General features: G+C 74.5%; 47 protein-coding genes and 2 pseudogenes (1 of these 49 running past the window's edge). 12 read left to right on the top strand and 37 right to left on the bottom strand.

What is annotated here, in order from left to right:
- The 6 genes from B124_RS23785 to B124_RS23760 all read right to left on the bottom strand — a co-directional run.
- A protein-coding gene (locus B124_RS23785) for an SRPBCC family protein (protein ID WP_496504969.1) crosses the window boundary here: on the bottom strand, positions 1-579 show its 5' portion. It extends 210 nt beyond the left edge of the window; the window shows 579 of its 789 coding nt (coding positions 1-579); it begins with the start codon at positions 577-579; its stop codon lies off the left edge, out of view.
- 28 nt (positions 580-607) lie between these two features.
- Complete coding sequence (locus B124_RS23780; protein ID WP_496504968.1) at positions 608-1,846, bottom strand: vWA domain-containing protein; 1,239 nt, start codon at positions 1,844-1,846, stop codon at positions 608-610.
- Positions 1,847-1,929: 83 nt separating this feature from the next.
- Positions 1,930-2,892, bottom strand: a complete 963-nt coding sequence (locus B124_RS23775) for an AAA family ATPase (RefSeq protein ID WP_496504967.1) — start codon at positions 2,890-2,892, stop codon at positions 1,930-1,932.
- A gap of 59 nt (positions 2,893-2,951) precedes the next feature.
- Positions 2,952-3,818 carry an FAD binding domain-containing protein gene (locus B124_RS23770; protein ID WP_496504966.1) on the bottom strand — a complete coding sequence of 289 codons (867 nt, stop codon included), beginning with the start codon at positions 3,816-3,818 and terminating at the stop codon, positions 2,952-2,954.
- Complete coding sequence (locus B124_RS23765) at positions 3,815-6,262, bottom strand: xanthine dehydrogenase family protein molybdopterin-binding subunit (protein ID WP_496504965.1); 2,448 nt, start codon at positions 6,260-6,262, stop codon at positions 3,815-3,817. The genes B124_RS23770 and B124_RS23765 overlap by 4 nt, the downstream gene beginning before the upstream one ends.
- Positions 6,259-6,777, bottom strand: coding sequence for a (2Fe-2S)-binding protein (locus B124_RS23760; protein ID WP_496504964.1), 519 nt, complete (start codon positions 6,775-6,777; stop codon positions 6,259-6,261). Before B124_RS23760 ends, B124_RS23765 begins: the two co-directional genes overlap by 4 nt.
- Before the next feature lie 278 nt (positions 6,778-7,055).
- On the opposite strand from B124_RS23760, the gene B124_RS23755 reads away from it, so the two are divergent.
- A complete protein-coding gene (locus B124_RS23755; protein WP_496504963.1) occupies positions 7,056-7,424 on the top strand; it encodes a hypothetical protein in 369 nt (122 codons plus the stop codon).
- An 87-nt stretch (positions 7,425-7,511) separates the two neighbouring features.
- Here B124_RS23755 and B124_RS23750 read toward each other — a convergent pair whose 3' ends face one another.
- Positions 7,512-8,792 (bottom strand): sulfite oxidase, encoded by a 1,281-nt coding sequence (locus tag B124_RS23750; protein ID WP_496504962.1) that lies wholly within the window; start codon positions 8,790-8,792, stop codon positions 7,512-7,514.
- A 213-nt stretch (positions 8,793-9,005) separates the two neighbouring features.
- On the opposite strand from B124_RS23750, the gene B124_RS23745 reads away from it, so the two are divergent.
- Positions 9,006-9,713, top strand: coding sequence for a hypothetical protein (locus B124_RS23745; RefSeq protein WP_496504961.1), 708 nt, complete (start codon positions 9,006-9,008; stop codon positions 9,711-9,713).
- Positions 9,714-9,745: 32 nt separating this feature from the next.
- A complete protein-coding gene (locus tag B124_RS23740; RefSeq protein ID WP_496504960.1) occupies positions 9,746-10,510 on the top strand; it encodes a bestrophin-like domain in 765 nt (254 codons plus the stop codon).
- Between the two features lie 19 nt (positions 10,511-10,529).
- Here B124_RS23740 and B124_RS23735 read toward each other — a convergent pair whose 3' ends face one another.
- The 7 genes and pseudogenes from B124_RS23735 to B124_RS23705 all read right to left on the bottom strand — a co-directional run bounded on the left by B124_RS23735 (position 10,530) and on the right by B124_RS23705 (position 15,761).
- Positions 10,530-11,480 (bottom strand): beta-ketoacyl-ACP synthase III, encoded by a 951-nt coding sequence (locus B124_RS23735; RefSeq protein ID WP_496504959.1) that lies wholly within the window; start codon positions 11,478-11,480, stop codon positions 10,530-10,532.
- Between the two features lie 155 nt (positions 11,481-11,635).
- Positions 11,636-12,487 (bottom strand): glycerophosphodiester phosphodiesterase, encoded by an 852-nt coding sequence (locus B124_RS23730; protein WP_496504958.1) that lies wholly within the window; start codon positions 12,485-12,487, stop codon positions 11,636-11,638.
- A gap of 72 nt (positions 12,488-12,559) precedes the next feature.
- Positions 12,560-12,847, bottom strand: coding sequence for a DUF6351 family protein (locus tag B124_RS23725; protein WP_496504991.1), 288 nt, complete (start codon positions 12,845-12,847; stop codon positions 12,560-12,562).
- Positions 12,752-13,077, bottom strand: a pseudogene (locus B124_RS23720) (DUF6351 family protein); the annotation flags it as partial. The pseudogene B124_RS23720 and the gene B124_RS23725, both read right to left, overlap by 96 nt.
- Positions 13,078-13,114: 37 nt before the next feature.
- Positions 13,115-13,366, bottom strand: a pseudogene (locus tag B124_RS23715) (DUF6351 family protein); the annotation flags it as partial.
- A 215-nt stretch (positions 13,367-13,581) separates the two neighbouring features.
- A complete protein-coding gene (locus B124_RS23710; protein WP_496504957.1) occupies positions 13,582-14,481 on the bottom strand; it encodes a hypothetical protein in 900 nt (299 codons plus the stop codon).
- A 95-nt stretch (positions 14,482-14,576) separates the two neighbouring features.
- Positions 14,577-15,761: an ROK family transcriptional regulator gene (locus tag B124_RS23705; RefSeq protein ID WP_496504956.1), complete on the bottom strand. Its 1,185-nt coding sequence runs from the start codon at positions 15,759-15,761 to the stop codon at positions 14,577-14,579.
- 196 nt (positions 15,762-15,957) lie between these two features.
- Here B124_RS23705 and B124_RS23700 point away from each other — a divergent pair, with 196 nt between their 5' ends.
- Positions 15,958-16,284: a hypothetical protein gene (locus tag B124_RS23700; RefSeq protein WP_496504955.1), complete on the top strand. Its 327-nt coding sequence runs from the start codon at positions 15,958-15,960 to the stop codon at positions 16,282-16,284.
- An 84-nt stretch (positions 16,285-16,368) separates the two neighbouring features.
- Positions 16,369-17,538: an endonuclease/exonuclease/phosphatase family protein gene (locus B124_RS23695; RefSeq protein ID WP_496504954.1), complete on the top strand. Its 1,170-nt coding sequence runs from the start codon at positions 16,369-16,371 to the stop codon at positions 17,536-17,538.
- Positions 17,539-17,633: 95 nt separating this feature from the next.
- Here B124_RS23695 and B124_RS23690 read toward each other — a convergent pair whose 3' ends face one another.
- From B124_RS23690 to B124_RS23630, 13 genes are all read right to left on the bottom strand, one after another.
- Positions 17,634-18,881, bottom strand: a complete 1,248-nt coding sequence (locus tag B124_RS23690; RefSeq protein ID WP_496504953.1) for an NAD(P)/FAD-dependent oxidoreductase — start codon at positions 18,879-18,881, stop codon at positions 17,634-17,636.
- 64 nt (positions 18,882-18,945) lie between these two features.
- Entirely contained in the window at positions 18,946-20,373 is a 1,428-nt protein-coding gene (locus tag B124_RS23685) for an NAD(P)/FAD-dependent oxidoreductase (RefSeq protein ID WP_496504952.1), read from the bottom strand.
- Entirely contained in the window at positions 20,327-21,859 is a 1,533-nt protein-coding gene (locus B124_RS23680; protein ID WP_496504951.1) for an FGGY family carbohydrate kinase, read from the bottom strand. Before B124_RS23680 ends, B124_RS23685 begins: the two co-directional genes overlap by 47 nt.
- 15 nt (positions 21,860-21,874) lie before the next feature.
- Complete coding sequence (locus B124_RS23675) at positions 21,875-22,483, bottom strand: GTP-binding protein (protein ID WP_496504950.1); 609 nt, start codon at positions 22,481-22,483, stop codon at positions 21,875-21,877.
- Positions 22,470-22,826 (bottom strand): DUF742 domain-containing protein, encoded by a 357-nt coding sequence (locus B124_RS23670; protein WP_496504949.1) that lies wholly within the window; start codon positions 22,824-22,826, stop codon positions 22,470-22,472. Before B124_RS23670 ends, B124_RS23675 begins: the two co-directional genes overlap by 14 nt.
- Positions 22,826-23,266, bottom strand: coding sequence for a roadblock/LC7 domain-containing protein (locus B124_RS23665; RefSeq protein ID WP_496504948.1), 441 nt, complete (start codon positions 23,264-23,266; stop codon positions 22,826-22,828). Before B124_RS23665 ends, B124_RS23670 begins: the two co-directional genes overlap by 1 nt.
- Entirely contained in the window at positions 23,263-25,920 is a 2,658-nt protein-coding gene (locus tag B124_RS23660) for a sensor histidine kinase (protein ID WP_496504947.1), read from the bottom strand. The genes B124_RS23665 and B124_RS23660 overlap by 4 nt, the downstream gene beginning before the upstream one ends.
- An 89-nt stretch (positions 25,921-26,009) precedes the next feature.
- Complete coding sequence (locus B124_RS23655) at positions 26,010-27,533, bottom strand: amino acid permease (protein ID WP_496504946.1); 1,524 nt, start codon at positions 27,531-27,533, stop codon at positions 26,010-26,012.
- 76 nt (positions 27,534-27,609) lie between these two features.
- The gene (locus B124_RS23650) at positions 27,610-28,611 is read right to left on the bottom strand and encodes a hypothetical protein (RefSeq protein ID WP_496504945.1); all 1,002 of its coding nucleotides are present in this window, start codon (positions 28,609-28,611) and stop codon (positions 27,610-27,612) included.
- A 320-nt stretch (positions 28,612-28,931) separates the two neighbouring features.
- Positions 28,932-29,435, bottom strand: a complete 504-nt coding sequence (locus tag B124_RS23645) for a GNAT family N-acetyltransferase (protein ID WP_496504944.1) — start codon at positions 29,433-29,435, stop codon at positions 28,932-28,934.
- A gap of 53 nt (positions 29,436-29,488) precedes the next feature.
- Positions 29,489-30,298 carry an SAM-dependent methyltransferase gene (locus B124_RS23640; protein WP_496504943.1) on the bottom strand — a complete coding sequence of 270 codons (810 nt, stop codon included), beginning with the start codon at positions 30,296-30,298 and terminating at the stop codon, positions 29,489-29,491.
- A 194-nt stretch (positions 30,299-30,492) separates the two neighbouring features.
- Positions 30,493-30,741: a DUF397 domain-containing protein gene (locus B124_RS23635; RefSeq protein ID WP_496504942.1), complete on the bottom strand. Its 249-nt coding sequence runs from the start codon at positions 30,739-30,741 to the stop codon at positions 30,493-30,495.
- A 2-nt stretch (positions 30,742-30,743) separates the two neighbouring features.
- On the bottom strand, positions 30,744-31,574 hold the full coding sequence (locus B124_RS23630; protein ID WP_496504990.1) for a Sco1979 family transcriptional regulator: 831 nt from the start codon (positions 31,572-31,574) through the stop codon (positions 30,744-30,746).
- A 317-nt stretch (positions 31,575-31,891) separates the two neighbouring features.
- Between B124_RS23630 and B124_RS23625 the strand changes: the two genes are divergently transcribed.
- Positions 31,892-32,152, top strand: a complete 261-nt coding sequence (locus B124_RS23625; RefSeq protein ID WP_496504941.1) for a hypothetical protein — start codon at positions 31,892-31,894, stop codon at positions 32,150-32,152.
- Between the two features lie 43 nt (positions 32,153-32,195).
- On the opposite strand, the gene B124_RS23620 is transcribed toward B124_RS23625, so the two are convergent.
- From B124_RS23620 to B124_RS23610, 3 genes are all read right to left on the bottom strand, one after another.
- Positions 32,196-32,507 (bottom strand): L-rhamnose mutarotase, encoded by a 312-nt coding sequence (locus tag B124_RS23620; RefSeq protein WP_496504940.1) that lies wholly within the window; start codon positions 32,505-32,507, stop codon positions 32,196-32,198.
- Entirely contained in the window at positions 32,504-33,265 is a 762-nt protein-coding gene (locus B124_RS23615) for an SDR family NAD(P)-dependent oxidoreductase (RefSeq protein ID WP_496504939.1), read from the bottom strand. Before B124_RS23615 ends, B124_RS23620 begins: the two co-directional genes overlap by 4 nt.
- A gap of 238 nt (positions 33,266-33,503) precedes the next feature.
- Positions 33,504-36,932, bottom strand: coding sequence for a S8 family peptidase (locus tag B124_RS23610; RefSeq protein ID WP_496504938.1), 3,429 nt, complete (start codon positions 36,930-36,932; stop codon positions 33,504-33,506).
- Between the two features lie 129 nt (positions 36,933-37,061).
- On the opposite strand from B124_RS23610, the gene B124_RS23605 reads away from it, so the two are divergent.
- Positions 37,062-38,072, top strand: a complete 1,011-nt coding sequence (locus B124_RS23605) for a LuxR C-terminal-related transcriptional regulator (protein ID WP_496504937.1) — start codon at positions 37,062-37,064, stop codon at positions 38,070-38,072.
- A 212-nt stretch (positions 38,073-38,284) separates the two neighbouring features.
- Here B124_RS23605 and B124_RS23600 read toward each other — a convergent pair whose 3' ends face one another.
- Entirely contained in the window at positions 38,285-42,103 is a 3,819-nt protein-coding gene (locus B124_RS23600; RefSeq protein ID WP_496504936.1) for a S8 family serine peptidase, read from the bottom strand.
- 142 nt (positions 42,104-42,245) lie between these two features.
- On the bottom strand, positions 42,246-43,157 hold the full coding sequence (locus B124_RS23595; protein WP_496504935.1) for a LysR family transcriptional regulator: 912 nt from the start codon (positions 43,155-43,157) through the stop codon (positions 42,246-42,248).
- Positions 43,158-43,214: 57 nt separating this feature from the next.
- Here B124_RS23595 and B124_RS23590 point away from each other — a divergent pair, with 57 nt between their 5' ends.
- From B124_RS23590 to B124_RS23575, 4 genes are all read left to right on the top strand, one after another.
- Positions 43,215-44,144, top strand: a complete 930-nt coding sequence (locus B124_RS23590; protein WP_496504934.1) for an EamA family transporter — start codon at positions 43,215-43,217, stop codon at positions 44,142-44,144.
- Between the two features lie 118 nt (positions 44,145-44,262).
- A complete protein-coding gene (locus B124_RS23585; RefSeq protein WP_496504933.1) occupies positions 44,263-46,134 on the top strand; it encodes a WD40 repeat domain-containing serine/threonine protein kinase in 1,872 nt (623 codons plus the stop codon).
- Positions 46,135-46,166: 32 nt separating this feature from the next.
- A complete protein-coding gene (locus B124_RS23580; RefSeq protein WP_496504932.1) occupies positions 46,167-47,270 on the top strand; it encodes an isoaspartyl peptidase/L-asparaginase family protein in 1,104 nt (367 codons plus the stop codon).
- Between the two features lie 127 nt (positions 47,271-47,397).
- Complete coding sequence (locus tag B124_RS23575; RefSeq protein ID WP_496504931.1) at positions 47,398-48,909, top strand: arylsulfotransferase family protein; 1,512 nt, start codon at positions 47,398-47,400, stop codon at positions 48,907-48,909.
- A 134-nt stretch (positions 48,910-49,043) separates the two neighbouring features.
- Here B124_RS23575 and B124_RS23570 read toward each other — a convergent pair whose 3' ends face one another.
- The 3 genes from B124_RS23570 to B124_RS23560 all read right to left on the bottom strand — a co-directional run bounded on the left by B124_RS23570 (position 49,044) and on the right by B124_RS23560 (position 52,773).
- Positions 49,044-49,826 carry an FHA domain-containing protein gene (locus tag B124_RS23570; RefSeq protein ID WP_496504930.1) on the bottom strand — a complete coding sequence of 261 codons (783 nt, stop codon included), beginning with the start codon at positions 49,824-49,826 and terminating at the stop codon, positions 49,044-49,046.
- A gap of 156 nt (positions 49,827-49,982) precedes the next feature.
- Positions 49,983-51,890, bottom strand: a complete 1,908-nt coding sequence (locus B124_RS23565) for a serine/threonine-protein kinase (protein ID WP_496504929.1) — start codon at positions 51,888-51,890, stop codon at positions 49,983-49,985.
- 112 nt (positions 51,891-52,002) lie between these two features.
- The gene (locus B124_RS23560; RefSeq protein ID WP_496504928.1) at positions 52,003-52,773 is read right to left on the bottom strand and encodes an FHA domain-containing protein; all 771 of its coding nucleotides are present in this window, start codon (positions 52,771-52,773) and stop codon (positions 52,003-52,005) included.
- 216 nt (positions 52,774-52,989) lie between these two features.
- Between B124_RS23560 and B124_RS23555 the strand changes: the two genes are divergently transcribed.
- A complete protein-coding gene (locus tag B124_RS23555) occupies positions 52,990-54,366 on the top strand; it encodes an MGH1-like glycoside hydrolase domain-containing protein (protein ID WP_496504927.1) in 1,377 nt (458 codons plus the stop codon).
- A 519-nt stretch (positions 54,367-54,885) separates the two neighbouring features.
- Here B124_RS23555 and nhaA read toward each other — a convergent pair.
- Both nhaA and B124_RS23545 read right to left on the bottom strand, forming a co-directional pair.
- Positions 54,886-56,811, bottom strand: coding sequence for a Na+/H+ antiporter NhaA (nhaA, locus tag B124_RS23550; protein ID WP_496504926.1), 1,926 nt, complete (start codon positions 56,809-56,811; stop codon positions 54,886-54,888).
- Positions 56,812-56,933: 122 nt separating this feature from the next.
- Positions 56,934-57,671: FGGY family carbohydrate kinase (locus tag B124_RS23545; RefSeq protein WP_496504925.1), on the bottom strand; the 738-nt coding region annotated here is incomplete at its 5' end.

Below are 57,671 nucleotides of genomic sequence, written 5' to 3'. Positions count from 1 at the left end.
GGATTCGGTCGCGTCGGTCGGGGTTTCGGTTCCTGCTGCGGCCGGGACCGCAGTTCCGGTTTCGGCGGCGGCTGCCGCGTCCTCCCCGTCCGGCTCCGGGGCAGCGCCCGTGCGCGTAGCCGCCGCCTGTGTCCCGCCGCCCGCGAGCTTCCCGGCCAGGCACTCGGCGAACTGCCCCACCAGCCGGTCACCCACCTCCGCCAGCACCCCCCGCCCGAACTGCGCGGGCCGGCCCGTGACCGCCAGGTCCGTCACCACCGACACCCGCGTGCCGCCGGCGGTCTCGGTCAGCTCCCCGGTGACGGTGGCCCGCGCGGTCCCCGCGCCGCGCGCCTCCTTGCCGTTCGCGGAGAGCACCATGCGCCTGCCCGCCTCGTCCCTCTCCTGGAAGGACGCCGTGCCCCGGTAGGTGAGCGTGATCGGTCCTGCCTTCACCTTCACCGTGCCGCGCACCGTCTCGCCGTCGAAGCTCTCGACCGCCGCCCCGGGCAGGCAGGGCGCGACGCGCTCGATGTCGAGCAGCGCCCGCCACGCCTCGCCGACCGGTACGGGAACGGTGAACTCGTGCCGCAGCTCCATGGCGGTCCCTTCGTCGCGGGGTTCGTCGTCAGGTGCCGGCCGCGCCCCGCACCACCGCCGCCAGCCGTTCGAGAGCGGCCAGGCTGTGCCCGGCCACGAAGGCGTCCACGTGCGGCAGCGCGGCGGCCATGCCGCCGGCGAGCGGCGCGTAACCGGGCCGCGCCTTGCGCGGGTTGGCCCACACCACGCGGTGGGCCAGCCGGTGCAGCCGGCGGGCCTGGGCGCCGAGCAGGGTGGGGTCGCCGCACTCCCAGCCGTCGGAGAGTACGACGACGACCGCTCCGCGGGCCAGGCCGCGCTGTCCCCACCGGTCGAGGAACGCCCGCAGGGTCTCGCCGAGCCGGGTGCCGCCGCTCCAGTCCGGCACGGCGGTGCCGACGGCGGCCAGGGCCGTGCCGGGGTCGCGGTGGGACAGGTGCCGGGTGACGCGGGTCAGCCGGGTGCCGAGGGTGAAGACCTCGGTGGCGGGGGTGCCGGCGCTGCCGTGGCGGGCGGCGTGCGCGAAGCGCAGCAGGGCGTCGGCGTACGGGGACATGGAGCCGCTGACGTCGAGCAGCAGGACGACGCGGCGCGGCTTGTACGCGGGGGCGCGGCGGCGCAGGGCGGCCGGGTCGCCGTCGCCGCGCAGCAGCTCCCGTACGGTACGCCGCGGGTCGACGGCGCCGCGGCGGGCCGGGCGCCGGCGGGCGGTGCGGCGGCGCTCGCCGGTGAGCGCGAACGCCGTGCGCAGCCGGTGCAGTTCGGCGCGCTCGGCGGCGGTGAGCCCGGCGATGTCCCGGTGCCGCAGCACCTCCGCGGCGCCGGCGCGGGCGGCGGCCGGGGCCGCGGGGCCGGCGGGTCCGGTGGGGCAGCCGTCGTCGCCGGACTCCTGGCTGGCGACGGGGCCGGCGGCGGGAGCGGGGAGGCTGACGGTGACGCGGGGCGGGGGCGCGGGGCGGTGCGGGGGCGGGGTCGCCGCGCGGTCGCCGAAGCAGGCGGCGAACGCGCGGTCGTAGAGCGCCAGGTCCTCCGCGCAGCCGCAGAGCGTGAGCCGGCCGGCCCAGTACACCTCGCGCCGCCCGGTGCCGAGGGTGTCCACGGCGCCGAGGAACGCCTGCACCCGCTCGCCGTCGGCCGGCACCCCCGCCTCCCGCAGCGCCCGCGCGAACCCGACGAGCACGGCGACGCCGTCGCCCCACGCCCCGGCGCCGGTGGCCGGGGGTGCGACCGGGCCGGGGGTCCGGCCGCCCGGGTCCGCCTCCGTGCGGCCTCGGGCGGTACCGGGCACGCGCGCCTGCGGTCCGCCCCGGCCCGTATCCCGGCCCGAGTCCCGGCCGGGTGCGTCCCGTCCCCGCTCCCCCGCCACCGCGCTCAGCTCCCCCGCGCCGCGGCGAGCAGCCCCCGCAGGTCCAGTCCGGCCCGCTCGGTGTCCTCGCGGTACTTCAGCACCGAGCCCAGTGTCGCCACCGCCAGGTCCGCGTCCAGCTCCGTCGCGCCGAGCGCCGCCAGCGCCTCCGCCCAGTCGATCGTCTCGGCCACCCCCGGCGGCTTGACCAGGTCCATGCCGCGCAACTCCTGCACCGCCGCGGTCACCTGCGCCGCGAGCCGCCGCGCCACCCGCGGGCGGCGGCTGCGGACGATCGCCAGTTCGCGGGCGTAGCCGGGGTGGGCGAACCAGTGGTAGAGGCAGCGCCGTTTGAGCGCGTCGTGGACCTCGCGGGTGCGGTTGGAGGTGAGCACGACCGCGGGCGGGGTCCCGGCCCGCAGCGTGCCCAGCTCGGGGATCGTCACCGCGTACTCCGACAGCAGCTCCAGCAGGAACGCCTCGAACTCGTCGTCCGCGCGGTCGATCTCGTCGATCAGCAGCACGCACGGGCTCGTCCGCAGGGCGCGCAGCAGCGGGCGGGCGACGAGGAACCGCTCGCCGTACAGCTCGTCCTCCAGCTTGCCCGCGTCCGTCACGCCCGCCGCCTGCGCCGCCCGCAGGTGCAGCAACTGGCGCGGGAAGTCCCAGTCGTAGAGCGCCTGGGAGGCGTCGATGCCCTCGTAGCACTGGAGCCGGATCAGCGGCGCGCCGAGGACGTCGGCCAGCGCGGCGGCGAGCGCGGTCTTGCCCGCGCCCGCCTCGCCCTCGCAGAACAGCGGGCGGTGCAGGGTCAGGGCGAGGTGGCAGGCGATGGCGAGGCCGTCGTCGGCGAGGTAGCCGGTCGCCTCCAGCCGCACCCGCAGGTCCTCTGCGGACGCGGGCCGCACGCTCTGCGGCGCCCGCGCGCCGCGGGCGCCGCCGTGCGGCCCGCGCCCCTCCGGCTCCCCCGCCGGCTCCGTATCCGCCACCGCGCTCGCCTCCCTTGGCCCCGGCCGCCCGGCCCCGGCCGCACCGCTTCTGCGGCCCGTCACGCCGGCCCGGCCGCCGCCAGCACCGCCCTGCGGGTGAGCACCCGGGCGAGGTGTGCGCGGTACGCGGCAGAACCCGACAGATCCGCCGCCGGACGGGTGCCCTCCGCCGCGGCGGACGCCGCCCGCGCGACCGACTCCGGTGTGACCTCAGCCCCGGCGAGCGCCGTCTCGACGGCCGCCGCCCGCACCGGTGTCGGGCCCATGCTGGTCAGCCCGATCCGCGCCTCGGCCACCCGGCCGTCGGCGCGCCGCACCGCGGCGGCCACGCCGACGACGGCCCACGCCTGCGCCGCCCGGCTGAACTTCTCGTAGTGAAAGCCCCAGCCGTCGTACTTCGGCACCCGGATCTCCGTCAGCAGCTCGCCCGGCCCGAGCGCCGAGGTCAGGTAGTCGGTGAAGAACTCCCGCGCCGGGACGGTCCGCCGGCCCGCAGGACCGGCCGCGGTCAGCTCCGCGTCCAGCGCGAGCGCCACCGCCGGCAGATCGGCGGCGGGGTCGGCGTGGGCCAGGGAGCCGCCGAGGGTGCCGCGGTGCCGGACGGCCGGGTCGGCGACGGTGGCGGTGGCCGCGACGAGCAGCGGGGCGTGGCGGCATACCAGCGGGTCGGCCAGCACGTCGTGGTGCGTGGTCAGCGCGCCGATGACGAGCGCGTCGCCGTCGTCCCGCACGCCGCTCAGCCCGGGGATCCGGCCGGCGTCCACGACGAGGTCGGGGAAGGCGAGCCGCATCCGCAGCAGCGGCAGCAGGCTCTGGCCGCCGGCGAGGACCTTGGCCTCGCGCCCGGCGTCCTCGGCACCGGCCAGCGCGCCGACCGCCTCGTCGACCGACTCGGGGCGTACGTAGTCGAACGCCGCGGGGATCACGCGTCGGCTCCCTTCTCCTGCTGCTGCTCCGGCTGCTGACCCGCCTGCTGACCCGCCTGTGCGTCCTGGATCGCCTGCCACACGCGCGCCGGCGTGCAGGGCATCCGCACGTCGGTGACGCCCAGCGGGCGCAGCGCGTCCACGACCGCGCCCACGACCGCAGGCGTCGAGGCGATCGTGCCGGCCTCGCCGACGCCTTTGACGCCCAGCGGGTTGGACGTGGCGGGGGTCTCGGTGCGGTCGGTGACGAAGTCGGGCAGGTCGGGGGCGGCCGGCACGTGGTAGTCGGCGAGGGTGCCGGAGACGAGGTTGCCGTCGTCGTCGTAGACGGCCTCCTCGTACAGCGCCTGGGCGATGCCCTGCGCCAGCCCGCCGTGCACCTGGCCCTCCACGATCAGCGGGTTGATGACCTTGCCGACGTCGTCCACGGCGACGTACGAGCGGATGCGGACCGCGCCCGTCTCGATGTCCACCTCGGCCGCGCACAGGTGAGTGCCGTGCGGATAGGAGAAGTTGTCCGGCTCCACGACGTGCCCCGCGTTGATCGTCGGCTCCATGCCGTCGGGCAGGTCGTGGCCGGTGAAGGTCGCGAAGGCGACCTCCTGGATCGTCTTGGTCGCCTCCGGCGAGCCGCGCACGGCGAACGTGCCCGCCGTGAACTCCAGGTCCTCCTCGCTCGCCTCCATCAGGTGGGCCGCGACCCGGCGCGCCTTGCCGACCACCTTCACCGCCGCCTCGTGCACGGCGACGCCGCCGACGACGAGCGAGCGCGAGCCGTAGGTGTCCATGCCCTGCGGCGCGACGCGGGTGTCGCCGTGGAGCACGTCCACGTCCTCGACGGGCACACCGAGCACGTCGGCGGCGATCTGGCTCCAGGTGGTGGCGTGCCCCTGGCCGTGGGGGCTGGTGCCGGTGATCACCTCGACCTTGCCGGTGGGCAGCATGCGGATGCTCGCCGCCTCCCAGCCGCCGGCCGAGTACCGCAGGTCGCGCAGCACCCGGCTGGGTGCCAGGCCGCACACCTCGGTGTACGTGGAGACGCCGATCCCGAGCCGCACGGTGTCGCCGCGCGCGTGGCGCTCGCGCTGCTCGGCGCGGAGCGCGTCGTAGCCGAAGTGGGCGAGAGCCTTGTCCGTGGCGGCCTCGTAGTCGCCGCTGTCGTAGATGAGGCCCGCGACCGAGGTGTACGGGAACTCGGTGTACCCGATCCAGTTGCGCCGGCGCAGCTCGACGGGGTCGAGGCCGAGTTCCGCGGCGAGTTCGTCCATGACGCGTTCGACGGCGTACGTGGCCTCGGGGCGGCCGGCGCCGCGGTAGGCGTCGGTGGGGGTCTTGGTGGTGAAGACGCCGGTGCAGTGGAAGGCGTAGGCGTCCATCTTGTAGATCCCCGGGTACATGAAGGCGCCGAGGATGGGGATGCCGGGGGTGACGAGCATGAGGTATGCGCCCATGTCCGCCAGCAGGTCGACCTTCATGCCCAGCAGCCGGCCCTCGCGGGTCGCGGCGACCTCGACGTCCTGGATCTGGTCGCGGCCGTGGTGGGTGGCGAGATAGCCCTCGGAGCGGGACTCGGTCCACTTCACCGGCCGGCCGAGCCGCTTGGCGACGACGAGGGCCAGGGCCTCCTCGGCGTACACCTGGAGCTTGGAGCCGAAGCCGCCGCCGACATCGGGGGCGACGACGCGGATCTTCTGCTCGGGGATGCCGGTGACGACGGCGAGCATCACGCGCAGGATGTGCGGGATCTGGGTGGCGGAGTACAGGGTGTACTCGTCGGCTCCGGTGGCCGCGGGGGCGGCGACGACCGCGCGGGGCTCCATGGCGTTGGGGATGAGGCGCTGCTGGACGTAGCGGCGGGTGACGACGACGTCGGCGCGGGCTCTGGCCGCGGCGTAGTCGCCGCTCGCCAGGGGCCAGTCGAAGCAGCGGTTGGTGCCCTTCCCGGCGTGGACGAGCGGGGCGCCGTCGGCGAGCGCGGCCTGCATGTCGAGGACGGGCGGCAGCGGGGTGTAGTCGACCTCGACGGCCTCCAGCGCGTCGGCCGCGGCGTAGCGGTCGCGGGCGACGACGACGGCGACGGGGTCGCCGGCGTGGCGTACCTCGTCGGCGGCCAGCGGCGGGTGGTCGGGGTGGACGATGTCCTCGGTGACCGGCCAGGCGCAGGGCAGGGAGCCCAGCTCGCCGTCGAGGTCGGCGGCGCCGAACGCGGCGACGACGCCGGGGCGTGCGCGTACGGCCGCGAGGTCGAGGCGGTCGATGCGGGCGTGCGCCATCGGGCTGCGCAGCACCGCCATGTGGAGCATGCCGGGCAGGGTGATGTTGTCGGTCCAGCTCGTCCGCCCGGTGACCAGGCGGGCGTCCTCCTTGCGCGGGTGGGAGCGGCCGACGGCGGGCTCAGCAGGCTCAGTGAGTTCAGCGGGCTCAGCGGGCTCAGTGGTGGTCATATCGCCGCCTCCCCGCCGGCGTCGGCGCCCCCGCTGGCGCCGGAACCGGCCTCCGCACCGGCCTCGGCCGCGGCGAGGACGGCGCGCACGATGTTCTGGTAGCCGGTGCAGCGGCAGAGGTTGCCCTCCAGGCCGTGCCTGACCTCCTCCGCCGTCGGATGCGGGTTGGCGCGCAGCAGGTCGCGGGCGGCGAGGATCATGCCGGGGGTGCAGTAGCCGCACTGCAGCCCGTGCTCCTCGTGGAAGGCCCGCTGCAGCGGATGCCACCGGCCGTCGGCGGCCAGCCCCTGGATGGTCGTCACCTCCGCCCCGTCCGCCTGAACGGCCAGCATGGAGCAGGATTTGACGCTCGCGCCGGCCACGTCGACCGTGCAGGCACCGCAGTTGCCGGTGTCACAGCCGACGGGTGTGCCGGTCAGGCCCAGGCGGTCGCGCAGATAGTGCACGAGGAGCAGGCGCGGCTCCACGTCGTCCTCGTAGGTCGTGCCGTCGACTGTGACCGAGATGCGCATCATGTGCCCTCCCCGGAACGGACGGGTCCGTGGCGCTGTGGTGTGCGTCACTGTAGGACCGCATCCGGGGCGTGGGAACCACACCGTCGTACACGGGAGTTGCCGGGGTTCCCCGGGCGGAACGTACTGCAGTTCGTCCGATGGTGCTCGTTTCGGCCGATCGGGTGGCAGTCGGGTGGCGCGCGGGGGGCGGTAGACGCGGCGAACCGATTCGCCTCCGGCGGCCCTTCTATGGTCGGGCCCGCACCAACCACCCTCGATCGTTTCCTGAAAGGCCCCTCATGAAGCTGCGCACCGCCTTCGGCGCCTGTCTCGCCGCCCTCGCCCTCGTGCTGCCGATGGCCGGACCCGCCCAGGCGGCCCAGGGCGACTTCCACTACGCGTACGTGGACGGCTTCGGCCAGGAGCGCCAGGTCGACCTGCACGACCCGGTCAGCGGCAAGTGCATCAACCTCTACGGCGTCGGCGACGACGAGGTGCCGCCCGGCTACCGCCCGCACAACGAGACCGACACCGCCGCGACCGTCTACGTCGGTGCGAACTGCACCGGCGCCGAGTGGCGGCTGCGCCCGCACGGCAGGCCGGCCAGGGACGACCTGGAGCTTCGCTCGGTGCGTTTCGACGCCCCGGAGGCCGCCGGCGTGCTCTGAGCCCCGGCGGATCCCACCGGGTGGCACCGGCACCCGGCGGGGGCCCGCGGGCCCGGTCGGATGCGTGCGGCCGGGCCCGCGGGCTTTTCAGGCGACCGTGACCGGGTGGCGGACGACCGCGTCGAAGAGGTAGCCCTGGTCGTTGTGGACGGTCGTCGGCGGCTGGGTCCTGCCGCGTACGTCGGTGGCGCGGGCGCGTACGTCGGCGGGGCCCGGCCGCTCCGGCCGCCAGGTGACCGACCAGCGCACCCAGCCGTCGGCGCGCGGGCCGTCGGAGAGTTCGGCGCGGCGCCAGGTGGCGCCGCCGTCGGTGCTGACCTCCACGGCGCGCACGCCGCCCGCGCCGGACCAGGAGCGGCCGGTCAGCCGGTGCGTCCGGCCGGCGGCAAGGACGGCGTTCCAGGGCAGTTCGAAGGCGCTCTTGAGGGTCTGCCGGCTGAGCGGTTCGCTCCCCTCGGGCGGGTAGGCGGGGCCGAAGAGGCGGTAGAAGTCGGTGTTCCACGGGGAGTACAGCGGCTCGGCGGAGACCTGCACGTCCCCGACCCACTTGATCGAGGCGATGCCGACCCACGACGGCGCGAGCACGCGCACCGGGTGCCCGTGGTCGGCGGGCAGCGGCTCGCCGTTCATCTCGTACGCGAGGATCACGTCGTCCAGCGCCTTGGCGATGGGCAGCGGGCGGCGCACGTGGCCGAGGTCCACCCCGTCGGCCACGTACGTCCCGTCCAGCCCGCTCGGCATCACGTCGACCGCGCGCCGGGTCAGGCCGGCCCGCCGCAGCACGTCGCCCAGGCGGACGCCGCGCCAGCGCGCGACGCCGATGGCGCCGAGGGTCCACGGGGTGCCGGAGACGGTCCCGCCCTGCTGGCTGGCGAAGAAGCTGCGGCCGTTGCCCGCGCACTCCACGAACGCGGACCGGGTCACGGCGGGCAGGGACTTCAGGTCGTCCAGCCCGAAGTCCGCCCCGCCGCGCAGTCCGTCGCCCCACACGCGCAGGCTCCAGTCGGCCGCGTCGAGTACGGGGGTGGCGGTGTGGTTGCGGACGAAGAAGCGGTCGGCGGGCGTGTGGTAGCCGGTGCCCCGCAGGGCGGGCCAGTTGGTCTCGGCGTTGGTGCCGCGGACCGTGAACAGCTCGGGCGGCAGCGGCTTGACGATGCCGGCGGCCCGGGGAGCGGCCGGCGCCGCCCCGGCGGGCGCCGCGCCGAGCGCGCCCAGGGCGCCGGCCCCGCCGGCGGCGGCGAAGAGCCGCAGCATGTCGCGCCGGGCGATACCCGGGGTGCGGGCGTCGCCGTCGAGCCACTGGCGCAGGCGGCGGCGGTCGTACGAGGTCTCGTCGGACGGCGGCGATGTCGGCATGACGCCGATCATCCGGCTGTCTGACCGCAGAACTCCATAGCCGGTTGATGAAAAATCCGTGAAACCACCCGGAGGGTGTGCGGGCGGCGGGGCGGCCCGCCCAGTGGCGAAACCGGGCGCGACAGACGAGCGTTCGTGCGAGGGGCGTGCGCGGCGGGCCGCTCCTGCGGGTGGATTGCGGGCGCGGCGGGCGTATCCGGCGCGGCGCTGAGCAGCTTCCCCGCCGTGACCCGGGAGAACACACCGCGCGCCGCGCGGCACGCCGTACGCGCCGCCGCGGTGCTGGCGGCGCTCGCCGCCGTCAGCCCGGCCGCCGGCGTCGGCATGTCGCCGGCCGCCGCCGAGGCACCGCGTTCCGCCGCCGCAGGGGGGTGGGTCCTGCCCGGCGACGGGTGCGTGCGCGTCGGCGTGGACCTGCCGCTGGAGGAGCTGGGGCGGATCGCACGGGAACGGGGCGTCGGGGAGGCGGTGTGGAAGGCGTGCCACCACCGGAAGCCGCCCACGCCGCCGCCCCCGACCCCGCCGACGCCCCCGACCCCGCCTACACCGCCCACGCCGCCCACGCCGCCCACGCCGTCGACCCCGCCGGCCCCGCCGGCCCCGCCGACGCCGGCTCCCCCGCCGCGGCCGACCCCCACGCCCGCGCCGCCCCCGCCGTCCCGTACGCCTGCACCGCCCGCACCGGCGCCCGCCCCGCCGGAGCCGGCCGCGCCCGTGCCGCCGACGCCCACCCCCTCGCCCGGCCGCACGCCGAGCCCCTCCCCCACCCCGACCCCGTCGCCCTCGCTGCGGCCCGTCTTCCACGAGCCGCCGCCCCGGGAAGTCGACGAGCGCACCTCACCCGTCACCAGAACGCTGCTGTTCGTCGCCCCCGCGATCCTCGCCGCCGCCGCGCTCGGTGGCTCCGGTTCCGCGGCCCGTAACCGCTCCTGACCGCCCCGCAGCCCGCCCGCCGGAGGCCGCCCGTGTCCGAATGGCTCATGCTCACCCTCGCGATGGCCACCGCCGTCGCGGTCGTCGTGCTCGTCACCCTCCTCCGGCACCGCCGCCCCGACGAGGAGTTCGACCCCGACGAGACCCCCGACGTCATCGAGTACATGACGATGATGATCGGGGTGGTCTACGCCATCGTGCTGGGCCTGGCGATCGCCGGCGTCTGGGAGGCCAAGGGCAGCGCGGAGGACGCGGTGCAGCGGGAGGCGTTCGCGCTGCACGAGGCCAGCGAGCGGCTCGCCGAGTACCCGGCCCCGGTGCGCGAGGAGATCCGCGCGGACATCGCGGCCTACGTCGGCTACGCGGCGCACGAGGAGTGGGAGGCGATGCAGGACGGCAAGGAGCTGAGCGAGCGCGGCGACGAGCTGCTGGACGACGTGCGCCGCGGGCTCTTCGCGTACGCGCCGGAGACCGACGCCGAGAACCGGGCGGCCTACGCGCTGGGCGACCAGATCGCGGAGGCCGAACAGGCGCGTAACGAGCGGGCGCTGAACTCGGGGCCCACGATGCCCTCGCTGGTGTGGTTCGGGCTGATCGCCGGCGGTGTGGTGGCCATCGGGATGGTCTTCGCGCTGCAGATCCAGCGCTCGGCCCGCGAGTTGATCCTCGCGGGGCTGCACAGCGGGCTGCTGGCGTTCCTGCTCTTCCTGGTCTGGGAGTTCGACCAGCCCTACGTCCGCGACTCGGCGGGCATGCTGGAGCCGTTCACCACGCTCTTCCCGAAGGCCGCCGGCTGACCGGCCCGCGGGTGACGGGCTACGGGCAGCGCACGATCTGGCCCGCGTACGACAGGTTGCCGCCGAAGCCGAAGAGCAGCACCGGCGCACCGGAGGGGACGTCGCCGCGCGCCACCAGCTTGGAGAACGCCAGCGGCACGCTCGCCGCCGAGGTGTTGCCCGACTCCGTGACGTCGGTGGCGACGATGGCCTGGGGCGCGCCGAGGCTGCGGGCGAGCGGCTCGATGATCCGCAGGTTCGCCTGGTGCAGCACGATCGCCGCGAGGTCGCCGGGGTCCACACCGCCGCGCTCGCAGACGCTGCGGGCGATCGGCGGGAGCTCCTTGATGGCCCAGCGGTAGACGGCCTGGCCCTCCTGCGCGAAGACCGCGGGCGAGCCCTCGATACGGACCGCGGGCCCCATCTCGGGCGCCGAACCCCACACGACGGGGCCGATGGCGCCCGCCTCGCCGGGGCCGGCCGCGGGGGCGACCACGGCGGCGCCGGCGCCGTCGCCGGTGAGCACGGCGGTCGAGCGGTCGTTCCAGTCGGTGACGCCGGTCAGCTTCTCCGCGGCGATGACCAGGGCGCGGGTCGCGGCACCGGCGCGGAGCGTGTGGTCGGCCTGGGCGAGGGCGTGGGAGAAGCCGGAGCAGGCGACGTTGACGTCGATGGCGGCGGGCGCGCGGATGCCGAGCCGCTCGGCGACGCGGGAGGCCATGTTCGGCACCCGGTGCTCGGCGGTGCAGGTGGCGACCATGACGAGGTCGATGTCCTCGGTCTTGGTGCCGGCGCCGGCCAGCGCCTTTGCGGCGGCGTGCGCGGCCATCATGTCCACGGTCTCGTCGTCGCCCGCGACGTGCCGGGTGCGGATGCCGACCCGGCTGCGGATCCACTCGTCGCTGGTGTCGACGAACTCGGCCAGGTCGTCGTTCGTCAGCACCTTCCCCGGCTGGTAGTGGCCGAGGGCGAGGATCCGCGATCCGGTCATGGGCCGCCTCCGCTGAGAGTGACTGGGCATACGGTGCCCCTTGAGTCTGCCGGGTGTGCCCCGGTGTTGGGCAGTGGAGAGCCATCAAAGCGACGGCGCGGGTCCTTGTCGGGATGTGCCATTGCCGCGCCGCCGCCTCGTGGTCCCGGCCGTCGCTACGTGAGGGACTGCGGGTAGTCGGTGATGATGCCGTCCACGCCGAGACCGGCCATCGTGCGCATCGCCCCGGGCTCGTCGACGGTCCAGACGTTGATGTCCATGCCCAGCTCGTGGACGCGGTCGACCAGGGCCTGGTCGGTGATGGTGTACTGCGGGTTGACCTGGTCGGCCCACTCGCTGAGCGCGACCAGCTCCGCCTCGGTGGGGCGGTCGGCGTCGAGGAAGCCGATGGGCACCTCGGGCATGAGGTTCTTGAAGCCCTGCGCGTCGTCCAGCTCGAAGGACTGCACGGCGAGCTGGTCTTCGGCGAGCGCGCGCTGCACGTAGCGCGGCTTGGACTCGAGCAGGTCGGCGAGGTCGGCGGGCAGGCTCGCGTCGTAGTGGGCGCACGGGCTGATCTCGGCGAGCAGGCCGGTCTTGTTCTCGACGAGGTCGATGACGCGCTCGACGGTGATGACCGGCTCACCCGCGTACTTGTCGGAGAACCAGGACCCGGCGTCCAGGACGCGCAGCTCGTCCCAGGTGAAGTCGGAGACGCGGTAGCTCGGCCGGCCCGGGTAGACCTCCTCGACGTCGGTGGTCCGCTCCATCGTGCAGTCGTGGAAGTTGACGAGCTTGCCGTCCTTCGTGCGCTGCACGTCGATCTCGACGAAGTCGGCGTCCTGACGGACCGCCAGCCGGGTCGCCGCGGCGGTGTTCTCGGGCGCAGTGCCCGAGGAGCCGCGGTGGGCGATGACGTCGGGCCCGGCGGTCGCGGCCTGGGCGGCGGACGCGCCGGCGAGGACGCCCGCGGCCGTCAGGGCCGCGAGGACGGGCGCCGCCCGCAGCAGGGATCTCACGAGCTTCACAATTGACCTTCGCTCTCGTGGTGTTGGTGGTGCTGCCGAGGCTGAAGACGTGACGTTAAAGAAGACGGACGATCACGTAAAGAGGGCGTGGTCGTGCCATGACGATGCTTGCCCGGCGGTGTCCGGAAGCTGCTGCCCTGTCCCGGGCCGGTCGTAGTCGCACACCCCGGTCGGGAAGGCGACCGCCAGCCGTGCCCACTGCCCGTCGCTGAAAGGCACCTGGCAGTCGGCCGGGTCCGGTGTCTTGAGCCCCCGGCGTTGAGCGACCGCAGCCCGTACTGGATCCCGGCATTGTCCAGGGGCCGCCGGGCGAACCCGGTCTGCGGATCCCGGCCGTAGACGTTGACCGCGTGGTCGCAGACCCCGCAGCGCACCCCTTCCGGGTTCTGGACCGGGTCGTAGCGCTGCTCGACCGGGACCGCGGAGCAGAGCTCCCGAGGGTCGGTCCGCCGGGCCGCGCTGGAGACGTCGGCCGTCGTGGCGTAGGTCAGAAAGCCGGTCACAGCACGCTTCTGCTCCTCGGTCCAGCCGGTCGTGCCGTTGAAATAGCGCTTCAGGAGGCGGGCGTCGGTGATGAGGTCGACCGTGCCGAAACCGACGTCCCGGTCTCCATCCGCAGGGGTGGTTCACCAGTGTCAGCCCGGCCCGCGGACGCGGCCGGCCCGGCGCGGCGACCACCACCTCGTTGGGGCCGTTGCGCAGGCCGGTCACCAGGCCGGTCAGCTCCAGGTCACGGCCGTCGGGGACGAACCGGTCCGCTACGTCGGTGCCGTTGACCAGGATGCGCACGTTGTCCAACGGCACCTCACGGGGCACCTCCACCCGGATCAGGGCGTGACCGCCGGTGACCGTATCCGCCCGGCCGGACAGGACGGACACGTGGAAGTCCGTGCCGGGGGAATCCGCGCTCGCCCCCGGAGTGAGGACAACCGTGGGCAACAGGACGGTGGCCAGGAGAATTGCGGCCCACCCCAGGAGTCGTATGGCTATGACAGGTGCTCCCTCACGCGCGCTGCGGTCACTCGGACGGGTCGTTCACGTTCGGGCCGCGGAGCGGGATCGTGTCCGCCAGCGCGGGGTCGCACGATGCGGTCCTATCTCCCGGGGCGGTACAGCCGCAGTTCGTGCGATTGATCGGCACGGGTGGTTTCGTAGTAGATGTGCCACTGTCCGTTCACGACCAGGGCGTCCACGTAGCGCACTGAGCCGGTGCCGTGGGGTGAGACAACCCAGGGCGCGTCCGGGGTGAGCTTGTGCCAGGCGGTGAGGCCGGTCGAGGTGGCCAGGCCGCACCGTTCCTCGTAGTTCTCGTTCGCACCCGCCGAGCCGTCGTAGAAGGCGAGGTTTCCGCCCGCGGTGGGCACGATGCTGTTGATCCGCACGGCGTACCCGTCCCACCCCTCGCCGACGTCGAGGACCTTGCCCTGCCAGGTGAACGAGCGGCCGTCGAGGCTGGTCGCCACCCCGGCGGCAGCGGTGGTCACGCCGACGTTGTAGATGTCGGCGGTGGCGTGCGCCCGCGCTCGTTCCTCCGGGTCGAAGGCCCGGCGTTCGGCGAAGCTGGCGAACAGGTGGACCACCGGACCCACACGCATCGTGTACGGATCCTTGACGCCTTCGGTGCCGGTCGTCTCGGCGGTGAGCACCGGCATGGCCTTGCGGACGTCAAAGCCGTCCAGGCGGTCGGACTCCACGAGGTCGATGCGCCACCGGTTGTCGGCCGGGTCGACGTAACTCAGGTAGAGCTGATAGCCCCCGGCGGTGGGCAGCAGGCTCATCCGCTCCATCGACGGAGTGTCCAGTTCCCCCTTCTCCACCGCCCACACGTCGTCGAACTCGACTCCGTCGTCGCTGACCGCCACCGCACAGCGCCATCCGCGGTCGCCGTCACGGTGGCCCCGGGGGCGCCGCTGCCGGTACGTCATCACGAACCGGCCGCGGGCAGGCTCGTACAGGATGCCCGGGCAGCCCGCCCAGTACCCGGGCTTTGCCACCTCCGGGCCCCTGACAACCGCGCTGTCCTCGACGTCGAGCGGCGGTAGCGGGGCGTGGACACGGTGGCTGGCGAGGTGGTTCACCTGGTTCCCTTTCACTGGCCGGCAGGTGGTTGATAGAAAAAGCGGTCCAATGCGACGGCGGCCCCGCCGGCGATACCTGCGTCCGGACCGAACGGAGAGCGTTCCACCCGGACGGCGTCGCGCAGTACGGGGAAGGCGTGCGCGCGCAGTGCTCTGCGGATGCGCTCGAGCGCCTGCTCGGGAATGTCGGCGAACAGCCCGCCCAGCAGGATGAGCTCCGGGTTGAGCAGGTTCACCAGGCTCGCCAGGGCGGGGGCGAGGTAGCCGACGAGTTCGTCGACGAGTTCGCCCGCCCGCCGGTCACCGTCGGCGGCTGCGGTCGCCAGCGCCACCAGGGGGTTCGGCGAGCGGATCCGGGCCGCGGCGAGTACGCCGTCTGGATCCAGCGAGGCCGCGAGCTCGACCCGCTCGGTCAGCCGCGCTTCGGACAGAACCGTCTCCAGGCAACCACGGGCACCGCAGACACACAGACGCCCCTTCTCCACGACCTGGAGGTGGCCGAGTTCGCTTCCGCCGTGCACTCCGCCGCGAAACGGCTCGCCCTGCATGACCAGGCCGGCGCCGATGCCCGTGCTCAGGTACACGTACGCCAGATGCCGCGTACCGCGGCCCGCGCCGTATCGCGCCTCGGCCAGCGCCATGGACCGCACGTTGTGATCGATGGTCACCGGCACGCCCAGCGCGGCCTCGAGCCGGCCCGCGACGTCCACGTCGGCCCACCCGAGGTTGAGCGACATCACCGGGCGGCGCTGCTCCGCGTCCACCGTGGAGGGGATGGCGACTCCGACGGCGAGCAACCCGCGGTCGCGGCCGGCCCTGCCGAGCAACCGCCTGATCCTCGTCGCGATGTCGGCGAGCACCTGCTGAGGTGGGTCGTCGACATCGAAGTCGAAGGTGCTCCGATGGGTGATCCGGGCGCGCAGGTCGGTGATGCCGATACGCACCTGCCCGACGCCGACCTGCACACCGCAGACCGCGAACGCGTCGTCGGCCAGGTCGATGCCGGTGGCGGGGCGTCCCACCCGCGCGGGACCGGACACCGCACCCTCGGTGACCCAGCCCTGCTCCAGCAGCCGGGCGACGATGCGGGTGAGCGAGGTCGTGGAGAGGCCCGACAGCCTGGCCAGCTCGGCTCGGGAGGTCGGGCCCTTGTCCCGCAACAGCCGCAGCACTATGGCCTGGCTCGGCCCACCCACCCCTGCGGCTGATTTAATATTCACACTTCGAAAATTATTCGTCGTGTGCTCCGGCGTCAAGAGGCAGTCACGGCCTCACCTCAACCCCATTGACCCCTGTTGGTGGTCTGGATATGTATCGCAACGTTGGTAATGAAGCGACCGCCGCCGAGGAGAGGCCGGCTCCGGCCACCCGCCGAACAAGGAGGACCGTGTCGTGGCACACAGACCGCACCCCTTTCACAGGGAACTGTCCCGCCGCAGGTTGCTCGGGCGCACCGGGGCAGCGTTGACCGGCGCATGGCTGGGCGGGCTGTCCGCGTCCCCGGCGGGCGCGGCGGGCGCGAACGACTTCGCCGGTGTGCGCGCCCGGTGGCGGCAGATGCTGACCGGCGGGGACCGGCTCGACCTGTCGCTGCCCCGCGTGCGTGCGGTGCTCGACAGCCTCGACAGCGAGCGACCTCGGCCAGCACCCGCCGCAGGGCCCGGCGGCCAACCCGCAGTTCCGCTCAGCGAACTGCTGGTCGCGGTGCCGGAGCAATGACGGTGCTTGCCCGCCGGTGTCCCGGATGCTGGGATGCGGTGGGCGCGTACGGGGTGGACGGCAGCGCGCCGGAGAGGCGGAGCGATGCGGGGCATACGGTGCGGCCGGCGGCTGGGCGGGATGGTGGCGCTGACCGTGCTGGTCACGACGCTGGGAGCGGGGTGCGGTACAGCGGGCCGGCAAGGGCCGGACGCGGCGGACGGGCGGCGGGAGCACGAGGTGCAGGGCACGGAGCGGGCGCGGGAGGCACGCGGGGACGGCGGCGGGCGCGGGGCGCGCGCCGTGGGCGTGGCCACGTACAACGTCTACCTCGGCGCCGACCTGAAGCCCCTGTTCTCCGCGGGCAGCCAGGCGGAGCTGGCCGCACGCGCCGGCGAGGTGTACGCGGCGATGGAGGCGACGGACTTCCGCGAGCGCGCGGCGGCGATCGCCCGGCTGCTGGCGGCACGCGGGCCCGAGGTCGTGGCGCTGCAGGAGGTGGCCCGCTGGGAGAGGGGGCCGGCCGGCGGTGAGCTGACGGTCCGTTACGACTTCCTGCGCCTGCTGCTCGACGAGCTGGCCGCCCGCGGCACCCCCTACCGGGCCGTCGCCGCGAACGACAACTTCACCGGCCGCATGCCCGTCTCTGCCACCGAGGAGGCGCGGTTCACCGACCGGGACGTGATCGTCGTACGCGACGGGCTGCCCGCCGCCCGGCTGCGTACCTCGCACGCCGCCTCCGCGGCGTACGAGGCGAAGGCCGTCCTGCCCTCCCGCATCCCGGGGCTCACCTTCGAGGTGCCGCGCGGCTGGTCGGCGGTGGACGTCACGGTGCCCGGCGGGACCTTCCGATGCGCCAGCACCCACCTGGAGGCGTTCGGCAGCCCCGACGTGCGCGCCGCCCAGGCCCGCGAACTCGCCGCCGCGTTCGCCGGCTCGCCCCACCCCGTCGTCCTGGCCGGCGACTTCAACTCCCGGCCCACGGACGCCGAGGGCGCCTACGGGATCCTCGCCGAGGCGGGCTACGCCGACGCCTGGACCGCGGCGGGCGGCGATCCGCAGGGCGGCTGGACGGCGGGGCAGAGCGGGTCGCTGCTGGGTGCGGACGCGCTTTCCCACCGCATCGACCACGTGCTGTACCGGCCCGGCGGCGTGCGGGCGGACACCGCGGAGGTGATCGGCGACCGGGAGGCCGACCGCTCCGCCCCGACGGGGTACTGGCCGTCGGACCACGCGGGCGTCGTCACCGGACTCCGGCTCGGCGCCGGGCGGTAGCGGCGCGTCCCGGCCCGCGCCCCGAGGGTGCTGCGGCCCGCCGGGGCCGGTGGGACGAGACCCGGCCGCCTTCGCGTGGCGCGGGCGCCGGTCCGTCAGAGGCCGACGTGCACCGGCCCGCCGCGCCGGTCGGTGCCCGCGGCCAGGCGCCACGGGACGCGGAAGACCCGGCCGGGCGAGGCGGGCCACGGCAGCGTGCGGCGGCCGAGCACCCGGCCGTCCTGACGCACCGTCACCCGCGGTAGGCGGACCAGCTCACCGGACCACAGCAGCAGCCGGCCCCGGGGCGGCGGCGGGTCGCCGGGGCGCAGCAGCCCGGGGGCCACCCAGCGGAACGGGGCGTCGGCGATCAGCGGGACGCCGGGTCCGGGAGCCGCCTGCTGCCCGGCGAGCGCCAGGAGCACCTGGTGCGCGACGTGCCGCCCGTCGAGCGCGGCGCCGTCGGCGGTGTCGGCGGGGTGCAGCACGTTGCCGGCCGCGAACACCCCGGACGCGCTGGTGCGCAGCGCGGTGTCGGTGAGCGGGGCGGCGCTGCCGGGGGCGAGGTCGAGGCCCGCGGTGCGGGCGAGTTCGTGGTCGGGGACCCAGTCGCCGGTGAGGATGAGGGTGTCGCAGGCCACGGTGGTGCGCCGCCCGGTGTCCAGGTGCTCGATCTCGACGCCGGTCAGCCGGCCGCGGCCGGTGATCCGCACGACGCGGGTGCGGGTGGCGACGGGCACGCCGAGCGCCAGCCGCCCGGGGTGGGTGAACGCGGCGTACGACTCGGGCACGGCGTGCTCCGTCGTCATCAGCGCCGTCCGGCAGCCCGCGGAGCGCAGCGTGAGCACCGCCGACCAGCTCACGAGTTCGGCGCCGACGACGACCGCGCGCCGGCCGGGCGCACGGCCGTGCAGGTGGACCAGGTTCTGCAGCCGGCCGGTGGTCAGCACGCCCGCGGGCCGGTCGCCGGGGATGAGCCGGGCGGGGCGGGGGCGCTCGCGGGCGCCGGTGGCGAGCACCACGGCGCGGGCCTCGACGCGCAGCAGCCCCTGCGGCGTGGTGACGTCCAGGGTGCGGTCGCCGGCCCAGCCGGTGACGGTGGCCTCGGTGCGGATCTCGGCGCCGGCGGCGGCGGCGCGCTCGGCCAGCGTGCGGGCGTAGGCGGGGCCGGTGAGGACGCGGTGCAGGTCGCGCAGGCCGTAGCCGGTGTGGTCGCTGTGCCGGGGGATGCCGCCGGGGGCGCCCGCGCGGTCGAGTACGAGGACCCGGCCGGGCGGCAGCCGCGGGGCGAGCCGGGCGGCGGCGGTCAGCCCGGCGGGGCCGGCGCCGACCACGACGACATCGGGGGTGAGGGTGGTGCTCATCGGCCAGGCTCCGCGGCGGGGTCGGGGGCGGTGGGCGGGGCCGGTGGGCGGCGGGCTGAAGGGTTCACCGGCCGGCCTCCAGCAGCGCTTCGACCTCGTCGGCGCAGAAGAAGCCCTGGCAGCGGCCGTTCATGGCGCGGGTGCGGCGGCGCAGCCCGTCGACGCCGGCGGGCGGCAGCGGGGAGCGGAGCGCGTCGCGGATCTCGCCTTCGGTGACGCGCTCGCAGAAGCAGACGACGCGGCCGTACGCACCGTCCCGGGCAATGAGTTGCTCGTCGCGGTACGGGCGCGGCCCCGCCTCGCCGAGGTTCGGCATCCGCGGCGGCGCGGGCAGGTCCGTACGCGGCACGAGCGCCAGGCCGGCGGCGCCGAGCAGATCGCGGACGTGCTCGGCGATCGCGAGCGAGGCGGACAGGCCGGTGGAGCGGATGCCGCCGGCGAGCAGGTAGCGCTGTCCGGCGTCGGCTTCGACGAGGTAGTCGTCGCGGTCGATCGCCGCGCGCAGCCCCGCGTACGCCGCCGTGACCTCTTCTTCGAGCAGCCGGGGCAGCAGCCGTTCGCCCCTGGCCAGCAGGAAGTCCAAGCCGGCCGCCGTGGTGGCGGTGTCGCCGCGGTCGGCGACGTCCTCGGCGGTGGGGCCGAGCATGACGTTGCCGTAGACCGTGGGGCTGATGAGGACGCCCTTGCCGCGGGCGGTCGGCACGGGCAGCACGATGCACGGCGCGAGGGGGCGGGCGAGCTTGTCGTAGACGAGGAGTTCGCCGCGGCGCGGGGTGACGGTGAAGCGGTCGTGGCCGAAGAGGCGGTCGACGGTGTCGGCGGCCAGGCCCGCGGCGTTGACGACCCAGCGGGCGGTGACGTCGCCCGCGGTGGTGCGCAGGGTGGTGGCGCCCGGCCCGGGGTCCGCGGCCTCGACGCGGTGGCCGAGGAGGACGGCGGCGCCGCGCGAGCGCGCCTCGGTGGCCAGCGCCAGCGTGGTGGTCCACGAGCAGATCACGGACTCGCCGGGGACGGCGAGCCCGCCGAGGACACCGGGGCCGAGCGCGGGGACCCGGGCGTAGACCTCGCCGGCGGTGAGCGGTGCGCAGTGGTCGTAGCCGTTGGCGGCGGCCTTGCCGTGCAGCCGCGGCAGGGCGGCCAGTTCCTCGTCGTTCCAGGCGACGAGGAGGGCGCCGGTGCGCTCGACGGGGATGCGGGTGGCCGCCGCGTACGCGGACAGCAGCGCGTAACCGCGGCGCACCAGGCGGGACTCGAGGGTGCCGGGGGTGGCGTCGAAGCCGGTGTGGAGGATGGCGGTGTTGGCCTTGCTGGTGCCCGCGCCGACGTCGTCGCGGGCGTCGAGGAGGGCGACGGACAGCTCGTGGCCCGCCAGTTCGCGGGCGACGGCGGCGCCGACGACGCCGGCGCCGATCACCGCCACGTCGTACGGGCCGGGTCTCGCCGCCTCAGCCACGGCCGTCCTCCGGCTCTGCGGCCTGCCCGGCGGCGGCATCGGGTGCCCCCGGGTCCGTCGCCCGGGGGGCCGGCGCGTCCTGCCGCGGCAGCGCCGCGCCCGCGGCCGTACGCCAGCGGTCGAGGAACTCCTCCGCGCGCGCCCGCGGCCAGCGCGGCTCGTACGTCCTGCCCGGCGTCCACGGCGGCACCGCGTCCGCGGCCGGCAGCTCCGGCTCCAGCGCCATCCGGGCCAGCGCCGCCGCGCCGAGCGCCGTGGCGTGCGGCGAGGGGTAGACGTCCACGGGCACCTGCGAGAGGTCGGCCTGCGCCTGCATCAGCGTGCGGCTGCGGGTCAGCCCGCCGTCCACCCGCAGCCGGGTGAGCGGGCCGCCGAGGTCGGCGGCGACCAGCCCCGTCACCTCCGCGACCTGGGCGGCGACGCCCTGCAGCACGGCGAGCACCAGGTGCTCGCGGCGGCTGGCCAGCGTCAGCCCGGCGAACGAAGCGGTGGCCTCGGAGCGCCACCAGGGCGCGGCGAGCCCCGCGAACGACGGCACGCACACCACCCCCGCGGCGTCCTCGGCCGCCGTCTCGTCCAGCTCCGCGGCGGAGCCGACCAGGCCCAGCTCGGTCAGCCAGCGCACCGCGGAGGCCGCGGTGTACACCTGGCCGTCCACGCAGTACGGCGTGGCGCCGCGGGCCCGCCAGGCGACCGACGTGGTCAGCCCGGAGCCGGAGCGCACCGCGGCCGCGCCGGTGTTGGCGAGCAGGAACGCCCCGGTCCCGTACGTGCACTTGGCGGTGCCCGCCGTCAGACAGCCCTCGCCGAACAGCGCCGCCTGCTGGTCCACCACGAGCCCGGCGACCGGCACCTCGGCCCCGAAGGCGGCGGTGGTGCCGGCCACCTCGTCGCAGGCCGTGATCCGCGGCAGCTCCGCGGGGTCAAGACCGAAGAGTGCTGCCAGCTCGGGGTCCCAGTCGACGGCGTCGAGGTCGAGCAGCAGCGAGCGGCTCGCGGTGGCGGCGTCGGTGACATACGCGCCGGTGAGGTGGTGCAGCAGCCAGGTGTCGGTGGTGGTGACGACGCCCTCGCGGGTGGCGTTCTCGCGCAGCCAGGTCATCTTCGGCGCGGAGAAGTACGGGTTGAGCACCAGCCCGGTGCGCCGGGCGACCCAGTCTGCGGCGTCCGCGCGCGCGTCGCACTGCCGCTGCGCGCGCGAGTCCTGCCAGCTCACCGCCCGCGACAGCGGCTTGCCGGTGGCGCGGTCCCAGGCGAGCACCGTCTCGCCCTGGTTGGCGAGGGCCACCGCGTGCACCGGCCGGCCCGCCGCCGCCACGGCCTGGCGCCCGGCCGCCAGCACCGAGGCCAGCAACTGCGCCGGGTCCTGCTCCACCCCGCCGCCCGGCAGGTAGTCGGGCGTCACCGGCACCTCGGCGAGGGCGACCACGCCGCTGCCGCCGGGGCCGCCGTCCGGCGCCCCCGGGTCGACGACGAGGGCCTTGGTGCCGGAGGTGCCCTGGTCGATGGCGAGCACGGTCGTCATGGCGGGGCGTGCCTCCTACATTCGCTGGGCGTGGACGGGTTCCGCGGACGCGATCAGATGGTCCATCAGGGCGAGCAGGACGCCCCGTACCGACTCGCGCTCGCGGGCGTCGAACAGGATGATCGGAGTGGTGGGCTCCTTCAGGGTGAGCGCGTCGCGGATCTCCTCCGGATCGTAGTCCTGCTCGCCGTGGAAGCAGTTGGCGGCCACGACGAACGGCAGGTCGCGGCTCTCGAAGAAGTCGACGGCGGCGAAGGAGCGGTCCAGCCGCCGGGTGTCGACGAGGACCACCGCGCCGAGCGCGCCGCGCAGCAGGTCGTCCCACATGAACCAGAACCGCTCCTGGCCGGGCGTGCCGAACAGCATCAGCACCGCCACGTCGAGGGTGATCCGGCCGAAGTCCATGGCGACGGTGGTGGCGGACTTGTGCTCGATGCCGGACAGGTCGTCCACGCCCACTCCGGCAGCGCTCAGCCGCTCCTCCGTGCGCAGGGGCGTGATCTCGCTGACGGCGCCGACCGCCGTGGTCTTGCCCACGCCGAATCCGCCGGCCACGAGGATCTTCACGGGTGGGAGGTAGGCGTCCCAGACGGCGTCCGGGGCCCCGTAGTCAGGCTCGCTCAAGGCCGCTCCTGATTCGTCGGAGGAAGTCGATGTTCATGGCGTCCGGATCGCTCATCGGCGGTCTGTGCTCGATGAGCCCCTGCTCCAGCAGCTGGGCCAGGAGGACGGCGGCGGGCGTGAGGCGCATCTCCAGACGCGCCGCCAGCTCGGCCACCGCGATGCCGGGGCCGGCACACAGGCGCAGGATCGTCTGCCACTCCTCCGGAATGCTGCGCGCGTCGTCGGCCAGTACGGCGGCGCGGACCGTGGAGTGCATGGTGAACTGCTCACCGGGCGCACGGTCGGTGCGTGATCCGGTGAGCGCGAACGTCCGTGTTCTGCGCTCTCCCCGTGGCGCACTCATTACCGGATACGAGCCCTGCGGTCGCCGACGCCGAGCTGGTGCTTGAAGGCGCGGGCGACGCGGACGGTCTCGCGCATGGCGAGGCCGATGGACTCCGGTCCTGAGGTGTAGACGACGAGGGTGCTGCCGTTGCCGCAGGCGGTGAGGATGAGGTGGCTGTGCTGCATGGTGATGTTCAGATGCAGCACGGATCCGCCGTCGACCGGCATCGACAGCCCGTCGGCGAGGCTGGCCAGGCCCGAGCAGGCGGCGGCGATGGTCTGGACGTCCTCGCGGGTCCAGTCCAGGCCGTAGCCGCAGAGGGCGAGGCCGTCGTCGGCGAGCAGCACGAAGCCGGTGAGGTCCGGCACGAGTTGCAAGTTGTCGCGGAGGTTGTCGAAGACGGCCGCGTCCTGCGGGCTCGCGGGGATGACGTTCTTCACGTGCCTGAGGCTGCTCATCGGTCGCTGTCTTCCTCCGGGTCGGTCAGGGCTTCCTGAAGCTGGGTGAACGCCGACTCGATGTTGTCGAGCGGACGTTGGTCCATAGCGGTGGCGGACCGGCGCCTGCCGGTGCGCAGTTGGCCGGCCATGCTGGTGCCGGGCACGCGCTGGGGCAGCCCGCCGGTGCGGGCGGCGGGGCCGTCGGGCGCCGGCTCGCCCTCGCGGGGCGGTTCGGCCGCCGTGCCGGGAGTGTGGGGGGTGTGGGGGGTGGGCAGGGGCAACTCCTCGGTCGGTTCGTACACCGGATTCCCGGCCGGTTCTTCGGCTGGTTCCGGGGCCGGTTCTGCGGCCGGTTCTGCGGCCGGTTCTGCGGCCGGTTCTGCGGCCGGTTCTGCGGCCGGTTCTGGGCGAGGCTTCCGCGCGCGTACGGGGAGGGGTTCCACGGTACGTGCGTGCTCGGGGGCGCCGGGTCCGGCGGGGGCGTTCGCGGGCTCGGCGGACGGCGCGGGTGCCGCGGGCGCGGCGGGGCGGGCCGGCAGGCGGTGCCGTTCCCTGGGCGGCGCGTCGTCGTCGGCGGGGCGGGGCGGTGCCACCCCCGGCGCCGGGTCGACGGGGCTCACCGGACCGCCGGGCCCGCCGGCGCGCATCGGCTCGCGGCGTACCAGCCCGGCCGCCGTCGGCTCGCGCCGCTTCCCGGGCCGCGGGCCAGAGCGGGCCGGCAGCGGCTTGCGTACCGGGGTGCGGTCCGCCAGTTGCTCCGGCGCCCCGGTCAGCAGCGCGGACGGCACCAGCACCACCGCCAGCACGCCGCCGAAGCGGCCCTGCCGGAGCGTGACCCGGACCCCGTGGCGCTGGGCCAGTTGCCCGACCACGAACAGGCCGAGCTGGTCGGAGGACTTGGCCAGCACCGAGTACGGGGGCGCGTCCAGCAGCCGGGTGTTGAGCGACTCGAAGAACCAGTTCTCCGGTGCCCGTCCCTTGTCCTCGACCTCGACGGCGACGCCGGTGGCGGTGTGGGTGGCGCGGACGAACACCTCGTAGCCGCTGGGCGAGTAGGTGGTGGCGTTCTCGATCAGCTCGGCGATCAGGTGGGTCAGCTCCCCCGCCGCCTCCGGCACCACCCACGCCTCGGCCTGGAACTCCTTGGTGACCTGGGCGAAGCCGCGGGACTCGCCGGCCGCGTCCACGATCAGGTTGGCGATGTGCACGGGCTCGGTGTGCGGGTTGGTGACGGCCCCGCCGGAGAGCACCAGCAGGTTCTCCAACTGCCGGCGCACCCGCACCGTGAGGTGGTCCAGCTCGTACAGCTCGGACAGCAGCGCGGGGTCGGTGTCGGCGTAGCGGTGCTGGAGCTCGTCCAGAGTGCGCAGCACGGCGACGATGAGCGTGACGGCCCGCATGGTGACGCCCTCGGCGAACTTCTCGAAGCCGTACCGCTCCTCGTGCACCACCCGCGCCGCCTCGACGACCTCCTCCGCGAGCCGGGCCACGACGTTGGAGATCTCGCCGAACTCGTCGGCGGCGGTGACCTGGCCGGGCAGCACGGACAGGTCGACGTCCTCGCCGCGCTGCAGCCGGACGATCATCTGGGGCAACTGCCGGCGGGCGACGGCCAGTGCGCTGGAGCGCACCTCCTCGGCCCGCCGGACGATGGTGCGGCTGATCCACAGCACGACGCCGAGGACGGCCGCGATCAGCACCACGCTGCCGGCGGCGACCGCGTACGCCGTCAGCCGCAGCTCGCCGGCCTGGTCCTCGGCCTCGTCGGCCAGCGCCTGGAGCCGGGCGGTGGCGAGCCCCGCGAGGCTCGGGCTGATGCGCTCGTACGTCTCCTGCCACCCGGCCGCCTCCGGGGGCAGCGCCACGGGCTGGCCGGATTCGCGGCTCACGCCCAGCACCGCCTCCTCGATCCGAGACTTCTCAAGCCACTCCGCGGAGTTGGTGATGGCGTCGTAGCGGCCCTTCTCGCCGCGGGGCAGCAGCCGTCCGGACAGCATGTCGTACGCGAACCACTGCGCGCCGACGGCCTTGGCGAAGCGGGAGTGGTCGGCGGCGTCCAGCTTGCCGTCCCTGGCGCCGGCCAGCAGGGCGTCCTGGATCGCCAGCGCCTCACCGGCCTGCAGCAGGCCGGTCAGCGGGCGGGAGCCCTGGGCGAGGGCACCGTCGTGGGCGGGCAGCCGGGTGTACACGGCGATGATCTGCTCGATGGCGCGGGTGTACGCCTGCAGCGCCATGGCCCGCTCGCCGGAGCGCTCGGATGCCTGTTCGCGTACGCCGTCGAGCCCCTCGACACCGCGCAGGACCGACGCGAGCGGCGCGTGGGCGGTGGTGTCGGGAACCTCCTCGGCCGCCTCGCGCAGCGCGACGGCCGCCTCGTCGGTCAGGGCCTGCTGGTTGCCCAGCTGGGCGGCGTTGACCGGGCCGTGGGCCCAGTGCAGCGCGGTCATGCGCCGCTCGGCCTGGAGTTCGGCGAGGAGCGCGAACGAGGGCTGCTGGAGCTGTTCGAGCGTGTCGGCGTAGTCCTGCACGTCCGCGGCGCGGTTCAGGTCCCGCACGGCGCCGACCGCGGCCAGGGTGGCGAACGCCGCCGTGACGACCGCGGCCAGGATGCGAAGGAGCGTACGCGGGCGCACGGGGCGCCCGACGGGTGCGGTGCTAGTGGTTGCGGACATCGGACCTCACGGAGCGCTGGTCGTTTGCGGTCGGGGCGGTGCGCCGGGCCGCCGCCGGTGCTGTTGCCGCGGCGGCGGCCCGGCGCGCCTCACACCAGGTCCTTGCCGAGCTCTGCCATCTCGGGGTCGGCGGTGTAGACGGGTGCCTGGTACGAGCGCCGGCCGGCCGCCCACCACGTGACGGTGGCCAGCAGCAGGACGGCGGCCAGGGCCACCGAGGCGTAGTTGAAGCTGCTCACGGTGACGGGCGACCCCTGCGGCAGGCAGAAGACCACCGTGATCACGGCCACCCAGCACACCGCGATCCAGCCGATCAGCGAACTCCACCGGCCCAGGTTCCACGGGCCGGGCACGAAGCGGTTCTTCGCGCGCAGCCGAAGATAGATGGGGATGGCGTAGGCGGGGGTGATGCCGATGACGTTGATGGCGACCACCGCGTTGTACGCGGTCGCCGAGTACAGCGACGGCAGCGCCAGGCAGAACGCGACGGTCACCGACAGCACGACGGCCCGGGTGGGCACGCCGGTGCGCGGCGAGACGCGGCGCCACATCTTGGCGCCGGGCAGCGCACCGTCGCGGGAGAAGGCGAAGACCATGCGCGAGGTGGCCGCGGTCTCGGCGTTGCCGCAGAAGAGCTGGGCGCAGATGACGATGAGCAGCAACGCCTTGGCGCCGCCCTCGCCGATGGCGTCGATGAAGATCTGCGCGGGTGGCACGCCCGTCGCGGAGTCCTGGGTGCCGACGTAGTCCTGGATGGCGAAGGTCAGCCCGGCCAGCAGCACGAAGCCGGCTATCCAGGAGACCCAGATCGCCCGGACGATGCCCTTGGCGGAGCTGACCTGCGCCTGGGTGGTCTCCTCGGACAGGTGGGCGGAGGCGTCGTAGCCGGAGAAGGTGTACTGGGCGAGCAGCAGCCCGATGGCGGTGACGTAGAACGGGTTGTTCCAGCCGGTGTCGTTGTTGAACTCGCCGAAGACGAAGCCGGCCGACTGGTGGCTGTCGGGGGCGATGATCAGGACGGCGACGATGATCGCGACGCCGGCCAGGTGCCACCAGACGCTGATGGAGTTGAGGATGCTGACGACGCGCACCCGCAGCAGGTTGAGCGTCATGTGCAGCACGAGGATGACCGCGAAGATCAGCAGGGTCTTCTCCGCGGTGGGCTCGAAGCCCCACTGGAGGTTGAAGAACGCGCCCATGAACAGGGCGCAGCCGTAGTCGATGCCGGCGATGGCGCCGAGCAGGCCGAGGAGGTTGAGCCAGCCGGTGTACCAGCCCCAGCGGGGGCCGCCGAGCTGGTGGGCCATGTAGTAGAGCGCGCCGGAGGTGGGGTACGCGCTGGTCACCTCGGCCAGGCCCATGCCGACGCAGAGGACGAAGAGGCCGACGGCCACCCAGCCCCACATCATGACGGCCGGTCCGCCGGTGCTGAGCCCGAAGCCGTACAGGGTCATGCAGCCGGAGAGGATCGAGATGACCGAGAAGGAGATGGCGAAGTTGCCGAACGGGCCCATCCGCCGCGCGAGTTCCGGCTCGTAGCCGAGGTCGCGGAGGTGGGCGTCGTCGTCCTTGCGCCGGGACGGGCCGGCGGTGCTGACCGGCGCTTGTGACATGGGGTGACCTCCGGGAGAGGGGATGGCAGGGGGAATGGCAGGGGCATGACAGTCAAAAGGGACAGAAGGGCCGAGGTCACCCGCTGCCGAGGGCCGTCGAGCGGGCGCGTAAGAACTCGGCCTCGGCCAGGTCCTGCCGGTCGGGGTCCTCGGTCACGTACGCCCAGGGCAGAAGGGTGGCGTAGGGGCCCAGCGCGGTGAACACCCGGGCGGCCTCGGGGAACTCCCGGGCGGCGCTGAGCGCGTGGGCCAGGTGGTTCAGGTCGAGCACGGAGCGCACGTCGGCGTTCGTGACGTCGAACCAGCCGTCGAGCGCGCGCAGCGTGTCGCGCAGGATGTCCTCACGGGACCACTGGCGGTGCACGAGCGCGTCGCCGCGACCGCGGCGGCGCTCGTAGTGGTAGTGCTCGGCGTGCGCGAAGAGCGGCAGCACCAGCAACGGGGAGGCGAGCGGGGCCCAGGAGCCCACCCAGCGGGCGAAGTCCATCGCGTACGCTTGCGAGCCGCCGGCCGCCGCGCAGAGCTGGAGCACCCGGTGGTACGCCTCGCGGTTGTACCGGTCGCGCTTGACGACCTCGTCCAGCAGCCCCCACGGCCCGGCCGGCAGCAGGTTCTCCGGCGGGTCCGCCCGGTGCTCGGGCCGCTGCTGGCGCACGTCGGCCTGGGCCAGCGCCAGCAGGCACACCCACGGCACGGGATCCCCGGGGTGCAGCAGCGCCGCCTCCCGGCACGCCTGCCGCGCGTCCTCCTCCAACTGCCCGGCGCTGGGGTGGCGCTGGCGGTGCGCCTGCACGGCCCGCCCGACGGCGACCCGGGCCAGCATCATCCGGGCGTCGGCGCTCTCCGGCTCCTCGTCCAGCCAGATCTGCACCACCGCCGACTTGGCGGCCACCACGCTGAGCACCTGCGACCGTGCGGTCCGCGCCGCCCAGTCGGCGCCGGTACGGGCCAGCAGCGCGCGCATGGACATCCACCGGCCCACGCGCAGGTCGTCGACGACGTTCCGCAGGTCGTCGTCGAGCCCCGCGAGGTGGTAGACGGGCCGGAACTCCCCGCCGCGCCCGGAACCGCGGGCCATCACCACCCCCCTCGCTGCGCGCGACAGCGCGCGCCGCGGCCGGGGCCGAGCGACAGGGGGCGGAGCGGACCGCCTAAGCGGGCCCACCTCGGCGACTGCCATGCGATGTTCATCGAAACCTCTGGCGCGCGCACGTGAATGGTGCGTGGTGCTGGTGCGCGGCTTTCCAACTGACGTTCGTGATGGGGTCGATGGGGATCGTAGCGACAGGAGAGCCTTCTGTGTAATCCGCCGGCAATTGTTGCCGACTAGCAACTCAAGGACGTCACCGCCAATGGCCGTCCGGCCCTTCGTACGCGGCTGGTGGGAGCGCCACCGGGTCAGCCGCGGGTCACCGGCTTCGCGTACCGGTGGCACGACACCGTCACCGGGCCGTCCGGGCCTTCCGCCTGGTAGTCGAGCGGCCCCTCGTCCGCCCAGCCCTGCCGGGCGTAGAACCGGCGCGCCCGCGCGTTGCCCGTCACGACCGCGAGCCAGGCCCGTCCGTGGCCCCGCTCGGCCACCCGCCGTTCCCCCTCGGCGAGCAGCAGCGCGGCGACACCCGTGCCGCGGTGCTCCGCCGCCACGAAGAGCTGCTCCACCTCGTCCCCCACCGCGGTCACGAACCCGGCGAGCGCGCCGCCGGCTTCGGCGACCGCCGTGTCCGGCACCCGCGCCGCCGCGCGGGCCGCGAACGACTCCGGGGTGCGCATCGCCACCAGCTCGTCCGAGACGTGCCCCAGGTGCGCGTCCCGCCACGCGCTCTTCCACAGGCGGGCCACCGCCGCCGCGTCCCCGGGACGGGCGGGCCGCAGCACCGGCTTCTTCTCGTCGTGCGTCGTCATGTGCCCACGTTAACGGCGGGGTACGGCATCCTCCCGCGCGGGCCGGGCCGGGGTCAGCACTTGCGCGCGACGCCGCCGTAGACGTCGGTGGGCTCCGGGTCGGTGCCGGGCTCGGGGCGCCACAGCGGGCAGGAGACTATCCCCGGCTCGATGAGCTCCAGGCCGTCGTAGTACACGCTGATCTGGTCCGGGGTGCGCAGCACGTACGGAACGGCGCCGGTGTCGTCGTACCCCTGCTGGGCCTCCTGGAGCGCCTTGTCCGTCGCCGTGCTGTCGTAGTGCACGAAGTAGCTGCCGGGGGGCAGGGCGGCCTGCAGGCGGCGCACGATGGACTTGGCCTCTTCGTAGTCCTGGACGTGGCCGAGGATCCCCATCAGCATCAGGGCGACCGGCCGGGAGAAGTCGAGCGTCTCCCCCGCCCGTTCCAGGATGGTCTCGGGCTTGTGCAGGTCGGCGTCGACGTACGTGGTGACACCCTCGCGGGTGCTGGTCAGCAGGGCCTGGGCGTGCCGCAGCACTAACGGGTCGTTGTCGACGTAGACGATGCGCGACTCCGGCGCCAGCCGCTGGGCGACCTGGTGGGTGTTGTCGTAGGTCGGCAGGCCGGTGCCGATGTCGAGGAACTGGCGGATGCCCGCGTCGCCTGCCACGTGGGTCACGGTGCGGATCAGGTAGTCGCGCGACGCCCGGGCCATCGTCTCGATGTTCGGGGCGATCTGGCGGTACTCGTCGCCGGCCCGGCGGTCGACCGCGTAGTTGTCCTTCCCGCCCATCCAGTAGTTCCAGATCCGGGCCGAGTGCGGCACGGTGGTGTCGATCTTGGCGAGTGCCCCCTCGGCGGGGGTGGACTGGCCTTCTGCCATCGGGTGTCTCCTGCCCTGCTGCGCGCGTTCTGCCGCCGCCTAACGTACTGTCACATCGCGGGTCCGCGGGGGCGGATCGGATCGGACGGCGGGCGTCCGCCCGCGATCCGCGCCCGCGGCCGGCCGGTTCAGCCGGTTCGTTCAGCTGACTTCGTGCAGCCGGCTGGGTCAGTCGGCTCGGTTCAGTCGGCTCTTCAGTCGACGAGGTAGTCGGCCTGGCCGTTCTTGGCGCCCTCCAGGAAGGCGGCCATCTCCTCCCGGGTGTAGATGAGGGCCGGTCCTGTCGGGTCGGTGGACTGGCGCAGCGCGATGCTGCCGTCGGGCAGGCGCTTGGCCTCGACGCAGCTTCCGCCGTTGGTGCCGCTCCAGGGCCTCTGCCAGCCCTCGGTGCCGAGTTCCGTTGCCGGGATGCCGCTGCGGAAGGCAGGGGGGTCTGCTCGCATGATCAGTACTCCTTACGCATCTCCACCAGGCGTGACCTGGTCCGGTCCACCGGATCGGCCTGGACGGCCATCCGGTCGAGTGTTTCCAGATACCCGACGACGTCCTCGGCCTGGTCCACGTAGACCGCGCCGGTGAGGTTCTCCGTGTAGACGATGTCGGGCAGTTCGGTGAAGCCGAAGCGGAAGTAGTGGAACGGGCCGAACGCACCCGGGTGCGGCCCGGCCGAGAACGGCATGATCTGCATCTTCACGTTCGGCAGTTCGATGGCTTCGATCAGCCGGTCTATCTGGGCCCGCATCACCTCCCGTCCGCCGACGGGCCGGCGCAGCACCGACTCCTCCAGCACCGCCCACATCGCGGGCGCCCGGTCCGCGGTCAGCAGGTCCGCGCGGGTCGTCCGCAGGGTCACGCGCCGCTCGATGGCGTCGTCCGGGTCGTTGGGAAAGCCGATCCGGAAGAGCGTGCGGGCGTAGTCCGCGGTCTGCAGCAGCCCGGGGACGTAGTGCGGCTCGTAGATGCGGATGACGGTGGCGTCGGTCTCCAGGCTCACGTACGCCCGGAACCAGTCGGGAAGGACGTTGCGGTACTTGTACCACCACCCTCGGTGGTTGGCCTCCTTGGCCATCCGCAGGAAGTCGTCGGTCTCGGCGCCGGAGACGCCGTAGATGCGCAGCAGCTCGCGCACGTACGGGATGCGCAGGCCGACTTCCGCCTTCTCCATCCGCCGCACCGTCAGCGGTGTGACGTCGATGGCCTCCGCGGCCTGGTCGAAGCTGACCTTGGCCTGCTCCCGCAGGTGCCGCAGCCGCTTTCCCAGCACCATGCGAAGCACGGTCGGGGCGCTGCCGCCACCCGAGCGTGTGTCGCCCACGTCCTGAAACCTCCCGCACGGCTGTTACCCCGGGAGTGTGTCACGGACCTCATCACGGTGACAGGGGTGTTCACGCACAATCTGAAATTATCAGAGCGATGGTTGCGGACTGCTGTTGTCGGCCGCCATAGTGAGGGGACCTGCCGACCACGCCGACCGCGCTCAAGCCCCCACCGCGGTCCGGTCGCACGGCAGTTGGCGACTCCGGGGCCCGGCGGCCGGCCACCGCCGGGAGGGGGCACATCCTCGACCGCGTACGAACCTCCGAGGAGCGCAAGGTGAGCAGCAGACTGGGCCTCGGCCTGGGGCACGAACGCCATCCGTTGCTGGGCAAGCTGGTGCTGGACCGGACCTCCGGCCGCACCGGCGTGCTCCGCGCCATCTGCCCCGAACCCGAGACCCGCACGGTGTGGTCGACTCCCGTACTGCGGCGGGTCGCCGGCCCCCGGATGGCCTGGCTGGTGCCGGTGGGCGGCGGCGTCGAGTGGACGACGAGCCCGGACGCCATCGAGGAGGCGCCCGCCTGCGAGCGGGCCTGAGGACGGGGGGGCCGGCGGGGGCGGCCGGTCGCGGGCCGGGGGCTCAGAGCTCCCAGACGACGGGGAGGCCCGCGCCGGCGCCCTCGCCGGTGTAGTCGTGGACCACGTCCAGGAGTTCGGCCATGCGGGCCTGCCAGGCGACGTTCACCGGAAGGTGTTCCAGCTCGGCCAGGAGGCGGGCGTAGTCCTCGCACTCGATGACGTGGAAGAGGTCGGTGCCGCTGCGCCAGATGGTCCACGAGGTGGCGCCGGCCCTGCGGATGGCCGCCGTCAGCTCCCCGGGAACCTCGCGGTGGGCGGCCTCGTACTCCTCGACGCGGTCGGCACGCACCCGCGTGCGCAGGGCCACCCTCACCGGCCCGGCTCCGGGGCGCGCAGCCGCAGGCCCTGCATGCCGCCGTCGACGGCCAGCGCCGTGCCGGTGACGGCAGCCGCGGCCGGGCTGGCGAGGTAGGCGATGGCCGCGGCGACCTCGTCGGCGGTGACCAGCCGGCCCATCGGCTGGCGGGCGTTGAGCGCGGCGCGCTCTGCGGCGGGGTCGGGGGCCTGGTCCAGCAGCCGGCCGACCCACGGGGTGTCCGCCGTGCCGGGGTTCACGCAGTTGACGCGGATGCCCTCGCGTACGTGGTCGGCCGCCATCGCCAGCGTCAGGGACTGCACGGCGCCCTTGGTCGCGGAGTACAGCGCGCGCTGCGGCAGGCCGGCGGTCGCGGCGACGGAGCAGGTGTTGACGATCGCGGGGTGCGCGGAGCGGCGCAGGTGGCGCAGTGCGGCGCGGGTGGTGCGTACGACGCCGAGCAGGTTGACGTCCAGGACGCGGTGCCACTCGGCGTCGTCGTTGTCCTCGACGGTGCCGACGGCGCCGATGCCGGCGTTGTTGACCAGGATGTCGATGCCGCGCAGGGCGCCGGCCGCGTCGCTGACGGCGGCGGTGACGGAGGCGTCGTCGGAGACGTCCGCGCGGTAGCCGTGCAGGGGCTGCGGTACGTCGCCGGGGTGGAGGTCGAGGACGGCGACCTCGGCGCCGCGCCCGGCCAGCAGCCGCGCGGTGGCCAGCCCTATCCCCGAAGCCCCGCCGGTCACCACGGCCTTGAGCCCGTCGAAGTCCTTCATCCTGACATGGCCTCCTGTCATCCGACGACTCTCCCGGCGGGCACGGGCCCGTCAGGCGCGGCGCACCTAGGCACGTAGCACGATCTGCATATTTACCAGATCGATCGACGTCCGCGACACCCCGCGGGATGAAATCCCGACGCCCCGCGGGGTATTGGTCGGATCTCTGAGGTGGGGGGTCGCTGCGCCCGCCGGTCACGCAGCGGCCCCCCGTCACCGTCGCCGCCCCCGGTGCGCCTCAGCGCACCGGGTAGGCGTCGACGATGGTCTGTTCGATGGCCCGGCCTTCCGCGGCCGACCCCTCGGCACGTACCGAGACGGCGTCGCCCGCGCGCAGCCGCACCCCGGGCGCGGCGGCCAGCACCGAGCCGTCCGGCATGTCCACGGCCAGCATGCGGTGCCAGCGCTCACCGGAGTCGGTGGACACCCACAGCCGCAGCCTGCCGTTCTCCTCGCGCCAGTCGGTCGGGCTGTCCGAGGACACCATCCCCGCGCCCATCACCAGCGGGACGCCGGCGCGCAGGGAGCCGTCGTCGCGGGTCGGCGGCCGGTAGTCCACGGCGAGCAGCCGCGGACGGGTGGTCGAGAAGCCGGGCGCGGGCCCCTGGGAGGGGAAGGTCCAACTGGTCTGGGTCCGGGTGCCGATCGGCAGCCGCGCGGTGTCGGGGGCCGAGGAGTGCTCCAGGCGGAACATCGCCGGCTCCGGCGGGACGTCGTAGTACGCACTCGCGGGCCCGCGGGGCTCCACCTCGGCACCGTCGCGGTACAGCCGCCGGCTCCCGGTGCCGAGCGCGTCGGGGGCCGCCGCCACACCGTGGTGCGTGCCGTCGCTCAGGTGCCGGTAGGGCAGCGAGATGCTGCCGTCGTAGTGGACGCCCGAGACCACCGCCGGCGCCGTGCCGCGGTACCACACGGGCGCGTGCTCCTCCCCGCGCCCGTACGCCGTCGTCGCCCCGCACAGCGTGGTGTCCGCCGCCGCCGGTGCCGCCACGCACTGCCGCCAGCTCACCCCGGGTCCTGCGGTGACCAGTTCGGTCCTGCGCAGCGGCACGTCCAGCGGCTCGCTCATCGAGTACGCGGCGGAGACCCGCGAGGAGTAGGCGGCCAGGGTCTCGGTGTACCGGTCGGGCCGGCCGAGCAGCGAGCGGTAGTCGGACGTCAGCCGGGCCAGGTCGCGCACCTCGGCGCGGGAGACCTCGTAGGCGGGCGGGTCGGAGACCGTGTCACCGCCGAGCACCAGCTCGTACGTGTCGGCCTCCCGGCTGCGCTCCGGGCCGGTCGCGTCCAGCCGCCAGCGGGTCTCGAACGCCACGGTGCCGCTTCGCACCGGCCCGGTCGGCTGGAGGAACACCCGGCCGTTCTCGACCTCTTCGCCGCCGACGTAGATGCCGTCGCCGATGCCGATGCCCTTTCTGGCGTCGCGCCGCTGGTAGTGGATGGAGACGTGCCCGACCCGGGTGTCTGCGCCCTCGACCTGCGCGGGGCGCAGCCGCTTCGCCTTGCGGGCGTCGATCGTGTACTCCATGTCGCCGTCGAGCGTCACCTCGGGCGAGCCGGCGAACGCGACCGTGGCCGGGGAGCCGTCGCGCGCCGGGGTCTCCACCTTCGCCATCAGGCTGAGCGATCCGGGCAGCATCCGCGCGCTGCCCTGCCCGTTCTCGTCCAGGCGCACGGTCTGGCTGCCGCCGCCGCTCTCCGGGCGGTAGTCGTCCATGTTGGCGACCACGACGGTGCCGCCCGCCCAGGGCTCGCCGCGGCGGTCGAGCACGGTCAGCCTGACGTCGTACCGGGGCGGTTCGAGGTAGGCGTTGAGCGGCAGGGTGACGGTGTCGCGGCCCTCGCGCCGCACCACGACGCCGCCGTGGTAGACGCGCGGCTGCGCCGCGGCGGGGTCGAGGGTCACGGTGATCTGCCGGGTCTCGCCGGGTGCCACGGTCACCTGGGCGGGGCTGAGCGTGACGAGGTCCGCGGGCGCCTCGTCGTCGTAGACGTCGCGGGCGTTGTCGGAGAGGTCCAGATGCTCGGGCCCGGTGCCGTTGTTGGTGACCGAAACGGCGACGGACTGCTGCTCGGCGCCCTCAGGGTAGCGCAGGTAGCCGAAGTCGACGTTGCCGCGGTCGAAGGCGAGGGTGTCGGAGACGGCGCCCGGCAGGTCCAGCATGCCGGCGCCGGCGACCTGCGACAGCGTCTTGTCGGGGTCCCCGTCCGCGGTGGTCATGAGCGTGGTCTTCACCCGCTCCCAGCTCCAGTCCGGGTGCTTCTGCAGCAGCAGCGCGGCGGCGCCGGCGACGTGCGGCGTGGCCTGCGAGGTGCCTTGCATCGTGGTGTACGGGGCGGCCGTGCCGCCGCCGGAGCGGGCGGCGGTGATCTCGGTACCGGGGGCCATGATGTCGGGCTTGGCCCGGAACGTACCGCGGGCAGGACCGACGCTGGAGAAGTGCGCCGGCCCTCCGGAGCGGAGTGCGGCGCCGACGGTCAGCGCACTGCCCGCGATGCCCGGCGACTCGATGGTGGCGCCGAACGGGCCGGAGTTGCCGGCCGCCACGACGAACAGGGTGCCGGTGTCCGCGGTGAGCGCGTCCAGCGCGAGGGCGACCGGGTCGTCTCCCTGACCCGCCTGCGCGCCGAGGCTGAGGTTCGCCACCTCGGCGCCCTGCCCGGTGGCCCACTCCATGCCGGCGATGACCCAGGACGCCTGCCCCCGGCCCTCGTCGTCCAGCACCCGGGCGTTCAGCAGCCGGGCGCCGTGGGCGACGCCGCGCCGGGCGCCGTCGGCCGCCGCGCCGGTGCCGGCGACGATCGAGGCGACGTGCGTGCCGTGGCCGTGGGGGTCGCCGGTGGTGCCGCTGCCGGTGAAGTCCTCGGCGGCGGCGACCTGTCCGCGCAGGTCGGGGTGGTCGGCGTCAATGCCGGAGTCGAGCACGGCGACGTCGACACCGGCGCCGCTCAGACCGCTCTCCCACGCCTCGAAGGCGCCGATCGCGCCGAGGTTCCAGTCGAGTTCCGCGGCCCGGACCTCGCGGTCGAGCCACACCTTCGTCACTCCGGCCGCGGCGCGGGGCCCGGCGGGTGCGGTCAGCCGCTCGGTGAAGCCGGCGGCGGCGTCCTTGGGCACCTCGACGGCGGTGGCGTCGATGCTGGGCAGCCCGCGGCTGCCGGCCGCCGCGTCCAGCGCGGCCAGCGGGCGGGGGCCCCGGACGATCAGCGGGACGGTGCCGGTGGCGGCGTCGTCGTAGTCCATCGCGGCGAGCGCGGTGACGTTGAACAGCTCGATGTCCAGGACCCGGGGCACCAGCGCGGCCACGTCGTCGGGGATGACGTAGACGTCGCCGCCCTGGTCGAGGGTCCTGAACGACGCGCTTCCGGCGGCGCCTTCCGCGGGCGCCACCGAGACGGTGGGACGGCCGTCGGTGACGGGGCCGAGGGTGACGGTGTCGCCGGTCACGAGCGTGACCTCGGTGCCCGGTGCGGCGCCGGCCGCGGCGCCGTCGCCCGGGCCGGCGGAGGCCCCTGGAGCCCCGGTGGCCGCGGTGGCGGATGCCGCGGGGTGTGACACTGGCGATTCCGGCAGCGCTGTGGCTATGGAGGGGACGGTGGCCAGCAACGACGCGAGGCAGCCGAGCACGGCGGCGCGGAGAGGCAGGTAACGCCGGGGCGAAGGATGCATGACTGGGGTTGTAACCCGCTGGTCCGGCGCAAGGAAGCGGTCTTCGTTGGCGACTTGTCGCCATGTCGGCAATTGGCCAGACCGGGCGTACGGCGGCGGAGACCCGTGCGGAAAGGAGCGTGAGAGACGGTGCTGGAGCCGGCAGGCGTCGGACCGACGGAGGAACAGGTGTACCGGCTGCTGGTCGGGCTGCACGGCGCGGACGCGAAGACCGTGGCCGGGGAGCTGGGTCTCGACCGGCGGCACACGGAGTCGCTGCTGACCTCGCTGCAGGAGAAGGGACTGGTCAGCGGCCCGGAGCAGCGCACGGGCGGCGCACGGCACTTCGTGCCCGTGGCGCCGGACGTGGCGTTCGGGCCGCGGCTGCTGCGCGGGCAGGAGGCACTGGAGCGGGCCAGGCGCGGGGTGACGGAGCTGGCCGAGGAGTTCCGGGCGGGCGGCCGGCGCCGCGACGCGCGGCAGCTCGTCGAGGTGGTCACGGGCGTGGCGGCGATCCGGCAGCAGATACGCGACCTCAACCACGGCGCGCGGCAGGAGGTGCTGGCGCTGTGCAAGGCGGGCCACGTGGCGATGCCCTCGGAGGACAACGACGAGGAGTTCGAGATGCTCGCGAAGGGCGTGCGCTACCGCGTGATCTACGAGCGCGCGCTGCTGGAGGAGCCCGGGATGCTGGGCAACGTCGCCCTCGGTGTCCGGGCGGGCGAGGCGGCGCGGGCGGCGAGCGCGCTGCCGGTGCGGCTGATGATCGCGGACGGGACGCTGGCACTGTGCCCCCTGGTGCCGAACGCGGACAGCAGGTTCGGCGAGCCGACGGTGGCGGTGGTACGCGGCAGCGCGCTGCTGGACGCGCTGATCGCGCTCTTCGAGAGCCAGTGGACGGCGGCCTCGCCGCTGCACGTGACCGGGGCGGGCGAGCTGGCCGGGCTCAGCCCCGGCGCGTCCGGGCCGGCGCTGGCGGAGGACGAGCGCTATCTGCTGTCCCTGGTGGTGGCGGGGCTGGCGGACAAGGCCATCGCGACGCAGCTCGGCATCAGCCAGCGCACGGTGCAGCGCCGGCTGCGGGACATGATGGGCCGGGTGGGTGCGGACACCCGGGCGCAGTTGGTGTGGCAGGCGGCCCGCCGCGACTGGCTGCCGTGACGGCGGCTGCGAGAGCGGCAGGCAGGACGGCCGGAGCGACGAGCGGGACGACCGCGGCGAGCGGCTGAGCGCGGCCCCGTCACCGTACGGGCGGCGCACGGTGACGTGTGCCCGTACGGCAGCAGCGCCCTGCCCGGAAACGTCCCGGCAGGGCGCCGCGCCCAGCACCGGTGCGGCCGGGTCGATCCGGCCGCACCGGCGGTTCACGGGTGTCACTTCAGCGCGTAGGCACGCTTCACCGTCTGCTCGACGCTGTTGCCGGCGTCGTCCCGCGCCTTCACGCGCAGCGAGACGAAGCCGCCCTCGTCACCCACCGGGGGGTGCTGCAGCCAGACGCGGTGGCCGCTGTCCCACCACGGGATCGCCACGGCGTCCTGCCAGGTGGCGCCGTCGTCGTAGGACGCGGACACCTCCATCCCCTTGATGCGCCGCCCGTCGATGCCGTCCTGGTGCCGCGCCGTGATCCCGATCGGCACGGGCCGCCCGCCGGGCGCCGCGCCATAGGCGTCGGTCGGCACGTCGTAGTCCAACTGCAGCAGCGGCAGCAGCTCCTGCTCACCGTCCGCCGGGCGGCCGGCCGCGAAGGACCAGCTGGTGCGCGTGCTCACCGAGGTGCGCCACTCCGGGGTGGTCCGGTCGACCGCGAGGTCGAGGCGGTACGTGCCCGTGCCGCCGCCACCCGCGGGGAACGCGCCCCACGCCGTGCGGCCCTCGGCCAGCTTCTCGCCGTCGCGGTACAGCTCCGCCGACGCCTTGTCCGCCGGCACGCTCCACTCGCCGCCGTCCAGGCGGCTGTAGTGCCCTTCCTGGGAGTCGGCGTACTCCGGGATGCGGATGGTGAGCTGGTCGCCCTCGCGGTACGAGGTCAGCCCCGCCACGCCGCGCGGGATCGCGGGCCGCACCACGGGCGCGAACCAGGTCTCCTCGGCCTGCTCGCCCGCGCGGTAGGTACGGGCCTCCTGGATCATGCCGCCCGCCAGGGGGTTCATGGTGTCCTGGGTGTAGCGGTGGTGGACGTTGTGGCGCCAGAGGGTGTCGCCGGCGCTCACGTACTCGGTGCGCTGGTGCGGGGTGGGCACGTGGCGCTGGTACTGGTTGATCGCCGTACCCATCCACGGCCGCCAGCCGAAGCGCTGCTCCTTCGTCCAGGGGTTGCCGCCGGAGTCGCGGTAACCGGTCTGGACGGTGGCCGTGTTCGAGCGGTCGACCCGGTGCACCACGTGCTGGGGCACCTGCTGCTGCGCCACCTGCATCACGTCGTACATGTACGGGCTCGCGGGCGTGCCGTGCAGTTCGACGGTCGCGCTGCCGCCGGCCAGCGCCGCGCGCAACTGCTGGCCCACGTCGTACCGGACCATCGCGCCCACCGCGGGCAGCCGGTCGCCGCCGGGCCGCCACACGCTCCAGCCGGCGGACCCCTCCGAGGAGATGACGATGACGTACTGCGCCCCGGCTGCGGCGGCGCGGCGGACCGCGTCCTCGTCCTGCGGGCTGTCGCCGTCGACCAGCACGGCGGCGCGGGAGAGATCGACGTCGCCGTCGGCGAGGGCCGCGAGCTCCGCCTCCGTGCCCGCGCCGGCGTCGACCAGCCGCAGCCGCCGGGTGCCGTCCAGGGCCGGGGAGCGGCCCATCAGCCGTACGGCCTCGATGTCCTGACGCCCCTGCAACCCGGTACCGCTGACGACACCCGTCAGCATCGGGGCCTCCAACTGCCAGCGGGAGGTGACCTCGAAGACGCCCTCACGGGCCTTGGCGGTCGGCGTCACGTACAGCTTGCGGCCGTCGACGCTGAACTCCATGTGGCCGTTGGAGATGGTGCGGCTGCCGAACTCGCGGTGGCTGTAGAAGCTCATGACGGCTTCCTGCACCGCCGGCTTCGGGGTCTCGATCTTCACCTCGTTGGCCTTGCGGGCGTCGAGGACGACCTCCAGGTCCCGGTCGACCGTGAGCTGCGGGTCGACGATGAGGCTGTCGACGCTGCCGCCCGGCACCTTGTCGGAGATCACCGCGTGCAGGAAGTACTCGCCCTTAGGCACCTCGAAGGTCCGCGACCCGCCCGTGGGGATGTAGGTGACGACATCGTAGCGGTCGTCCTCCCCCCAGAGCGTGACCGGGTTGACGAACGCGGGCCGGCCGGCGCGGTCGATGCCGCGCAGGGTGACCGTGCGCGTGGGTGCCTCGCGGACGGCGCCGATGGTGGTGTGGGCGACGCTCTCGCCGGTGGTGGCGGTGACGTACCCGCCGTAGCGGCCGGGGGCCAGCCCCTCCGGGTCGAGGGTGACGGGGACGGTCGCGGTGCCGCCCGCGGCGATCTCGACGGTGCCGCCGTCCGGCAGCCCGACGGCGTCGGCCGGGACCGGCTCGCCGCTGGAGGCCCGCAGGGAGGCGTCGAGTTGCAGGGTCACGGGCGCGTCGGAGGCGTTGGTGTACGTGATCTCGCGCCGCACCGGCTCGCCGCCCTCGTCGACGCTGCCGAAGCCGAGGGTGCCGGTGGCGTACACCTGCTGCGCGTCGGCGCGGGCGACGTCCACGCGCCCGCCGCCCTGCTCGTAGACCGTCAGGTCGTCGTGCCGCTGCGCGGTGCTGACCAGCGCGTCCTTGAGCTGCTGCGCGGTCCAGTCGGGGTGCCGCTGGGCGATCAGCGCGGCGGCGCCCGCGACGTGCGGCGCGGCCATGGAGGTGCCGGAGGCGGCGGTGTAGAGGTCGTCCACGGGCGCGCCCATGGCGGTGCCGGCTGCGCGGGCGGCGACGATGTCCACGCCGGGCGCGGTGATGTCGGGCTTGACCGCGAGGTCGCCGTGGCGCGGGCCGCGGCTGGAGAAGTCGGCCAGCGACTCGTCGCGGTCGACGGCGCCGACGGTGAGCGCGGCGTCGGCGGCCCCGGGCGAGCCGACGGTGGCCGAGCCCGGACCGGAGTTGCCGGCCGAGACGACGAAGAGCGTGCCGGTCTCGGCGGTGAGGCGGTTCACGCCGAGGCTCAGCGCGTCGGTGCCGTCGGTGGGCGCGTCGCTGCCGAGGCTCATGTTGACCACGTCGGCCCCGGTGCCCGCGGCCCACTCCATGCCGGCGAGCACCTGCGACTCGGAGCCGAAGCCGTCGTCGCCGAGGACCTTGCCGACCAGCAGCCGGGCGCCGGGCGCGACGCCCTTGCGGGAGCCGGCTGCGCCACCTGGGCCCGCGCCGGTGCCGGCGACGGTGGCCGCGACGTGCGTGCCGTGGCCGAAGGCGTCGCCGGTGGTGGGGCTGTCGGAGAAGTTGCGGGCCTCGTCGACCTTGCCCGCCAGGTCCGGGTGCTCGGCGTCGATGCCGGTGTCCAGCACGGCGACGGTGACGCCCGTGCCGTCGTTGCCGCCCTGCCAGACCTCGGGCGCGCCGATCTGCGGCACGCTGCGGTCCAGCGAGGCGCTGACCTTGTGGTCCAGCCAGATCCGCGCGATGCCGCCCGCGAGCTTCGGCTCGGCCGCCGCCCTGGCGTCCGCGCGGTCGTCGTCGACGGCCTCCCAGAGGCGGCCGGCCTCGTCCTTGCCGGCCTCGACGGCGCGCGCGTTCAGGCTCGGCAGCGCGGCGCCCGGCTTCACCCCGGGCAGGTCGACGGCGTCGGCGGTGCGGGCGCCCTTCGCGTACGACACGATCAGCGGGATCCGCCTGCTGCGCCCGTCGCCGTAGCCCTGCTCGACCAGTTCGGTGATGTTGAACAGGTCGCGGTCCACGGCGCCCGAACCCACGTACGGCACCGCGTCGGAGGGGATGACGTGCAGGTCGCCGTCGATCTCCACCTGCTCGAAGCTGCCGCCGTCACCGGCGCCGTCGCGTGGCGTCACGGTGGCGGCCTGCCGGCCGTCGGGGAAGCGCTCAAGCCGTACGCGGTCGCCGGTGACGAGCGTGACGACGCTGAGCGAGGAGCCGGCCGCCCCGGCCGCGACCGTCCCGCCGCCGGGTGGGGCGGCTGCGTGGGTCGCGGATGGCGCCAGCGTGACCAGGAGCGCGCCCGCGGTGGCGAGCGCCGGCAGCTTTATTCGTCTTAGATGCACGGGGGCAAGCTTTCGGCCCGTACGGGCCGCCTGTCACGATCTCTGCCGTGCCGGGCTTGCGACATGTCGCCTGTACGACAGCGGTGCGGGGCAGTCGCCGTCGGCCGGCGGCCGGTCGTGCGCTTCCGGCCCGCCTGCGCAGTCAGCGCCCCGGCGTCCGCCCTTTGGGCTTCGCCCGCAGCCCGCGCGGGCCGACGCGCTCCCGCTCCCGGTACAGCTCCGCGAGGAGCGCGACCGCGGCATGCGTGGCCGGGTGCGGGTCGTGGCGGCGCCAGAGGAGGTGCACCGCGACCGGCGGGGCGTCCCGCACGGGCCGGTAGACGATGCCGTCGCGGCGGTACTGCGCCACGGTGCTCTCCGGGGTGATCCCGACGCAGCGGCCGGTGGCGATGTCCGCAAGCCAGTCGTCGACGTCCCGGACGTATTCCACCGCCGGCCGCTCCGCCTCGGGCCACAGCTCCGCGGTGGTGGTGCCGGTGCGGCGGTCGACCAGCACGGTGCGTGCGCGGATGTCCGCCAGCGGCACGGTGCGGCGGCGGGCGAAGGGGTCGTCGGCGGCCATCGCGCAGTAGCGGCGCTCGTGGCCGACGACGGCGTGGGCGTAGCGCCGCTCGTCGACGTCGGTGCGCACGATGGCCAGGTCGCAGAGTCCCTCGGCGAGGCCGCCGGTGGCCGAGTTGGTGCGGATCAGGTGCAGTTCCACGTCCGGGTGGCGGTCGGCCCAGCGGCGCTGGAACTCCACAGTGTGCCGGCCGGCCGCCGACCAGGCGTGCCCGATGCGCAGCCGGGTGTGCCCGGTGGTGGCCTCGGCGACGAGGCCGTCCGCCTCGGCGAGCAGGTGCCGGGTGCGGGCGAGTACCTGGACGCCGGCGGTGGTCGGGGTGACGCTGCGGCTGGTTCGGTGGAGCAGCCGGACGCCGAGGATCCGCTCCAGCGATTGCAGGGTGCGCGAGACCGCGGCCTGGGAGACGCCGAGGTCGATGGCGGCGTCGGTGAAGCTGCCGGCGTCGACGACGGCGACCAGGCAGCGGAGGTGCCGCAGCTCCAGATCCATGACTCCAGCGTATAGAACGCGCGTCGCATGCATTTTGCGCATACGGGCCGGGGGCGCATGCTCCGTGCCATGACCGCCGACCCGCAGCCCGAGACAGCCGGCCGCCCGCGCACCGCCCGGTCCCCGGACGGCCGCCCCGCCGACTGCCCCACCGGCAGCCCTTCCAACCGCGGCGCCGGGGTCGCGTTGATGCTCGGCAGCGGGCTGTCGAACCAGACCGGCGCCGCCGTCGCCGCGCTGGCGTTCCCCGTCGTCGGCCCGGCCGGGGTGGTCGCCGTACGGCAGTGGGTGGCCGGCGCCGTGCTGCTGGCGGTGGGCCGGCCGCGGATGCGCGCGTTCACGCGCGAGCAGTGGTGGCCGGTGCTGGGGCTGGTCGCTGTGTTCGCGGTCATGAACCTCTCGCTGTACACCGCGATCGGGCGGATCGGCCTCGGCCTCGCGGTGACCCTGGAGTTCCTCGGCCCGCTGGCCGTGGCGCTCGCCACCGCCCGCCGTCGCACGGACCTGGCGTGCGCGCTGGCCGCCGGCGCGGCCGTCGTCGTCCTCACCCGCCCGCGGCCCGCCGCCGACTACGCGGGCATCGGGCTCGCCCTGCTCGCCGCCGTCTGCTGGGCGTGCTACATCCTGCTGGGCCGTACCGTGGGCCGCCGACTGCCCGGCGTCCAGGGCCCGGCGGCGGCAGCGGCCGTCTCCGCCCTCGCGTACGTCCCCGTGGGCGCCGTCGTCCTGGCCCACCGCCCGCCGACCGCCGCGGCCCTCGGCTGCGCCGTCGCCGCCGGCGTGCTGTCCTCCGCCGTGCCCTTCCTCGCCGACCTGCTCGCCCTGCGCCGCGTCCCGGCGCAGCTCTTCGGCACGTTCATGAGCGTCAACCCGGGGCTTGCGGCGCTCGTCGGCCTGGTCGTGCTGGACCAGCGCCCCGGCCTGTACGAGTGGGCGGCGATCGGCGTGATCGTCACCGCGAACGCCGTCGTCGTCGGCCGGCGCTGACGCCGCTGCCGCCGCCCTCCCCACGCCCCCGGCCCGCGCGGTGGCCCTCTGTCGCCGCCGCCGCGGGCCGCCCTACAATGCGTCGCTGACATCGGGCCGGTTCGCGCGAGGGGGCACCGTGCCGGACGAGATCCTCGCGGACCGCTACCGGCTCGTCCGGCGGCTCGGCGAAGGCGGCATGGGCGAGGTGTGGGAGGGCTACGACGAGACGCTGCAGCGCCCCGTCGCGGTCAAGCTGATCTCGGCGCTCGCAGGGGGCGGCAGCCGGGGCGACGAGTCCCGCGCCCGGTTCCTGCGCGAAGCGCGGCTGACCGCCAGGCTCCAGCACCCCGCCATCGTCACGCTCCACGACCTCGGCTCCGCGCGGGCCGCGGCGGGCGACACGCCGTTCCTGGTGATGGAACTGCTGTGCGGCGAGGGCCTGGACGCGGTGCTGCGCCGCGGGCCCGTGCCGCCGGCGGACGCGGCCCGCTGGGGTGCGGAGGTCTGCGGGGCGCTCGGTGCGGCGCACGCCGCCGGGGTACTGCACCGCGACGTCAAGCCGGCCAACCTCTTCCGCACGGACACCGGGGCGCTCAAGGTCCTCGACTTCGGGATCGCGCGGGCCGCCGACCCGTCGGCGGCGGCCGACCGGTTGACGCAGACCGGCTTCGTGGTGGGCACGCCGCAGTACATGGCGCCCGAGCAGGCCCGCGGGCAGGCGGTGCCGGCGAGCGACCTGTACGCGCTGGGCTGCGTGCTCTTCGAGATGCTCACCGGCCGGCTCCCGTTCGAGGGGACCGACGCGATGAGCCACCTCGCGGCACACCTGACGGAGCCGCCCCCGGCGCCCGGCTCCGTGGCCTCGGGGATTCCGCCGGGCTGGGACGACCTGGTGCTCACCCTGCTGCGGAAGGACCCCGGGGAGCGCTACGCCTCGCCCGCCGCCGTGGCCGAGGCGCTGGGCGCGTTGGCGGAGCCGGGCCGCCGCCCCGCCGGCCTGCCCGGCTACACCCCCACCGCCGTCGACACCGCCGCCCCGGCGGCGGCCGGGCCGGGCCCGCGCCCGTCCGGCGGCGCCCCGCGGGCCGCCGCCGCGGCGCCTCCGGAACCGTTCACCCCCGACCTGGTCACGGGCTTCACAGTGGAACGGCCCGTGCTCGGAGTGTCCTTCGCCCCGGACGGCGAGCGCCTCGCCCTCGTCCTCGCCAAAGGGATCCTGCTCGTGACGGACCTGACGGGGCGGGAACGGTTACGGATTCAGCTCTCCCGCCGGACGCTGTACGGCTTGCCTGCCGTCGCGGCGTTCAGCCCGGACGGCAGCCGGCTGGTGACGCTCACCACCGATGACTCCTTGCAATTCTGGGACGCCGCCACCGGCCGCCTACTGCAGCAGCTCGACCAGGCTCACCAGCAGGGTCCGTTGTCGTTCAGCCCCGACGGCAGCCTGCTCGCCCTCGCGGGCATGAACGACAAGGTCCGGCTGCGCGACGCCCGCACCGGCGAGACGGTCGCGGAGCCGGAGAAGCCGCCCACCCTGCACCGGCCCTTCTACGGCGCCATGTTCAGCCCGGACGGAGCCCGGGTGGCCGTCACGAGCATCGGCAGCGTCGTCCTGGTCCCGGTGCAGGGACAGGCACAGGAACCGCTGACGATCGCAATACGGCCGTCGAAGGCCGCCATCGACGCAGACTTCAGCCCGGACGGGACGATGCTCGTCACGGCCCAGATCACGGGCCATCCCCTTATCTGGGGCGCGAAGTCGGGCGAGCAGCTACGGCCGCTGCCGACGCTCAAGGGCGCGAGCCACGTGCGCTTCAACCCGGACAGCACCATGGTCGCCACCAGCGGGCGGGGCAACGTCGGTCAGGTGTGGGCCGCGGCCACCGGTGTGGAGCTGTTCCACATCTCGTACCGCAACAAGGTGTCCGTCCTGGCGTTCAGCCCGGACGGCAGGACACTCGTCAGCACCAGCCAGAGGCACGTACAGCTCTGGCGGCTCACCGGTTGACGTACGCACCAGCACCAGCGAAGGGGCGGCTCATGTTTCGCAGGACGTCGACGCTCGCGCGCACCGCGCTGCTCGCCGCGGCGGTCGTGATCACCCCCGTCACCGCTCTCGGCGCGGCAGCCGCGCCGCAGCAGGGCCCGGCCGCGGACCGGGCGCCGGCCACCCGCACCGCCCAGGATCCGCGGGATTCCGGCGACCCCAACACCAGCGAGCGGGCGCGCGACGTCGTCTTCGCCATCCACGGCGGCGCCGGCACCCTGACGCGCGAGGACATGACGCCCGAGCTGGAGCGGGAGTACCGCGCCAAGCTCACCGAGGCGGTACGCACCGGCCAGGGGGCGCTGGCGGACGGGGAGTCCAGCGTCGCGGCCGTCGAGGCGGCGATCAGCGTGCTGGAGGACTCGCCGCTGTTCAACGCCGGCAAGGGCGCGGTGTTCACCACCGACGCGGAGAACGAGCTGGATGCATCCGTCATGGACGGTGCGACCCTCGACACCGGCGCGGTCACCGGCGTGACCCACGTGAAGAACCCGGTCTCCCTGGCGCGGGAGATGATGGAGCACTCCCGGCACGTGCTGATGAGCGGCGAGGGTGCGGAACGCTTCGCGCAGCACCGCGGCATGGACCTGGTGACGCAGGACTACTTCTTCACGGAGCGGCGCTGGGAGTCCCTGATGGCCGCCAAGGGCGGCGAGTCGGACTTCGACTTCGGCGAGACCGGCACGGTCGGCGCCGTGGGCATCGACGGCAACGGCGACCTGGCCGCCGGCACGTCGACGGGCGGGCTGACCAACAAGCCGGTCGGCCGCGTCGGCGACTCGCCGATCGTCGGTGCGGGCACGTACGCGAAGAACGGCAACATCGCCGCGTCCGCGACCGGCACCGGCGAGCTGTTCATCCGCGAGGCCGTCACGCACACCATCTCCGCGCAGGTCGAGTACCTGGGCCGGTCGGTGTCCCAGGCGGCCGGGGCGGCGATCGACAGGACCGAGGCGCTCGGCGGCGACGACACCGGCGGGGTGATCGCGCTGGACTCCCGGAAGAACCTCGCCTTCACCTTCAACACCTCGGGCATGTACCGCGGTTACGCCACCGCCGACGGCGAGATCGTGGTCAAGATCTTCGCCGACGAGTGACGGCCGGGGCGGCGGGGGCTTGTCTCCCGCCGCCCGCTGCACCAGCCTGGTGCCCGCTCTACCGGCCGCGCCCGGCCCCCGCGACGTGCCGGACAGCCGAACACCCCCCACCGTCAAGGAGATTCCCGTGCGTCAGGGCAAGCACCCCATACCGCACGCTCACCCCCGTCCCCGTCCGCGGCTGCTACGGGCCCGGGTGCTCGGCGCCGCCACGGCGCTCTGCGTTCCCGTCACCCTCGCCGGCGGCGCGGCCTCCTCGCCCGCGGCCCCTGCTCCGGCCCCGGCTCCGCCTGAGTCGGCCGCCGCGCCGGACGGCGCCGTCCCGCCGTTCACCGGCACGCCGTCGCGCCCGGACGCCGCCGCGCCGCCCGCGCTCACCACGACCACCACCGGCCGCGAGGACGACGGGGTCCTCCTGACCACCCCCGCCCCGGTCGGCGGCGACCTCGCGGGCGCGGCGATCTACGACAACGACGGCCGGCTGGTGTGGTGGAAGGAGGGCCCGTACATGAACCTGGAGCCCGTCACCTTCCGCGGCGAACCGGCGCTGAGCGTGTACGACAACACCGACATCGGCGGCGAGTACCTCCTGCTGGACTCCTCCTACCAGGAGATCGCGTCGTACCGGATGAACGGCAGCTTCACCGACAGCCACGAGTTCGAGATCAGCCCCGACGGCTCTCGCGTGCTGCTGCTCGGCTTCTCCTTCGTCACCCGCGACCTGACCGCGTACGGCGGGAAGCCCGACGCGCAGGTCATCGACGCCGTGATCCAGGAGCAGAACGCCGCCACCGGCGAGGTGCTGTTCCAGTGGAGCGCGCTGGACCACATCCCGCTGACGGAGTCTCAGGAACCCCTCACCGAGGCGCTGGTGGATCCCGTGCACGCCAACTCCCTGGCGTACGACACGGACGGCGACCTGCTCATGAGCGCCCGGCACACCAGCACGGTCTACAAGATCGACCGGGAGTCGGGCGCCGTGCGCTGGCGCCTGGGCGGCGCGGCGAGCGACTTCGCCTTCGCCGGCACCGCGCAGCGGCCCAGCTACCAGCACGACGCCCGGCGGCTGCCGGACGGGCGGCTCATGCTCTTCGACAACGGCAACAAGAGCAACCCGCAGCGCTCCCGCGGCGCCGTCTACGAGTTGGACGAAGAGGCGATGACCGCGCGGCTCGCCGAGGACGTGCAGACCCCCGAGCCGGTGTTCACGCTCTTCGCGGGCTCCGCACAGCGGACGGACAACGGCAACGTCCTCCTCGGCTACGGCAGTGCGGGGACGATGGCGGAGTTCGCCGGCGGGGAGCCGGTGTTCACGGGCACGTTCCCGCAGGGCACGTACAGCTACCGGGCGATACGCACGGACTGGACGGGCACGCCCGCCACCCGGCCCGCGGTCGAGTGGCGCGATCCGGGGACGGTGGCGATGAGCTGGAACGGCGCGACGGAGGTCGACGCCTGGCGGATCGAGACGGGCCAGTCGCGCCGGTCGCTGACGGCGGCGGACACGGTCGCGAAGAGCGGCTTCGTGACAACGGCCGAGGTCGCGGCGGAGGGCACCGAGGTGGTCCGCGTCAGCGCACTGGACGCGGACGGAGAGGTGCTGGCGAGCCGGACGGTGGCCGCGGACGGTACGGGCTGACGGCGGCGGGCCCGTACGGACGGCAGGCGCCGGTCCGTACGGGCCGCGGCCGTCGTCTGGACCCTGACGCCGTCGGTCCTGACGCCGTCGGTCCTGACGCCGTCGGTCCTGACGCCGTCGGTCCTGGACTCCCGTCAGCCCTCGACGCCGTCCAGCAGCCCCAGGTCCGGCGGCACCAGGGCCGTCGCCGCCACCAGGTCCGTCAGCAGCCGGTGGTCCGGCGTGCAGCCCTGCTGCTCCGGCGCCGCCTCGTCCCGCAGCGCGGCCAGATACGCCCGGTCGCGCGCCAGCCGGCGGCGTACGTCCTCCACCCGCAGCGCGACCTCCGCCGCGCCCCACCGCTCCCCCGGGCGCAGGAACGCCAGCACCTCCGCCGCCTGCCGGTACGGCAGCGGGCGCGGGTCCGGCTCGTGGCGCAGGTAGCGCTGCCCCAGCACCACCAGCACCAGCCGCTCGTCGTCCGACAGCGCCCACGCCGCCGGCAGCGGGCCGCTGAGCGGGCCGCCGCCCGGACGCACCGGTTCCCGCCGGACCACGTACAGCTCCACCAGGTGCTCGCGGAAGCCGGATCCCTTGACGAACACCGGCGTGTACCCCGCGGCCAGGGGCAGGCGTTCGGGGCCCGGCGGCAGCAGCCGGCCGCGCGGCAGCCGCAGCGCCTGCTGCCCGGTGTTGCGCAGCGTCCAGCCGCCCTCCAGACACGTCAGCTCGCCGTGCCGCCGGCTCACGCCGTGATCGCGCCGGCCGACGTACAACTCGACGTCCCCGCCGTGGCCGTGTCCGCCCCGCCCGCGGCCGAACCGGACGGTCAGCCCCGGCAGCGGCGCCGCCTCGACGGCGTCGCTGTCGGAGCGCGCGTGCAGTGTGCCCGGCTGCGCGGGCGTCACGCCGCGGGCCAGGCTGTCGCGCCCGCTCATACCCGCCGCCCTCGGATACGGTCCATAGCAGGTCCCCTCGGCCGCGGCCGGCTGCTGCCGGCTGCCCCACCGTGCTCCCTGCCTCCGGGGACCCCTCCCCGCCGCCGGTCACAAGCCTGTACGGGCCGTGCGGACCGCGGGCGCGGACCGTGCGCCTCAGGTCTTCGGCAGTCGCCCCGCGGCGGTCTCGGCGAGTTGCGTGGCCATCCCGCACAGCGCGTCGGTCGGCTCGTCGTCGCCTTCGAGCGCGAGGTAGAGCAGTTCGACGGCCTTCTGGCCGTTCTCGTCGGGGTACTCGCGGTACTCGACCCGTACCGTGCAGGTGTCCTCGCCGTCGTACTCCGGCGAGACGACCGCGTCGCGGCCCGCGAACCGGGTCACCGTGCCGTCCTCGCCGGAGAGCGGCTGGTCCCGGTCGAAGCGCAACTGGACCTCTATGTCGCGGGTGGTGCTGTACCAGTCGCAGTCCCAGTTGCCGAAGCCCACGTCGGGGTCGTCGGCGTCCACGCCGGGGACGACCTCCAGTGCCCGTGCGTCGAGCAGCCGGCAGGCGTCCAGCCACAGCAGCGACACCTCCTGCGCCGGCGGGTCGCGGCGCGGGACGGTGCGCTGCTCGGCGCGGGCTTTGCCCAGGGTCTCGCTGGCGGTCCTGGCGGCGATGTCGGCCATGTCGCACAGGGTGTCGATGCCGCCGGAGAACCGGGCGTCGCCGCCGTCGACGTAGATCCAGATGCTGACGTCGCGGTCCGCCTCGTCCGGCAGGACGAGGCCCCGCGCGCACTCGTCGCCCTCCTGCGGCTCCTCGATGACGCCGATGCCGTCGACGGTACGCGCGGGGGCCGGCGACTCGGGCGCGGGCCCGGAGTCGAACTGGACCTGGACGTCGATGTGTTCGCCGTCCTCGCCCTGCGGGTAGACCAGGACGTCGCAGCGGTCGAAGTTGCCGTAGTCGCGGTCGCGTTCCGCGCTCCGGCCGAACCGGGTGAACTCGCCGGGGTCGGTCAGCGCACACGGGTCCATGGTGCGCGGGTCGCCGATGACGGAGCCGGCGCGCGGCTTCCCACCGCCCGCGGTACCGCCCGGCTCGTCGCGGTCGTCGCCGGGGGCGAGCCACCAGAACCAGGCGCCGGCCAGCGCCGCGGCCGTCACCAGCGCCGTGCCGGCGGCGGCGGTCGCCCGCGGGTAGCGGCGCGGCGCGGCGAGCGCGGTAACGGGGCGGGCCAGCCGCCGCACCCGGCCGCGCTGCCCGGCCGCTTGAAGAAGCAGCCGGCGCGCCTCGGCCGCGTCGGGCCGCCGCTCGGGCCGGCGCCGGAGCATCGCTTCGAGCGGCTCGTTGAGCGGCCCGGTGTCGCGCTCGCGGCGCAGCACGCCCTGGCTCACCTTCCACTCGCGCAGGGTGGCCTCGTCCTCCGCACCGGCCCGGGAGCCGTCGTCCTCGCGGCCGACCTCGTCGTGGGGCACGCCGGTGACGGTCTTGTAGAGCATCGCCGCGAGGGAGTACACGTCCGAGCGGGGCACGGGCGAGCCGCCCGCGACCTCGGGGGCGGCGTAGTCGGGGGTGTAACTGAGCGGGCGCTCCGGTGAGATGGTCTCGTTGCTGCCGGTGCGCTGGGCGGAGTCGAAGTCGGTGAGCTTGGGCGTGCCGTCGTCGGTGATGACGACGTTGGCGGGCTTGACGTCGCAGTGCACGACGCCGTTGGCGTGCAGCGCCCCCAGCGCCGACGCGATCTGCGCGCCGATCCGCGCCGCCTTCTCGGGCGCCATCCTGGGCTGCTTGTCCAGGCTGCCGCCGCTGACGTGCTCCATCACCAGCCAGCAGCCGGCGTCCTGGCCGCTTTCGATGAACTCCACGCCGTAGAGCGTGACCACGTGCGGGTGGGTGGCCTTGGCCTGGGCGCGGGCGACGCCGAGCAGCCGCGGGCGCTCGCCGATGGCACCGCCGCGTTTGAGCACGACTCTGCGGCCCAGTTGCTGGTCCTCGGCGAGCCACACCTCGCCGCGGCCCTCGTCGACGATCTGCCCCTCGAGCCGGTAGCGGTCGCCGACAAGCTGCCCCTCGCGCACCGCGCCTCCTTTCGCCCGTCTGCAGGGCGAAACCTAGCGGGTGCACGCGGCGCCGGCACGGCGTCTTCGCGACTTGGCCGCCGCAGCCGCGCCGAAGGGCCGAAAAGGGCTCTCAGCTCGAGAAATAGTCGTCCAGGAGTTCGAGATCGGGCGGCACCAGGGTCGTGGATTCCACCAGTCCGCGCAGCAGGTTGTGCTTCAGGACGCTGTCGCTCGGACCGCCGCCGTCGTCGCCCCGGGTCACCTGGTACGGGAAGCCGCCGCGCGCCAGCCGCCGGCGCACGTCCTCGACCCGGTGCTCGACGACGCGCTTGGTCCACGCGTCGCCGCCGGGCAGGAAGGCCAGCAGCTCGGCCGCCTGCCGGTACGACAGCGGGTGCGGATCCGACTCGTACTGCAGGTACTGCTGTCCGAGGACGACGAGCACCAGCCGCTCGTCGTCGCTGAGCGCCCAGCGCTTGGGCGGCAGTGTCTCGGCGCGGTGCCGCGGCACCCGGCCGGCGTCGCCGTCGTCCGTGACGTACAGCTCGACGAGGTGCTCGCGGTGCCCCGAGCCCTTGACGAACAGCGGTGTGTAGCCGGGGGCGAGGGGGACCGGCTCGGTGGTCAGATGCATGAGCCGGCCGCGGGGCAGCCGGACGAGCTGCTGCCCGGTGTTCCGCAGCCACCAGGTGCTGCGCTGGTACGACAGCTCGCCGTGCCGGCGGCTGACGCGCAGGTCGTCCTCGCCGACGCACAGGTCGACCTCGTCCTTGTCGCGCCCGAAGCTCACGACCCGCGAGGCACCCGGCGGCACCCGGATGCCCCCGGCGACGCTGCGGGCGTGCAGGGTGCCGGGGGGCGACGGCGCGGCACCGCGCGCCAGACTCTCTCGCAGGGGCATCGCCGGCCTCCGGTGCTCGTAACGGTACGTGCCCCACCAGTGTCCCGCGAAGTCCGGGGACCGGTCCCCGAAGTCGCGTGACCGGCGGACCGGCTTTCGCGTGGAGAGGGCGCAGCACACCTCCACTTCTTCGTGTCGACAGGACATAAGTCTGGGATATGTTCGGCGCACGTCGTTCACCGCCGCCCTCCCCCAGCCCCCACCGGAGCACCCACCGTGGAACGCACCGCCCAGTCCACCGCCTGCCGGGGTACGCGGCAGGCCGCCGCGGCGGTGCTGCTCGGCAACTGGACGGGGTCCTTCACCGTGCCGTCGCGCACGCTCTACCCGCACCAGTGGAGCTGGGACTCGGCGTTCACCGCCATCGGGCTGCGGCACCTGTCGCCGCTGCGCGCGCAGCGCGAGCTGGAGACGCTGCTCGGCGCGCAGTGGGGCGACGGCCGTATCCCGCACATCGTCTTCAACCCGGCCGTCCCGCCCGCCGCGTACTTCCCGGGGCCGGACTTCTGGCGCTCCGCGGGCTCAGAGGCAGGCGCCGCCGGTGGTACGGGCGCGGGCGCGCGTGCCGGTGCCCCGGCGCACGCCCAGACCTCCGGCATCGTGCAGCCGCCGGTGCACGCGCTCGCCGCGCTGCTGGTGCACCGGGCGGACCCGGCGGCCTCCGCGCGCCGCGGGTTCCTGGCGCGCGTCTACCCGCGGCTGCGCGCCTGGCACCGCTACCTCACCGCGGACCGCGACCTCGGCGGCGCCGGCCTGGCCGCGATCGTCCACCCCTGGGAGTCCGGGATGGACAACAGCCCCTGCTGGGACGGCCCGCTGGCCCGGATCGAACCGGCCCCGGCGGCGTCCTTCCGCCGGGCGGATCTCGACCACGGCGATCCGGCGGACCGGCCCACCGACCTGGACTACGGGCGGTACGTGCGGCTCGCCGCCGACTACCGGGACGCGGGCTACGCGGACGCGGCGGTGCGGCACGGCTTCGCCGTCGAGGACCCGTGCGTGAACGCGCTGCTGATCGCCTCGGAGGAAGCGATGGCCGAGATCGCGGCGGAGCCGGGGGCGGCGAGGACCGCGGGGGCCGACCCGGGGGTGCACCGGCAGCGGGCCGGGCGGCTGACCCAGGCGCTGGTGGCCCGGCTCTGGGACGCCGAGGCGGGCATCTTCCGCAGCCGCGACCTGCGCGCCGGCCGGCTGATCGCGGAGTACGGCGTCGCCGGGCTGACCCCGCTGCTCGCCGCCGGCCTGCCGCCGGCGGTGGCGCAAACGCTGCGGGACACCCTGGCGGGCGAGCACTTCCGCCTCGGGGAGCTGCCGCTGGTCGCGTCGTACGACCTGAAGGGCCGGGCGTTCGACCGCACCCGGTACTGGCGCGGCCCGGCGTGGTTCAACACCGCCTGGCTGCTGGAGCGCGGCCTGCGCCGGCACGGGGCGGCGGGCACGGCGGACGCGCTGCGCCGGGCGGTGGTCGAGAAGGCGCGGGCGTCGGGCTTCGCGGAGTACGTGGACCCGCTGACGGGGGCGGGGCGGGGGGCGCGGGGCTTCAGTTGGACGGCGGCGCTGGCGCTGGACCTGGCGTCGTCCCGCGAGGCGTAGCCGGGGCGGGGCGGGGACGGGGCGGGGACGAGAGCGCGGTGAGACGGACGCGTCCTGCCCGCCCGCCCCGGCACGTTCGCGGCAACCGCACCGGGCGGCGGCTGTTCGCCGGGCCGGGCGGTGCGGACGCCGGCGGCCGGTCGGCGGCCGTCCCGCCCGCTGCCGTACCATCACGGGAGTTGCCCGCCGCGTGACGAGGCCGTCACCGTCGGGCAGTGCGCCGAGGTCTCCACACTGCCCGGGGGCCCCGGCCACCGCCGGGGCGCACGGCCGGCGGCTGGGGCAGATGCTGGCCGATTACGCACGCAGCGATCATCCGGCGCCCGTAACGTAATCCCCACGCCTGCGCCCCGCGGGCGTGGGCGGCAGCCACGCCGCCGGTGCTGCTCACCGCAGTCTCCGGGGGCGGCGGAACCTGACGCCCGCCGCCCCCGGTCCCCCGCCTCCGCAACCCTTCTCCGGTCCGGGCACGCTGCCGGTCACCGGTGCTTCGCCGAGGCGCTCAGCACGCGGCGGCGGTCACGCCCTCTCGTTCCCGTCGTCGTTCTCGGCCTCGGCGTCGGACTCGGCCAGCATCGCCCGCGCCCGCGCCGCCTTCACCGCGGCCGACAGACTGCCGATGTCGTACGCGCCGTGGTGGCGGCGTCCGTTGATGAAGAACGTCGGCGTGCCCGCGACGCCGCTGAGATCCGCGGACTCCATGTCCTGGGTGACCCGGCCCGCGCCGCTTCCGGCCGTCAGCGACAGGCGGAACCGCTCGACGTCGAGCCCCAGGTCCGCCGCGTGCTCCATGAGGTCCCCCGGCATCAGCCGGTCCTGCCTGGCGAGCAGCCGGTCGTGCATGGGCCAGAACGCGTCCTGCTCGGCCGCCGCCTCCGCGGCCTGGGCGGCGAGCTGGGCACGCGGGTGGACGTCGGTGAGCGGCAGGTGGCGCCAGACGTAGCGGATGTCGCCGAAGCCGGCGAGGAGTTCGCGTACGACGGGCTCGGCCCTGCCGCAGTACGGGCACTCGAAGTCGCCGTACTCGACGACCGTGACGGGAGACTCCAGCGGGCCGCGGATGTGGTCACGCTCGGGGTCCACGGGGACGGCGAGGTCGACGATGACGGGCGCGGTGCCCAGGAGCGCGCGGATGCGCCGCGGCTGCGGCAGCCGGGCCGTGACGAAGGCGACGAGCGCGGTGACGGCGCCCGAGCAGACCACGGCGGCGAGGATGCCGATCTTCGCCTGCGCGAGCTGCTCGCCGTCGAACGCCTTCGTGGCGATGAGCAGTGCGACGGTGAAGCCGACGCCGGCGACGGTGCCGCCGCCGGCGACGGCGGCCCAGCCGACCGGCGGGCGCATCCGGTCACCGCCCAGGCGCGCCGTGAGCGCGGTGGCGCCGATGATGCCGACCGGCTTGCCCACCACGTACGCCACCAGGATGCCCAGCGTCACGGAGGAGGTGAACGCCCCCGACAGCAGCTCGCCGTCGATTTCCATACCGCTGTTGGCCAGGGCGAACACCGGCACGATCAGATAGCTGCTCCACGGGTGGTACATCCGCTGCATCCGCTCGTTCGGGGAGATCGCCGAGGCGATGCCCCGCCGCGCTTCCCGCTCCAACTGCGGGGTGGGCTGCTCCCGGAACGAGCGGAACAGCCCGGTGGCCCGCTCCAGCTCGCTGCGCGGCGCGGGATAGGCGTACGTGGCCAGCCCGATGACCAGCCCGACGACGACCGGGTCGATGCCGGACTCCACGAACGCGACCCACATCGCGACGCCGAGCAGCGCGTAGACCGGGCCGCGGCGGCTGCCGGCGCTGCGGAGGATCAGGATGACCGCGAAGAACGCGATGCCGGCCAGCAGCGCCGGCCAGGTCACGGAGTCGCTGTAGACGACGACGATGACGGCCAGGGCGACGAAGTCGTCGACGACGGTGAGGGTGAGGATGAAGGTGTGCAGCCGCCGCGGGAACCGCTTGCCGAGCAGCGCCAGCACGCCGAGCGCGAAGGCGGTGTCGGTGGACATCGCCACGCCCCAGCCGGAGGCGGCGGAGTCACCGGCGTTGATGCCCAGGTAGACGAGCACCGGTACGAGCATGGCGACGACGCCGACGACGAACGGCAGCGTCATCCGGTGCCGCTCGCGCAGCTCCCCCATGTCGAACTCGCGCCGTGCCTCCAACCCGACGACCAGGAAGAACAGCGACATCAACCCGGCGTTGACCCACTCCCGCAGGTCCATGCCCAGGCTGCGGGCGCCCAGTTCGACGGACAGGTGGGTGTGCCAGAAGTCGGCATAGCTGCCGGGGGCGGCGTTGGCCCAGACGAGCGCGGCGACGGCCCCGGCGACGAGGATGGCGGCGCTGCCGGTCTCGGTGCGGATGAACGTCCACCGGGCCGAGGTGGTCGGGCTGTTGCATACCGTCCGGTCGGCGGGCGGCGCGGCGTCCTGCTGCGGCATGCTCGGTCTCTCTCGTCTCGCGGAGCGTGGTCGACGCGAGGACGTGGGGGCGCCGCCGTGGCCCGATGGTACGCGGCGCGCGCCCGCTGCCGGAGCACGGCGCTCCGGCACGGGCGCCGAGGTCAGTGCCGGTCCGCGCTCGGGACGTCCTGGGTCCAGCCCATGGTGCGCCGGACTGCTTTGAGCCAGTCCTTGTATTCGCGTTCGCGGGTTTCTTCGTCCATGCGGGGGGTCCATTCGGCGGCGCGGCGCCAGTTGGCGCGCAGGGCGTCGGTGTCGGGCCAGTAGCCGACGGCGAGTCCGGCGGCGTAGGCGGCGCCCAGGCAGGTGGTTTCGGCGACGAGGGGGCGGACGACGGGGGCGGCCAGGACGTCGGAGAGGGTTTGCATGAGGAGGTTGTTGGCGGTCATGCCGCCGTCGACTTTCAGGGCGGCGAGTTCGACGCCGGAGTCTTTGGTCATGGCGTCGACGATTTCGCGGGTCTGCCAGGCGGTGGCTTCCAGGACGGCGCGGGCGAGGTGGGCTTTGGTGACGTAGCGGGTCAGGCCGGCGATGACGCCGCGGGCGTCGTCGCGCCAGTAGGGGGCGAACAGGCCGGAGAAGGCGGGGACGAAGTAGGCGCCGCCGTTGTCTTCGACGCTCAGGGCGAGGGTTTCGATCTCGGCGGCGGTGGAGATGATGCCCATCTGGTCGCGCATCCACTGNACCAGGGCGCCGGTGATGGCGATGGAGCCTTCCAGGGCGTAGACGGCGGGCTGGTCGCCGATGCGGTAGCCGACGGTGGTGATGAGCCCGTTTTCGGAGTGGACGGGTTCTTCGGCGGTGTTCATCAGCAGGAAGGTGCCGGTGCCGTAGGTGGA

It is taken from the genome of Streptomyces sp. CNP082 (assembly GCF_059570535.1).
The sequence above is the reverse complement of the archived record's forward strand: the minus strand, read 5'-3'. Positions and strand labels throughout refer to the sequence as shown.

Bases quoted from the DNA above. Each gene is read 5' to 3' on its own strand.
- B124_RS23765 (WP_496504965.1), bottom strand. From the start codon at position 6,262: ATGACCACCACTGAGCCCGCTGAGCCCGCTGAACTCACTGAGCCTGCT.
- B124_RS23760 (WP_496504964.1), bottom strand. From the start codon at position 6,777: ATGATGCGCATCTCGGTCACAGTCGACGGCACGACCTACGAGGACGAC.
- B124_RS23755 (WP_496504963.1), top strand. From the start codon at position 7,056: ATGAAGCTGCGCACCGCCTTCGGCGCCTGTCTCGCCGCCCTCGCCCTC.
- B124_RS23750 (WP_496504962.1), bottom strand. From the start codon at position 8,792: ATGATCGGCGTCATGCCGACATCGCCGCCGTCCGACGAGACCTCGTAC.
- B124_RS23735 (WP_496504959.1), bottom strand. From the start codon at position 11,480: ATGACCGGATCGCGGATCCTCGCCCTCGGCCACTACCAGCCGGGGAAG.
- B124_RS23695 (WP_496504954.1), top strand. From the start codon at position 16,369: ATGCGGGGCATACGGTGCGGCCGGCGGCTGGGCGGGATGGTGGCGCTG.
- B124_RS23690 (WP_496504953.1), bottom strand. From the start codon at position 18,881: ATGAGCACCACCCTCACCCCCGATGTCGTCGTGGTCGGCGCCGGCCCC.
- B124_RS23685 (WP_496504952.1), bottom strand. From the start codon at position 20,373: ATGCCGCCGCCGGGCAGGCCGCAGAGCCGGAGGACGGCCGTGGCTGAG.
- B124_RS23680 (WP_496504951.1), bottom strand. From the start codon at position 21,859: ATGACGACCGTGCTCGCCATCGACCAGGGCACCTCCGGCACCAAGGCC.
- B124_RS23670 (WP_496504949.1), bottom strand. From the start codon at position 22,826: ATGAGTGCGCCACGGGGAGAGCGCAGAACACGGACGTTCGCGCTCACC.
- B124_RS23665 (WP_496504948.1), bottom strand. From the start codon at position 23,266: ATGAGCAGCCTCAGGCACGTGAAGAACGTCATCCCCGCGAGCCCGCAG.
- B124_RS23660 (WP_496504947.1), bottom strand. From the start codon at position 25,920: ATGTCCGCAACCACTAGCACCGCACCCGTCGGGCGCCCCGTGCGCCCG.
- B124_RS23655 (WP_496504946.1), bottom strand. From the start codon at position 27,533: ATGTCACAAGCGCCGGTCAGCACCGCCGGCCCGTCCCGGCGCAAGGAC.
- B124_RS23650 (WP_496504945.1), bottom strand. From the start codon at position 28,611: ATGGCCCGCGGTTCCGGGCGCGGCGGGGAGTTCCGGCCCGTCTACCAC.
- B124_RS23645 (WP_496504944.1), bottom strand. From the start codon at position 29,435: ATGACGACGCACGACGAGAAGAAGCCGGTGCTGCGGCCCGCCCGTCCC.
- B124_RS23640 (WP_496504943.1), bottom strand. From the start codon at position 30,298: ATGGCAGAAGGCCAGTCCACCCCCGCCGAGGGGGCACTCGCCAAGATC.
- B124_RS23635 (WP_496504942.1), bottom strand. From the start codon at position 30,741: ATGCGAGCAGACCCCCCTGCCTTCCGCAGCGGCATCCCGGCAACGGAA.
- B124_RS23615 (WP_496504939.1), bottom strand. From the start codon at position 33,265: ATGAAGGACTTCGACGGGCTCAAGGCCGTGGTGACCGGCGGGGCTTCG.
- B124_RS23610 (WP_496504938.1), bottom strand. From the start codon at position 36,932: ATGCATCCTTCGCCCCGGCGTTACCTGCCTCTCCGCGCCGCCGTGCTC.
- B124_RS23595 (WP_496504935.1), bottom strand. From the start codon at position 43,157: ATGGATCTGGAGCTGCGGCACCTCCGCTGCCTGGTCGCCGTCGTCGAC.
- B124_RS23590 (WP_496504934.1), top strand. From the start codon at position 43,215: ATGCTCCGTGCCATGACCGCCGACCCGCAGCCCGAGACAGCCGGCCGC.
- B124_RS23580 (WP_496504932.1), top strand. From the start codon at position 46,167: ATGTTTCGCAGGACGTCGACGCTCGCGCGCACCGCGCTGCTCGCCGCG.
- B124_RS23570 (WP_496504930.1), bottom strand. From the start codon at position 49,826: ATGAGCGGGCGCGACAGCCTGGCCCGCGGCGTGACGCCCGCGCAGCCG.
- B124_RS23560 (WP_496504928.1), bottom strand. From the start codon at position 52,773: ATGCCCCTGCGAGAGAGTCTGGCGCGCGGTGCCGCGCCGTCGCCCCCC.
- nhaA (WP_496504926.1), bottom strand. From the start codon at position 56,811: ATGCCGCAGCAGGACGCCGCGCCGCCCGCCGACCGGACGGTATGCAAC.